The organism is Streptomyces tamarix, assembly GCF_032423885.1.
GTDB lineage: Bacteria > Actinomycetota > Actinomycetes > Streptomycetales > Streptomycetaceae > Streptomyces > Streptomyces tamarix.
Genome location: NZ_JAWCTQ010000001.1, coordinates 1 through 57,671, shown reverse-complemented (window position 1 = coordinate 57,671; position 57,671 = coordinate 1). Strand labels below are relative to the sequence as shown.

48 protein-coding genes (1 of these 48 running past the window's edge) are annotated in these 57,671 nt (G+C 73.8%); 36 read left to right on the top strand and 12 right to left on the bottom strand.

What is annotated here, in order from left to right:
* Positions 1 to 296, top strand: the 3' end of a protein-coding gene (locus tag RND61_RS00240) for an alpha/beta hydrolase (RefSeq protein WP_315875520.1). It extends 1,495 nt beyond the left edge of the window; only the last 296 of its 1,791 coding nucleotides appear in the window; the start codon falls outside the window, past its left edge; it ends in the stop codon at positions 294 to 296.
* Between the two features lie 113 nt (positions 297 to 409).
* Positions 410 to 898 carry a hypothetical protein gene (locus RND61_RS00235; protein WP_315875519.1) on the top strand — a complete coding sequence of 163 codons (489 nt, stop codon included), beginning with the start codon at positions 410 to 412 and terminating at the stop codon, positions 896 to 898.
* On the opposite strand, the gene RND61_RS00230 is transcribed toward RND61_RS00235, so the two are convergent.
* Positions 877 to 1,203 carry a DUF427 domain-containing protein gene (locus RND61_RS00230; protein ID WP_315875518.1) on the bottom strand — a complete coding sequence of 109 codons (327 nt, stop codon included), beginning with the start codon at positions 1,201 to 1,203 and terminating at the stop codon, positions 877 to 879. The genes RND61_RS00235 and RND61_RS00230 overlap by 22 nt on opposite strands.
* Before the next feature lie 78 nt (positions 1,204 to 1,281).
* Between RND61_RS00230 and RND61_RS00225 the strand changes: the two genes are divergently transcribed.
* From RND61_RS00225 to RND61_RS00175, 11 genes are all read left to right on the top strand, one after another.
* Positions 1,282 to 1,821 (top strand): LOG family protein, encoded by a 540-nt coding sequence (locus tag RND61_RS00225; protein WP_315875517.1) that lies wholly within the window; start codon positions 1,282 to 1,284, stop codon positions 1,819 to 1,821.
* 95 nt (positions 1,822 to 1,916) lie between these two features.
* Positions 1,917 to 2,606 (top strand): SDR family oxidoreductase, encoded by a 690-nt coding sequence (locus RND61_RS00220; RefSeq protein WP_315875516.1) that lies wholly within the window; start codon positions 1,917 to 1,919, stop codon positions 2,604 to 2,606.
* 23 nt (positions 2,607 to 2,629) lie between these two features.
* Positions 2,630 to 3,643, top strand: coding sequence for a methionine synthase (locus tag RND61_RS00215; RefSeq protein WP_315875515.1), 1,014 nt, complete (start codon positions 2,630 to 2,632; stop codon positions 3,641 to 3,643).
* Between the two features lie 13 nt (positions 3,644 to 3,656).
* The gene (gene ligA / locus RND61_RS00210; protein WP_315875514.1) at positions 3,657 to 5,849 is read left to right on the top strand and encodes an NAD-dependent DNA ligase LigA; all 2,193 of its coding nucleotides are present in this window, start codon (positions 3,657 to 3,659) and stop codon (positions 5,847 to 5,849) included.
* 308 nt (positions 5,850 to 6,157) lie between these two features.
* Positions 6,158 to 8,254, top strand: coding sequence for a putative bifunctional diguanylate cyclase/phosphodiesterase (locus RND61_RS00205; protein WP_391652571.1), 2,097 nt, complete (start codon positions 6,158 to 6,160; stop codon positions 8,252 to 8,254).
* 86 nt (positions 8,255 to 8,340) lie between these two features.
* Positions 8,341 to 8,637, top strand: a complete 297-nt coding sequence (gene gatC / locus RND61_RS00200) for an Asp-tRNA(Asn)/Glu-tRNA(Gln) amidotransferase subunit GatC (RefSeq protein ID WP_189538068.1) — start codon at positions 8,341 to 8,343, stop codon at positions 8,635 to 8,637.
* Positions 8,638 to 8,642: 5 nt separating this feature from the next.
* Entirely contained in the window at positions 8,643 to 10,142 is a 1,500-nt protein-coding gene (gene gatA, locus RND61_RS00195) for an Asp-tRNA(Asn)/Glu-tRNA(Gln) amidotransferase subunit GatA (protein WP_391652569.1), read from the top strand.
* Between the two features lie 136 nt (positions 10,143 to 10,278).
* Positions 10,279 to 10,470, top strand: a complete 192-nt coding sequence (locus tag RND61_RS00190) for a hypothetical protein (RefSeq protein ID WP_315875869.1) — start codon at positions 10,279 to 10,281, stop codon at positions 10,468 to 10,470.
* Between the two features lie 17 nt (positions 10,471 to 10,487).
* On the top strand, positions 10,488 to 12,002 hold the full coding sequence (gene gatB, locus RND61_RS00185) for an Asp-tRNA(Asn)/Glu-tRNA(Gln) amidotransferase subunit GatB (RefSeq protein WP_315875512.1): 1,515 nt from the start codon (positions 10,488 to 10,490) through the stop codon (positions 12,000 to 12,002).
* A 197-nt stretch (positions 12,003 to 12,199) separates the two neighbouring features.
* Positions 12,200 to 14,485: an MMPL family transporter gene (locus RND61_RS00180; protein WP_315875511.1), complete on the top strand. Its 2,286-nt coding sequence runs from the start codon at positions 12,200 to 12,202 to the stop codon at positions 14,483 to 14,485.
* 32 nt (positions 14,486 to 14,517) lie between these two features.
* Positions 14,518 to 15,090: a GNAT family N-acetyltransferase gene (locus tag RND61_RS00175; protein ID WP_315875510.1), complete on the top strand. Its 573-nt coding sequence runs from the start codon at positions 14,518 to 14,520 to the stop codon at positions 15,088 to 15,090.
* Between the two features lie 46 nt (positions 15,091 to 15,136).
* Here RND61_RS00175 and RND61_RS00170 read toward each other — a convergent pair whose 3' ends face one another.
* Together RND61_RS00170 and RND61_RS00165 are read right to left on the bottom strand one after the other, a co-directional pair.
* Positions 15,137 to 16,285: a PQQ-dependent sugar dehydrogenase gene (locus tag RND61_RS00170; RefSeq protein WP_315875868.1), complete on the bottom strand. Its 1,149-nt coding sequence runs from the start codon at positions 16,283 to 16,285 to the stop codon at positions 15,137 to 15,139.
* Positions 16,286 to 16,392: 107 nt separating this feature from the next.
* Positions 16,393 to 17,403 carry an aldo/keto reductase gene (locus tag RND61_RS00165; RefSeq protein WP_315875509.1) on the bottom strand — a complete coding sequence of 337 codons (1,011 nt, stop codon included), beginning with the start codon at positions 17,401 to 17,403 and terminating at the stop codon, positions 16,393 to 16,395.
* Positions 17,404 to 17,477: 74 nt separating this feature from the next.
* Between RND61_RS00165 and RND61_RS00160 the strand changes: the two genes are divergently transcribed.
* The 6 genes from RND61_RS00160 (at position 17,478) to serA (ending at position 27,349) form a co-directional block, all read left to right on the top strand.
* Positions 17,478 to 18,440 carry a 2-hydroxyacid dehydrogenase gene (locus tag RND61_RS00160; protein WP_315875508.1) on the top strand — a complete coding sequence of 321 codons (963 nt, stop codon included), beginning with the start codon at positions 17,478 to 17,480 and terminating at the stop codon, positions 18,438 to 18,440.
* 433 nt (positions 18,441 to 18,873) lie between these two features.
* Complete coding sequence (locus RND61_RS00155; RefSeq protein ID WP_315875507.1) at positions 18,874 to 21,762, top strand: putative bifunctional diguanylate cyclase/phosphodiesterase; 2,889 nt, start codon at positions 18,874 to 18,876, stop codon at positions 21,760 to 21,762.
* A gap of 242 nt (positions 21,763 to 22,004) precedes the next feature.
* Complete coding sequence (locus tag RND61_RS00150) at positions 22,005 to 23,858, top strand: acetolactate synthase large subunit (protein WP_315875506.1); 1,854 nt, start codon at positions 22,005 to 22,007, stop codon at positions 23,856 to 23,858.
* Between the two features lie 22 nt (positions 23,859 to 23,880).
* Positions 23,881 to 24,405, top strand: coding sequence for an acetolactate synthase small subunit (gene ilvN, locus RND61_RS00145; RefSeq protein WP_071263920.1), 525 nt, complete (start codon positions 23,881 to 23,883; stop codon positions 24,403 to 24,405).
* 84 nt (positions 24,406 to 24,489) lie between these two features.
* Positions 24,490 to 25,491: a ketol-acid reductoisomerase gene (ilvC, locus tag RND61_RS00140; protein WP_315875505.1), complete on the top strand. Its 1,002-nt coding sequence runs from the start codon at positions 24,490 to 24,492 to the stop codon at positions 25,489 to 25,491.
* A gap of 268 nt (positions 25,492 to 25,759) precedes the next feature.
* The gene (serA, locus tag RND61_RS00135) at positions 25,760 to 27,349 is read left to right on the top strand and encodes a phosphoglycerate dehydrogenase (protein ID WP_315875504.1); all 1,590 of its coding nucleotides are present in this window, start codon (positions 25,760 to 25,762) and stop codon (positions 27,347 to 27,349) included.
* Positions 27,350 to 27,432: 83 nt separating this feature from the next.
* Here serA and RND61_RS00130 read toward each other — a convergent pair whose 3' ends face one another.
* The 7 genes from RND61_RS00130 to RND61_RS00100 all read right to left on the bottom strand — a co-directional run bounded on the left by RND61_RS00130 (position 27,433) and on the right by RND61_RS00100 (position 35,033).
* A complete protein-coding gene (locus RND61_RS00130; protein ID WP_315875503.1) occupies positions 27,433 to 28,638 on the bottom strand; it encodes an MFS transporter in 1,206 nt (401 codons plus the stop codon).
* Entirely contained in the window at positions 28,635 to 29,315 is a 681-nt protein-coding gene (locus tag RND61_RS00125) for a dipeptide/oligopeptide/nickel ABC transporter ATP-binding protein (RefSeq protein ID WP_315875502.1), read from the bottom strand. The genes RND61_RS00130 and RND61_RS00125 overlap by 4 nt, the downstream gene beginning before the upstream one ends.
* Positions 29,312 to 30,325, bottom strand: coding sequence for an ABC transporter ATP-binding protein (locus RND61_RS00120; protein WP_315875501.1), 1,014 nt, complete (start codon positions 30,323 to 30,325; stop codon positions 29,312 to 29,314). Before RND61_RS00120 ends, RND61_RS00125 begins: the two co-directional genes overlap by 4 nt.
* Positions 30,315 to 30,494, bottom strand: coding sequence for a hypothetical protein (locus RND61_RS00115; protein ID WP_315875500.1), 180 nt, complete (start codon positions 30,492 to 30,494; stop codon positions 30,315 to 30,317). Before RND61_RS00115 ends, RND61_RS00120 begins: the two co-directional genes overlap by 11 nt.
* Positions 30,484 to 32,232 (bottom strand): ABC transporter permease subunit, encoded by a 1,749-nt coding sequence (locus RND61_RS00110; protein WP_315875499.1) that lies wholly within the window; start codon positions 32,230 to 32,232, stop codon positions 30,484 to 30,486. Before RND61_RS00110 ends, RND61_RS00115 begins: the two co-directional genes overlap by 11 nt.
* Positions 32,229 to 33,728, bottom strand: a complete 1,500-nt coding sequence (locus RND61_RS00105) for an ABC transporter substrate-binding protein (protein ID WP_315875498.1) — start codon at positions 33,726 to 33,728, stop codon at positions 32,229 to 32,231. Before RND61_RS00105 ends, RND61_RS00110 begins: the two co-directional genes overlap by 4 nt.
* A gap of 87 nt (positions 33,729 to 33,815) precedes the next feature.
* A complete protein-coding gene (locus tag RND61_RS00100) occupies positions 33,816 to 35,033 on the bottom strand; it encodes a PucR family transcriptional regulator (RefSeq protein ID WP_315875497.1) in 1,218 nt (405 codons plus the stop codon).
* A gap of 182 nt (positions 35,034 to 35,215) precedes the next feature.
* Here RND61_RS00100 and RND61_RS00095 point away from each other — a divergent pair, with 182 nt between their 5' ends.
* From RND61_RS00095 to RND61_RS00030, 14 genes are all read left to right on the top strand, one after another.
* Entirely contained in the window at positions 35,216 to 36,142 is a 927-nt protein-coding gene (locus RND61_RS00095) for a proline dehydrogenase family protein (RefSeq protein ID WP_315875496.1), read from the top strand.
* 58 nt (positions 36,143 to 36,200) lie between these two features.
* Entirely contained in the window at positions 36,201 to 37,832 is a 1,632-nt protein-coding gene (pruA, locus tag RND61_RS00090) for an L-glutamate gamma-semialdehyde dehydrogenase (protein ID WP_315875495.1), read from the top strand.
* Between the two features lie 185 nt (positions 37,833 to 38,017).
* Positions 38,018 to 39,100, top strand: coding sequence for a S1 family peptidase (locus RND61_RS00085; RefSeq protein ID WP_315875494.1), 1,083 nt, complete (start codon positions 38,018 to 38,020; stop codon positions 39,098 to 39,100).
* A 32-nt stretch (positions 39,101 to 39,132) separates the two neighbouring features.
* A complete protein-coding gene (locus RND61_RS00080; protein ID WP_315875493.1) occupies positions 39,133 to 39,681 on the top strand; it encodes a GNAT family N-acetyltransferase in 549 nt (182 codons plus the stop codon).
* 227 nt (positions 39,682 to 39,908) lie between these two features.
* A complete protein-coding gene (locus RND61_RS00075) occupies positions 39,909 to 40,043 on the top strand; it encodes a hypothetical protein (protein WP_315875492.1) in 135 nt (44 codons plus the stop codon).
* A 124-nt stretch (positions 40,044 to 40,167) separates the two neighbouring features.
* The gene (locus tag RND61_RS00070; RefSeq protein WP_315875491.1) at positions 40,168 to 41,211 is read left to right on the top strand and encodes a 3-isopropylmalate dehydrogenase; all 1,044 of its coding nucleotides are present in this window, start codon (positions 40,168 to 40,170) and stop codon (positions 41,209 to 41,211) included.
* A 261-nt stretch (positions 41,212 to 41,472) separates the two neighbouring features.
* The gene (locus tag RND61_RS00065) at positions 41,473 to 42,564 is read left to right on the top strand and encodes a branched-chain amino acid aminotransferase (protein ID WP_315875490.1); all 1,092 of its coding nucleotides are present in this window, start codon (positions 41,473 to 41,475) and stop codon (positions 42,562 to 42,564) included.
* Positions 42,565 to 43,080: 516 nt separating this feature from the next.
* Positions 43,081 to 43,806 carry an urease subunit gamma gene (ureA, locus tag RND61_RS00060; RefSeq protein ID WP_315875489.1) on the top strand — a complete coding sequence of 242 codons (726 nt, stop codon included), beginning with the start codon at positions 43,081 to 43,083 and terminating at the stop codon, positions 43,804 to 43,806.
* The gene (locus tag RND61_RS00055; RefSeq protein WP_315875488.1) at positions 43,806 to 45,488 is read left to right on the top strand and encodes an urease subunit alpha; all 1,683 of its coding nucleotides are present in this window, start codon (positions 43,806 to 43,808) and stop codon (positions 45,486 to 45,488) included. Before ureA ends, RND61_RS00055 begins: the two co-directional genes overlap by 1 nt.
* A gap of 11 nt (positions 45,489 to 45,499) precedes the next feature.
* Positions 45,500 to 46,513 (top strand): agmatine deiminase family protein, encoded by a 1,014-nt coding sequence (locus tag RND61_RS00050; RefSeq protein ID WP_315875487.1) that lies wholly within the window; start codon positions 45,500 to 45,502, stop codon positions 46,511 to 46,513.
* 45 nt (positions 46,514 to 46,558) lie between these two features.
* A complete protein-coding gene (locus RND61_RS00045) occupies positions 46,559 to 47,074 on the top strand; it encodes a hypothetical protein (protein ID WP_315875486.1) in 516 nt (171 codons plus the stop codon).
* 71 nt (positions 47,075 to 47,145) lie between these two features.
* Positions 47,146 to 47,694, top strand: a complete 549-nt coding sequence (locus RND61_RS00040; protein ID WP_315875867.1) for a TetR/AcrR family transcriptional regulator — start codon at positions 47,146 to 47,148, stop codon at positions 47,692 to 47,694.
* 340 nt (positions 47,695 to 48,034) lie between these two features.
* Positions 48,035 to 49,642: a citramalate synthase gene (gene cimA / locus RND61_RS00035; protein ID WP_315875485.1), complete on the top strand. Its 1,608-nt coding sequence runs from the start codon at positions 48,035 to 48,037 to the stop codon at positions 49,640 to 49,642.
* A 47-nt stretch (positions 49,643 to 49,689) separates the two neighbouring features.
* Positions 49,690 to 51,048: a hypothetical protein gene (locus RND61_RS00030; protein ID WP_315875484.1), complete on the top strand. Its 1,359-nt coding sequence runs from the start codon at positions 49,690 to 49,692 to the stop codon at positions 51,046 to 51,048.
* 40 nt (positions 51,049 to 51,088) lie between these two features.
* On the opposite strand, the gene RND61_RS00025 is transcribed toward RND61_RS00030, so the two are convergent.
* Both RND61_RS00025 and RND61_RS00020 read right to left on the bottom strand, forming a co-directional pair.
* Entirely contained in the window at positions 51,089 to 52,243 is a 1,155-nt protein-coding gene (locus RND61_RS00025; protein WP_315875483.1) for an acyltransferase family protein, read from the bottom strand.
* A 157-nt stretch (positions 52,244 to 52,400) separates the two neighbouring features.
* Entirely contained in the window at positions 52,401 to 53,009 is a 609-nt protein-coding gene (locus RND61_RS00020) for a YceI family protein (RefSeq protein ID WP_315875866.1), read from the bottom strand.
* Between the two features lie 152 nt (positions 53,010 to 53,161).
* On the opposite strand from RND61_RS00020, the gene RND61_RS00015 reads away from it, so the two are divergent.
* From RND61_RS00015 to RND61_RS00005, 3 genes are all read left to right on the top strand, one after another.
* On the top strand, positions 53,162 to 55,501 hold the full coding sequence (locus tag RND61_RS00015) for a polysaccharide lyase 8 family protein (protein ID WP_315875482.1): 2,340 nt from the start codon (positions 53,162 to 53,164) through the stop codon (positions 55,499 to 55,501).
* A gap of 184 nt (positions 55,502 to 55,685) precedes the next feature.
* The gene (locus tag RND61_RS00010) at positions 55,686 to 57,269 is read left to right on the top strand and encodes an acyl-CoA carboxylase subunit beta (protein ID WP_315875481.1); all 1,584 of its coding nucleotides are present in this window, start codon (positions 55,686 to 55,688) and stop codon (positions 57,267 to 57,269) included.
* A 12-nt stretch (positions 57,270 to 57,281) separates the two neighbouring features.
* Positions 57,282 to 57,500, top strand: coding sequence for an acyl-CoA carboxylase epsilon subunit (locus tag RND61_RS00005; protein WP_315875480.1), 219 nt, complete (start codon positions 57,282 to 57,284; stop codon positions 57,498 to 57,500).
* Positions 57,501 to 57,671: the final 171 nt, after the last annotated feature.

The window sequence follows — 57,671 nt, the reverse complement described above, 5'->3', positions numbered from 1 at the left end:
CGCACCTGCCGACCAAGGACGAGGTCCTGCTGGCCGGGCCCGTGGGGTCACTGATCTACGGTGACGTCTTCGACTGGGGCGACGACGACATCTACTTCGGCAAGGACCCGTCCAGCGAGGCATTCGGCGCCCAGAGGTTCAAGGTGGACCCGGGGCCGCACCCGGTCACGGAACTCGGCGGCTTCGACGCCCACTCGCAGTACTTCACCCCGGAACTGGATCAGGTCTCGGCGGACAACATCGCCGCCGTTGTGGCCGGCCAGCCCGACAAAGTCGTCAAGGAGGCGTACCGGTGAAAGGGGTGCCGCGCAGGGTACGAGCCCTTCTGCTCGCAGTCATGGCAGCCGTTCTGGCAGTCGGTTGCGGTGTTATGGGGGAAAACCACGACGTCCCGAGGGAGAGAGCCTCCATGGACATGCAGGGTGCGGCGGATCGCGCGGACGCCATGCTGGACGAAACCTTCAAGGCCATCGTGCCGGAGGTGCGGTGGACGCACGACACGACGACCACCGGGAGCTGCGACGTCGTGCGCCGCCGGACCGTGCTGACCGTCATCTCCGAGGCGCGGCGCGGTAGCTTCCTCGGTCTCGTCGAGAGGGCGTGGAAGGCGAAGGGCTACCGGATCACGGCAGTGAGGGCCCACAAGGAGTCCCCGGCCGTTTATGCCGTCTCACCCGACGGGTTCGGCATCAGGCTCCTGTTCGGGTACCAGGGGCAGGCGTTCTTCCAGGTGGCCAGCCCCTGCGTACAGGAGTCGGAGGTCGCCGACCCCAAGACCCCGCCGAACGGCCCGTCCTACCCGCCGGACCAGGAGATCCCCACCCCCAACGTCCGGTCCCCCTTCTGGTCGGCCGAGACGCCCGCGTCGCCCCCGGCTCAGCCCTCGTCCTCGCCGTAGAAGCAGAAGTACCCCTTGATCGCGGCGACCTCCGGCTTCGGGTCGGGGTACGCCCAGACGGCGTCCGGGCGGCCCGGCAGGGACCAGTACGACGCGGTGCCCTTGAACGGGCAGTGCGTGCGCGTGGCGGACGGCTCCAGCAGGTCCGTGCGCACGTCCTCGGGCGGCAGGTACAGCCGTACCGGACAGCCCGTCTCGCGCAGGGCCAGGGCGCGGGAGCTCTCCGCGACCGGCTCGCCGTCCCGTTCGATCCGGACCGGCCCGTCCGCCGGTTCGATGGTGATGCGGTGCCCTGAAGAGGTCATACCCGGAGCAACGGCCGGCGGCCCGGACCTGTTCCCCGCGTCGGCCCCCCGCCTCGCCCGGCCCCGTACGGTTGACCCATGAACATCTGCGTCTTCCTCTCCGCCGCCGACCTCGACGACCGCTACACCGGCCCCGCGCGCGAGTTCGCCGAACTCCTCGCCAAGGGCGGCCACACGCTCGTCTGGGGCGGCTCGGACACCGGTCTGATGAAGGTCGTCGCCGACGCCGCCCAGCAGGCGGGCGGGCGGCTCGTCGGCGTGTCGGTGGAGTTCCTCGCGCACAAGGCGCGGCCCGGCTGCGACGAGATGATCACCACCGGGGACCTCGCGGAGCGGAAGGCGGAGATGCTCGCCCGGTCCGACGCGATCGTCATCATGGTCGGCGGCACCGGCACCCTGGACGAGGCCACCGAGATCCTGGAGCTGAAGAAGCACGGCCTGCACACCAAGCCGGTCGTCCTGCTCAACACGGCGGGCTTCTACGACGGACTGAAGCAGCAGTTCCGCCGCATGGAGGAGGAGGGCTTCCTGCCGCTGCCCCTCACGGAGCTCGTCTTCTTCGCCGAGGACGGCGTCTCCGCCCTCGCCTACCTGGAAGAGGCCGCCGGGATCCAGTAGTCGTCCACCGGGAAGAGGCCGCCGGGGTCCGGTGGTCGTCCACCGGGAAGAGGCCGCCGGGGTCCGGTGGGCCGTCCAATGCGAGCATGGCTCCCATGACCACACACCTGATCACCGGCGCCGGCTCCGGCATCGGCGCGGCCGTCGCCCGCCGCCTCCACGCGCGCGGGGACGACCTGGTCCTGCTGGCCCGGGACGCCGGCCGGGCGAAGGAGCTGGCCGACCTGTACCCGGGCGCCCGCACGCTCGTCGGGGACCTCGCCGCCCCGGACCGGCTGTCCTGGGCGTTCTCCCACCAGGAGCTGCCCGACCGGCTCGACACGCTGCTGCACGTCGCGGGCGTCGTCGACCTCGGCCCGGTCGGCGAGCTGACCACCAAGGCGTGGCGCACCCAACTCGACGTGAACCTGGTCGCGCCCGCCGAGCTGACCCGGCTGCTCCTGCCGCAACTGCGGGTCTCCCGGGGACACGTCGTGTTCGTCAACTCCGGCGCGGGGCTCCACGCCAACGCCGAGTGGTCCGCGTACGCCGCGTCCAAGCACGGCCTCAAGGCGCTCGCCGACGCCCTGAGGGCGGAGGAGCGCCCCCACGGCGTCCGCGTCACCTCCGTCTACCCGGGCCGCACGGCCAGCCCCATGCAGGCCAAGGTCCACCGGCAGGAGGGCAAGGAGTACGACACGTCCCACCTCATGGACGCCGAGTCGGTCGCGACGACCGTCCTCACCGCCGTCGACCTGCCGCGCGACGCGGAGATCCAGGACCTGACCGTCCGGCCGGGAGCCTGACCCCGTCCGCGTACCCTTCCCGGGTGAGCGAGAACAACCACAGCGACGACATCAACTGGGGTCCGGCCACGGGGGTCGGATCGATGCCGGGCGGCGACGCGCGCGAGGCCGCCAGGACCGTGACCGGATCCTTCGAGGACTTCGTCCACCTGCCCGAACTGCCCGCCCGCGGGCCCGGCGCCGACATGATCGGCCGGACGCTGGGGCTCCTGGTCGAGGTCTACGCGCACGTGGAGCCCAGCGGGTGGCGGGTCAGCGACCGGCCCGGCCGCGACACCCGCCGCGCCCACGCGTGGCTGGGGGAGGACCTCGACGCGCTGGAGGAGTTCACCCAGGGGTACGCGGGCCTCCTGAAGGTCCAGGCGGTCGGGCCGTGGACGCTGGCCGCCGCGCTGGAGCTGCGGGGCGGCGAGGCGGCCCTCGGCGACGGCGGGGCCTGCCGGGACCTCGCCGCCTCGCTCGCCGAGGGGCTCCGCGGCCACCTCGCGGAGGTGCGCCGCCGGGTCCCCGGCGCCCGGGTCGTGCTCCAGCTCGACGAGCCGTCCCTCACCGCCGTCCTGCGCGGCCGGGTCAGGACCGCCAGCGGCTACCGCACCTACCGGGCCGTCGACCGCCAGGTCGTCGAGGGCGCCCTGCGCGACGTGATCGCCGTCCACGACGGCCCCGCCGTCGTGCACTCCTGCGCCCCCGACGTGCCGTTCGCGCTGCTGCGCCGGGCCGGCGCGGCAGCCATCTCGTTCGATTTCAGTCTTCTCACGGAGCGTGACGAGGAGGCGATCGGCGAGGCCGTCGAAGGCGGCACGAAGCTGTTGGCCGGTGTGGTGCCCTCCACCGACCGCGCGTTGTCAGACCCTGCCGGTAGCGTCATGGGGGTCAGGACGCTGTGGCGCAGGCTGGGGCTGAATCCGGGGACCCTCGCGGAGTCCTTGGTGATCACTCCGGCGTGCGGGCTCGCGGGCGCCTCGCCCGACTACGCCCGCCGCGCGCTGGCGCACTGTGTCAAGGCGGCGAAGTCCCTCGCGGACAACCCTGAGTAACGGAAGGATCGACGTGGCTGTCGAACAGCACGACCAGCGCGACGTGGTGCCGGCGGAGGTGCGGGAGGAGCACGCCCGGCTGGCCGAACAGGTCGAGGAGCACCGCTTCCGGTACTACGTGAAGGACCAGCCGGTCATCAGCGACGCCGAGTTCGACCGGCTGCTGCGGTCCCTGGAGGAGTTGGAGGAGCGGTACGCGGAGCTGCGCACGCCCGAGTCGCCCACCCAGAAGGTCGCGGGGACGTACGAGACGGAGTTCACGGCCGTCCGGCACCGCGAGCGCATGCTCTCCCTGGACAACGTCTTCGACGACGAGGGGCTGGCCGCCTGGGCCGAGCGCGTCGGGCGCGACGTCGGCTCGGCGGAACACCACTTCCTGTGCGAGCTGAAGGTCGACGGCCTCGCCGTGAACCTGACGTACGAGAAGGGCCGGCTGACGCGCGCGGCGACCCGCGGTGACGGCCGCACGGGCGAGGACATCACGCCGAACGTGCGCACGATCTCCGACGTTCCCGAGCGGCTGGAGGGCGACCGCGTCCCGGAGCTGGTGGAGATCCGCGGCGAGGTCTACTTCCCGATGGAGAAGTTCGAGGAGCTGAACGCCCGTCTGGTCGCCGCCGGCGACAAGCCGTTCGCCAACCCGCGCAACGCGGCGGCCGGTTCGCTCCGCCAGAAGGACCCGCGGGTCACGGCCACGCGCCCGCTGCACATGGTGGTGCACGGCATCGGCGCGCACGAGGGCCTGACCCTCGACCGCCTGTCCGAGGCGTACGGGCTGCTCCGCGAGTGGGGCCTGCCCACGGCCCGGCACAACCGGGTGGTGGACGGCATCGACGGCGTCCGGGAGTTCATCGCGCACTACGGCGAGAACCGCCACTCGGTGGAGCACGAGATCGACGGCGTCGTCGTCAAACTGGACGAGATCCGCCTCCAGGGCCGCCTCGGCTCCACCTCCCGCGCCCCGAGGTGGGCGATCGCGTACAAGTACGCGCCCGAGGAGGTCAACACGAAGCTGGTCGACATCCGCGTCGGCGTGGGGCGCACGGGCCGCGTCACGCCGTACGCGCAGGTGGAGCCGGTCACGGTCGCGGGCTCCGAGGTCGAGTTCGCCACGCTGCACAACCAGGACGTGGTGAGGGCCAAGGGCGTCCTGATCGGCGACACGGTCGTGCTGCGCAAGGCCGGCGACGTCATCCCGGAGATCCTGGGCCCGGTCGTCGACCTGCGGGACGGCAGCGAGCGGGAGTTCGTCATGCCGACCGCGTGCCCCGAGTGCGGGACGCCGCTGAAGCCGATGAAGGAGGGCGACGTCGACCTGCGCTGCCCGAACGGCCGGACCTGCCCCGCCCAGCTGCGGGAACGGCTGTTCTACCTGGGCGGGCGTCGCTGCTTCGACATCGAGAACTTCGGCTACGTGGCCGCCGCCGCGCTCACGCGCCCGCTGGAGCCGGCCGAACCGCCGCTGGTCGACGAGGGCGACCTCTTCGACCTGACGATCGAACAGCTCCTCCCCATCAAGGCGTACGTCCTGGACCAGGACAGCGGACTGCCCAAGCGCGACCCGAAGACGGGCGAGGAGAAGGTCGTCACGGTCTTCGCCAACCAGCAGGGCGAGCCCAGGAAGAACGCGCTCGCGATGCTCGCGAACATCGAGGAGGCCAAGCGGCGCCCGCTCGCCCGGGTCATCACGGCCCTGTCGATCCGCCACGTCGGCCCCGTCGCGGCCGAGGCGCTGGCCCGCGAGTTCCGCTCCATCGACCGCATCGAGCAGGCCACCGAGGAGGAGCTGGCCGCCGTCGAGGGCGTCGGGCCGACCATCGCCGCCTCCCTGAAGCAGTGGTTCGCGGAGGACTGGCACCGCGAGATCCTGCGGAAGTGGCGTGCCGCCGGCGTCCGGATGGAGGAGGAGAGCACCGGCGAGGACGAGGGCCCGCGCCCGCTGGAGGGGCTCACCGTCGTCGTCACCGGCACGCTGCGCGACCACACGAGGGACGGCGCGAAGGAAGCGCTCCAGAGCGCCGGGGCGAAGGTGACCGGCGCCGTCTCCAAGAAGACGTCGTTCGTGGTGGTCGGGGAGAACCCCGGCTCCAAGTACGACAAGGCGATGCAGCTGAAGGTCCCCGTGCTGGACGAGGACGGCTTCGCCGTCCTGCTCCAACAGGGCCCCGACGCCGCCCGCGAGGCCGCCGTCCCGCTCGAACAGTAATCACCTCCTCGTTCGAGCGGCAGGAGGCGACCGAGCAGAACAGGCCGGAAAACGTCACCCGTTCAGCGCATATCAGACGGATAAGGGTGGCCGGGTGGCAATCGGGCAAGAGCTGTAGAGCGCTGCCCGTGAACGCCCTCCGCGGCCTACTGTTGTGACGTGCGCCTGTCGTGCACGGCCGCGTTGGGGAAGACCAGTCGTCGTGGCACGACAGCAAGCCATCACGAGGCAGAGGCAACGGCACCGCCGGCTGTGAGAGGGACGGAATGAAACCGACCGAGAGTGCCGATCCGGTCACACGACCGCGTATGCGAGCGGGCCGCGCGGCGGTCCGGGAGGGCGTCCTCGCCCGGCTGCCCGCCGTCGTCGCGGCCCTCGCGGGCCTCGCGCTCGCCACCGGCTTCTACCGCGCCGTGAGCCAGGGCCACGCCCTCTTCCCCGGCGGGACGACCGGCTGGTCCCTCGCCGTCCTCACCGGCATCGTCGTCGGGCACCTCGTCGCCCTCGGCCGCGACCGCTGGTGGGGCGGCACGGGCTCCGGCGCCGCCCTCACCCTCGCCGTGCTGCTCCTGTTCGGCTGGGTGCCCGCCGGACTGGTCAGCCTCGCCGTCGTCGTCCTCGTCGGCGCCGCCCGCCGGCACCGCTGGCGGCAGGGCCTGCTGCACGGCGCCGCCGACGTGCTCGGCATCGGCGGCGCCGCGCTCGTCCTCGCCGCCTTCGGCGACGTGCCCTCCGTCGAACGGCCGTGGCAGCCGCTCGAATGGGGGATCGCCGCCGTACCGGAAGTCGCCCTCGCCGCCGGGACGTACCTGGTGGTGACCCGCCTCGTCCTGTGGTACACGCTCTCCCCGCAGGGCGGCACCCTGCCCACGGCCGCCCGCACGGCGCTGCTCCGGCAGGGCCTCGTCGCCGTCGCCCTGCTCGGCATCGCCCCGCTCATCTGCGCCGTCGCCGCCTCCCTGCCGGTCCTGCTGCCGCTGTTCGCGGTGCCTTTAATCGCCCTCGACTCCACGCTCTGGATCGCCCGGGCCCGTGCCGAGGAGCAGCTCCGCGACCCGCTCACCGGCCTCCCCAACCGGCAGTGGCTGCTCGAACGCACCTGGGCGGCCCTGGAGGCCGCCGAGGCCGAGGGCCAGCGCGCCGCGCTCGTCCTGATCGACCTCGACCGCTTCCGGTCCGTCAACGACACGCTCGGCCACCTCGCCGGCGACCGGCTCCTCCTGCAGATCGCGGAGCGCCTGCGCCTCGCCCTGCCGCGCGGCGCCGAGGCCGCCCGGCTCGGCGGCGACGAGTTCGTCGTGCTCCTGCCGACCGCCGACTCCACGACCAGCGCCCAGCGCGTCGCCCGCCACCTCGCCGCCGACCTGTCGTCCCCGCTCGACCTCGACGGGCTCACGCTCGTCCTGGAGGCCAGCGCCGGCGTCGCCGTCTTCCCCGACCACGCCCTCGACGCCGAGGGGCTCCTCCAGCGCGCCGACGTGGCCATGTACCAGGCGAAGCGGGACCGTACGGGCGTCGAGGTGTACGAGTCGAAGCGGGACTCCAACACGCCGGACCGGCTCGGCCTCCTCGGCGACCTGCGCCGTGCCCTCGACGCGGGCGAGGTGGAGCTGCACTACCAGCCCAAGGTCCGTTTCGACGGCCACGTCGCCGGCCTGGAGGCGCTGGTCCGCTGGGTCCACCCGGAACGCGGCAGCGTTCCCCCGGACGAGTTCATCGCGATCGCCGAGTCGTCCGGCCTGATGCCGCACCTCACCGAGTACGTGTTGGAGACGGCGCTCGCCCAGGTCGCGCGGTGGCGCGCCCAGGGACTGGAGGTGCCCGTCGCGGTGAACGTCTCCCCGCGCGACGTGCACAGCCCCGGCTTCGCCGGCGCCGTCGCCGCCCGCCTCGCCCGCCACGGCGTCCCCGCGGGCGCCCTGCAACTGGAGATAACGGAGCACGTCCTCCTGGAGGACCCGCAGCGTGCCGCCGACACCCTCGCCGGCCTCACCGGCCACGGCGTGAAGATGTCCCTGGACGACTTCGGCACGGGCTACTCGTCCCTGGTCCACCTGCGCCGCCTCCCGGTCAGCGAACTGAAGATCGACCGCTCGTTCGTCGCCCGCCTCGCCGTCGACACGGAGGACGCCGAGATCGTCCGCTGCACCGTGGACCTGGCCCACTCCCTGGGCCTCCTCGTCGTCGCCGAGGGCGTGGAGGACGACGAGACCTGGGAGCGCCTGCGGGACCTGGGCTGCGACGCCGTCCAGGGCTGGCTGGTCGCCGCCGCGATGCCGCCGCACGAGACGACGGCCTGGCTCCGCGCCCGCGGCGTGCACGGCTGGCACCGCCCCACCACGGCGCTCCCGCCCTCCCCGTCCGACCACTCCTCCGACCGCCCGTCGAGCCACCCGGTCACCTAGGGAGGGGGCAAACCGTTTCACGGGCACCGCGGCGCGCCCCATAGGATTGGGCCAAAACCCACTCACTCACCCCTGAGGATCGCTGCATGCCTGGCATCACGCGCGAGGAGGTCGCCCACCTCGCCCGGCTGGCGCGTCTGGAGCTGAAGGACGAAGAGGTCGACCACTTCGCCACCCAGCTCGACGACATCATCGGCGCGGTCGCCCGCGTCTCCGAGGTCGCCGACCAAGACGTCCCGCCGACCTCCCACCCGCTGCCGCTGACCAACGTCATGCGCGCGGACGAGGTCCGTCCGTCGCTCACCCCCGAGCAGGCGCTCTCCGGGGCCCCGGCCCAGGAGCAGCAGCGTTTCAAGGTGCCGCAGATCCTCGGGGAGGACTGACCGACATGACGGACAGCACCATCATCAAGCTCACCGCCGCCGAGATCGCGGCGAAGATCGCCTCCGGCGAGCTCACCGCCGTCGAGGTCACCGAGGCGCACCTCGCGCGCATCGGCGCGGTCGACGAGAAGGTCCACGCCTTCCTCCACGTCGACCGCGAGGGCGCCCTCGCGCAGGCCCGCGCCGTCGACGAGAAGCGCGAGCGCGGTGAGGAACTCGGCCCGCTCGCGGGCGTCCCGCTCGCCCTGAAGGACATCTTCACCACGCGGGACATGCCGACCACCGTCGGCTCCCGGATGCTGGAGGGCTGGCTCCCGCCGTACGACGCGACGCTCGTCTCGAAGCTGCGCGCCGCCGACGTCGTCATCCTCGGCAAGACCAACATGGACGAGTTCGCCATGGGCTCCTCCACCGAGAACAGCGCCTACGGCCCGACCGGCAACCCCTGGGACCTCACCCGGATCCCCGGCGGCTCCGGCGGCGGCTCGTCGGCCGCCCTCGCCTCGTACGAGGCCCCGCTCGCCATCGGTACGGACACGGGCGGCTCGATCCGCCAGCCCGCCGCCGTCACCGGCACGGTCGGCGTCAAGCCGACGTACGGCGCGGTGTCCCGGTACGGCATGGTCGCGTTCTCGTCCTCCCTCGACCAGGGCGGCCCCTGCGCGCGCACGGTCCTCGACGCGGCCCTCCTCCACGAGGTGATCGCCGGCCACGACCCGATGGACTCCACGTCCATCGACGCGCCCGTCCCGCCGGTCGTCGAGGCCGCCCGCAGCGGCAGCGTCCGGGGCATGCGCGTCGGCGTCGTCAAGCAGTTCCGCGGCGAGGGCTACCAGCCCGGCGTCCTCCAGCGGTTCGACGAGTCCGTCGAGCTGCTGAAGGAGCTCGGCGCCGAGATCGTCGAGCTGGACTGCCCCTCCTTCGACCTGGCGCTCTCCGCGTACTACCTGATCGCGCCCTCCGAGTGCTCGTCCAACCTCGCCCGCTTCGACGGCCTGCGCTACGGCCTGCGGACCGGCGACGACGGCACGCGCTCGGCGGAGGAGGTCACGTCCCTCACCCGCGAGGCCGGCTTCGGCGACGAGGTCAAGCGCCGCATCGTGCTCGGCACGTACGCGCTCAGCTCCGGCTACTACGACGCGTACTACGGCTCCGCGCAGAAGGTCCGCACGCTCATCACGCGCGACTTCGAGAGGGCCTTCGAGCAGGTCGACGTGATCGTCTCCCCGACGACGCCGACCACCGCCTTCCCGATCGGCGAGCGCGCCGACGACCCGATGGCCATGTACCTGGCCGACCTGTGCACCATCCCGACCAACCTCGCGGGCAACGCCGCCATGTCGCTGCCCTGCGGCCTGGCGCCGGAGGACGGCCTGCCGGTCGGTCTGCAGATCATCGCCCCGGCCATGAAGGACGACCGCCTGTACAAGGTGGGCGCCGCGGTCGAGGCCGCCTTCGTGGCACGCTGGGGCCACCCGCTGCTGGAGGAGGCTCCGTCGCTGTGAGCGACGCACACGCGGCCGCCGGGCCGCAGACGACGACGGAAGCCGCACCTCCGTGCCGCGTGGGCGGAGAAGCGAACGGAGAAGCACAGTGAGCGCACTGACCAAGGCCAAGGGCTTCAAGAAGTCGAAGGCCGGCATGTACCTGTCGATCAGCACCACCGCGTTCGGCGCGCTGAGCGTGGTCAAGCAGGCCCGTAAGGCCCGCACCGAGAGCGACACGCTTCTGCTGCTGGACGCCGTCGTGTCCGCCGCCGCCATCGCGACCGGCCTCGCCATCCTGGTGCGCGAGCTGAAGCGCATCGGTGACGACGACGTCCTGTTCGGCTGAGAGGGAATGTTTCCACTGTGACCGTCACGACTGACCTGGTGTCGTACGAGGACGCCCTCGCCACCTTCGAGCCCGTCATGGGCCTGGAGGTGCACGTCGAACTCGGCACCAAGACCAAGATGTTCTGCGGCTGCTCCACCGAGTTGGGCGCGGAACCGAACACCCAGACCTGCCCGGTCTGCCTCGGCCTGCCCGGCGCGCTGCCCGTGGTCAACGCGACCGGCGTCGAGTCCGCCATCAAGATCGGCCTCGCGCTGAACTGTGAGATCGCCGAGTGGTGCCGCTTCGCCCGGAAGAACTACTTCTATCCGGACATGCCGAAGAACTTCCAGACCTCCCAGTACGACGAGCCGATCGCCTACAACGGCTACCTGGACGTCCAACTGGAGGACGGCGAGGTCTTCCGCGTCGAGATCGAGCGCGCCCACATGGAGGAGGACACCGGCAAGTCGACGCACGTCGGCGGCGCCACCGGCCGCATCCACGGCGCGTCCCACTCGCTGCTCGACTACAACCGCGCCGGCATCCCGCTGATCGAGATCGTCACCAAGCCGATCGTCGGGGCCGGTGACCGCGCCCCCGAGGTCGCCAAGGCGTACGTCGCCGAGCTGCGCGCCCTGATCCGCGCCCTGGGCGTCTCCGAGGCGCGCATGGAGATGGGCCAGATGCGCTGCGACGTGAACCTGTCGCTGCGCCCCATCGGCACGGAGAAGTTCGGCACCCGAAGCGAGACCAAGAACGTCAACTCGCTCCGGTCCGTCGAGCGGGCCGTCCGCTACGAGGTCCAGCGGCACGCCGCGGTCCTCATCGGCGGCGGCACGATCGTGCAGGAGACCCGCCACTTCCACGAGGACGACGGCTCCACGACGTCCGGCCGGGTGAAGGAGGAGGCGGAGGACTACCGCTACTTCCCGGAGCCCGACCTCGTCCCGGTCGCCCCGTCCCGCGCGTGGGTGGAGGAGATCCGCGCCGGGCTGCCCGAGCTGCCGCGCGTGCGCCGCAACCGGCTGCGCGAGGAGTGGGGCGTCTCCGCGCTGGACATGCAGGCCATCCTCAACGCCGGCGCGCTCGACCTGATCGTCGCCACGATCGACGCGGGCGCCCCGGCCGACCAGGCCCGCAAGTGGTGGATGGGCGAGCTGTCCCGGCACGCCAACGAGACCGGTACGTCCCTGGACGAGCTGGCGATCACCCCGGCGCAGGTCGCCCGGGTGGCGGAGCTCGTCTCCTGCGGCGACCTCAACGACAAGCTGGCCCGCCAGGTCATCGAGGGCGTCCTCGGCGGCGAGGGCGACCCGGACACCGTCGTCGAGAAGCGCGGCCTGAAGGTCGTCTCCGACGAGGGCGCCCTGGGCGCGGCCGTCGACGAGGCCATCGCCTCGAACGCCGCGATCGCCGACAAGATCCGCGGCGGCAAGGTCGCCGCGGCCGGCGCGCTGGTCGGCGCGGTCATGAAGGCCACGCGCGGCCAGGCCGACGCGGCCCGGGTACGGGAGCTGATCCTGGAGAAGCTGGGCGTCGCCGAGGGCTGAGCCGGCGCCGGTACGCGTACGAGGGCGGTGCACCGCGAGTCGGTGCACCGCCCTTCGTGCTGCGTGCGCTGTGAGCAACCCCACGAAACGGGCAAACGATCTTTTTTCGATGCCAGAGTGGCTCCCCTACGGTCATGCGTTCTCCCGGGGAGGGTCCCGGCGCCAGGACCAGAACCCCCGATCAGGGAGCGAAGCCCTTGGCAGCCATCGCCCGGTGGTGCGTGCGCCACCGACTCGTCGCCGTCCTGCTCTGGCTCGCCGCGCTCTGCGGCGTCACGGTGGCCGCCGGGGTCGCCGGTTCCGCGTACTCCAACGACTACGAGGTCCCGGGCACCGAGTCCGGCCGCGCCACGGCCCTGCTCCAGGAGGCGTTCCCCGGCCGGAGCGGCGACAGCGGCACCGTCGTCTGGCACACCGAGCACGGCGACGTACGCGGCGGGACCGTCGAGCGCCGGATCGCCGCCATGCTCGACGAGGTCGCCGATCTGCCCGGAGTCGCCGCCGTCACCACGCCGTACGGCCCCGCGGAACTCCCCGAGGCCACGGCGGGCGAGGTCCGGGCCGCACAGGCCGCCGCCCGAAAGGCCGGCGCGGTCGAGGCGGGCGAGGGGCAGATCAGCGAGGACGGCCGCACCGCCTACGCCACCGTCACCTTCGACCGGCCCGCCGACGACATCCCGGAGGAGCAGGCCCGCGCCCTCGTCGACACCGCCCGCGCCGCCGCCGGCGACGGCCTGCGGGTCGAGGTCGGCGGCACCGTCGCCGCCCTCACCCAGGGGGGCGGCTCCCACACCGCGGAGATCGTCGGCGTCGCCGTCGCGGCGGTCGTCCTCTTCCTCGCCTTCGGCTCCCTCGCCGCCAGCCTCCTGCCCATCGCCACGGCCCTGGTCAGCGTGGGCACCGCCTACTTCGGCATCACCCTGCTCGGCCACCTCATGACCGTGGCCGACTTCGCCCCGATGCTCGGCACGCTCATCGGCCTCGGCGTCGGCATCGACTACGCGCTGTTCATCGTCACGCGCCACCGCAAGGGCCTCAAGCGCGGCCTCGGCGTCCCCGAGGCCGCCCAGAACGCCGTCGCCACCACCGGCCGGGCCGTCGTCTTCGCCGGCGCCACCGTCTGCATCGCCCTGCTCGGCATGCTCATACTGCGGCTGGGCTTCCTCAACGGCGTCGCCATAGCGGCCTCCCTCACCGTCGTCCTCACGGTCGCCGCGTCCGTCACGCTGCTGCCCGCCCTGCTCTCCCTCATCGGCATGCGGGCCCTGTCCCGCCGCGAGCGCCGCCGCCTCGCCGAGCACGGCCCCGAGCCCCAGACGCCCACCGGGTTCGCCGCCCGCTGGTCCGCGCTGGTCGAGCGCCACCCGAAGAAGCTGGGCGCCGTCGCCGTCGTCGTCGTGACCGTCCTCGCCCTGCCGACGTTCTCCCTGCGCCTGGGCACCTCCGACCAGGGCAACGACCCCGCCGCGGCCACCACCCGGCAGGCGTACGACCTGCTCGCCGACGGCTTCGGGCCCGGCGTCAACGGGCCGCTCACCCTCGTCGCGCGGCTCGACGGCGCCGGCGACCGCCTCGCCGCGAACCAGTTGCCCGCCCAGCTCCGCGCCACGGCCGGCGTCGAGTCGGTCGGCCCCGTCACGTACAGCGGCAGCGGCAACACCGCCGTCGTCACCGTCGTGCCGGACTCCGCGCCCCAGTCGCAGCGGACCAGCGACCTGGTGGACCGGTTGCGCGCCGAGGTGCTGCCCGCCGCCGAGGCCGGCTCCTCGCTCGACGTGCACGTCGGCGGCGTCACGGCGTCGTACGACGACTTCGCGCGGGTGATCGTCGGCAAGCTGCCGCTGTTCGTCGGCATCGTGATCGCGCTGGGCTGCCTGCTCCTCCTGCTCGCGTTCCGGTCCGTCGGCATCCCGCTGAAGGCCGCCGCGATGAACGTCGCCGCCGTAGCCTCGGCGCTCGGGGTCGTCGTGGCGGTCTTCCAGTGGGGATGGGGCAGCGAACTCCTCGGCCTCGGCCGCGCCGGGCCCGTCGAACCGTTCCTGCCGGTGATAGCCGTCTCCGTGCTCTTCGGCCTCTCCATGGACTACCAGGTGTTCCTGGTGAGCCGGATGTACGAGGAGTGGCTGGAGACCGGGGACAACCGGCGGGCCGTCCGCGTCGGTCTCGCCGAGACCAGCCGCGTGATCAACTCCGCCGCCGTGATCATGATCGCCGTCTTCCTGGCGTTCGTCCTCTCCGGCGACCGCGTCATCGCGATGTTCGGCATCGGCCTCGCCGCCGCCGTCGCCCTCGACGCGTTCGTCCTGCGGACCCTGCTCGTCCCGGCCCTGATGCACCTGCTCGGCGGCGCCAACTGGTGGCTGCCCCGCTCCCTCGACCGCCGGCTGCCCCGGATCAGCATCGAGGCCCCGGAGTGCGGCGCGCCCGCGCGTGCGAAGATCCCGGGGAAGCGCACGAGCGGCGAAGGGGAGCTCGTGCCGTAGTCCCGCCGGACCGGTGGGGGAGGGGGAGCACCGTGAGCGTATTCAGCCTGTCCCTGGGGGACGGGGCCGAACTGGGCCCGCTGGAGCCCTGGCAGGCCGAGGAGTACCTGGCCCACATCGACCGGGGCCGCGCGTACATCGGGCGGTACATCGCGCTCGCCGACGTCGCCCCGGACCTGCCGTCCGCCCGGGCCTTCCTCCAGTCGTACGCCGACAAGACCGCCGCCGACACGGGCCGCATCTTCGGCATCCGCCAGGACGGCACCCTCGTCGGCGGCGTCCTGTTCCGCACCATGGACGTCGCCGCCGGCACCTGCGAGGCGGGCTGCTGGCTGGAGCCGGCCGCCGTGGGGCGCGGCCTGGTGACCCGCGCCGCCCGCGCCATCATCGACTGGGCGGTCGACGTGCGCGGCATCCACCGCGTCGAGTGGCTGGTCGCCGCCGGCAACACCGCCAGCGTCAACGTCGCCAAGCGGCTCGGCATGACCAGGGACGGCGTCCTGCGCGAGAGCCACCTCTACCGGGGCGCGCGCCAGGACATCGAGGTGTGGTCCGTCCTCGCCCCCGAGTGGCACGCCCTGCGCGCGGGCGAGGGCGGCGCGTAGGACGCGCCCCGCCCCGCCCCGCCGCGGGAGGCGGGGCGGGGCGCCCTCACTCCACCTCCAGCAGGAGGATCCGGTCGTCGCCGGACTCCGGGGTGCCGCGCGTGTCGGTCTCGCTGGTGACCAGCCACAGCCGGTTCCCGCCGGCCGCCGCCACCGTGCGCAGCCGGCCGTGGTCGCCCTCCAGGAACGCCTGGGGCGCCGCCGAGGGCTTCCCGCCCGCCAGCGGGACCCGCCACAGCCGCTCGCCGCGCAGTCCCGCCATCCACACCGAGCCCCGCGCGACGGCGATGCCGCTCGGTGACGCGTCGGCCACCGGCCACTGGGCGACCGGATCGGTGAAGCCGCCCCCGCCGCCCTTGCCCTCGGCCTCCGGCCAGCCGTAGTTGCCGCCCGGTCTGATCAGGTTCAGCTCGTCCCAGGTGTTCTGCCCGAACTCGGCCGCCCACAGCCGCTTGTCCGCGTCCCACGCGAGGCCCTGCACGTTGCGGTGCCCGTACGAGTACACGACCGAGTCCGCCTCCGGGTTCCCGTGCACGGGCTGCCCGTCCGGGGTCATCCGCAGGATCTTGCCGCCCAGCGACGCCCTGTCCTGCGCCAGCCCCGTGTCGCCCGTCTCGCCGGTGCCCGCGTACAGCATCCCGTCGGGGCCGAACGCGATCCGGCCGCCGTTGTGGACGACGCCCTTCGGGATGTTCCGCAGGACCGTGTCGGGCGCGCCCAACTGCTGCCCGGGCGGCCGGCTCTCGTCGTACAGCATGCGGGCGATGCGGTTGTCGGACTCGGTGGTGAAGTACGCGTAGACCAGGTGGTCCTCGGCGAACTTCGGGGACAGCGCCAGGCCGAGCAGACCGCCCTCCCCGCCGGGCGCCACGCCCGGCACCTCGCCGAGCACCGTCAGCTCGCCGCTCTCGGCGTCCACGCGCGTGACGGTCCCCTCGTCGCGGGAGGAGACCAGCAGGTCGCCGCCGGGGAGCGCGGCCAGCCCCCACGGCGACTTCAGCCCCCGGGCGACCGTGGACACGACGCGCACGGAGCCCTTGGCGGGGGGCGCGGAGGGGGAGGGCGATGCGGACGGCGGGGCGGACGCGGCGGAGCGGGTCGGCGTGCCGGCCGCGGGGCCCGCCGGGCCGCCGCCCCCGTCCGCCGCGCACCCGGTCGCCAGCAGCAGAGCGGCAGCGGCCGACACGGCCGTCACAGCAGGACGTCGCACGGTTCTTCGTTCCTTCCCCGCGGCGGAGTGGAGCCCGTCCCGCCCAGCCTAGGCGCTCCCGGCGCACCGCTCCGGCCCGCGGGCCGGGCACCTCAGTCCCAGGAGCCCCGCGCCGGTGGGAGCGCCGCGATCTCCGCCAGGTCCCGCGCGGTCAGCGCCAGTCCGGCCGCCCGCGCGTTCTCCACCGCCCAGCGCTCCCGCTTCGTGCCCGGCACGGGGACGACGTGCCGGCCCTGCGCCAGCGTCCACGCCAGCGCCACCTGGGCCGGAGTCACCCCGGCCGCCGCGCCGCCGTGCCGCTCGGCCACCCGGCGCAGCCCGGCGACCAGCGGCTGGTTCGCGGCCATCATCTCCGCGGTGAACCGCGGGTGCCGGGCCCGCGGGTCGTCCGGCTCGAACCCGCCGCCCGGCGTCAGCGTCCCGGTCAGGAAACCGCTGCCCAGCGGCATCGCCGCGAGGAACCCCACGCCGCGCGCCGCGCACCAGGGCAGCAGCCGCGCCAGCGCCTCCGGAGACCACACGGACAGCTCCGCCTGCACGGTGCTCACCGGGAACACCTGCTGGACGCGCTCCAACTGGCGAACCGTTCCGTCGTACCGCCCGTACGGGCCCCCGCGCCGCGCGCCGCCCACCCCCACGGCGCACCATCCCAGCGCGCGCACCTTCCCGGCGGCCACCAGCTCCGCCATGGCGCCCCAGGTCTCCTCGACCGGCACCTCCGGATCGGCCCGGTGCAGCTGGTACAGGTCGATCACGTCCGTCTGGAGCCGCCGCAGCGACGCGTCGCACGCCCGGCGCACGTACGCGGGCCGCCCGTTGGCCACGATGTGCCCGTCGCCCACCAGCAGCCCGCACTTGGTCGCGACGAACGCGTCCGCGCGCCGCTCCTTCAGCACCCGGCCCAGCAGCAGCTCGTTGGTGAACGGCCCGTACATGTCGGCGGTGTCGAGCAGGCTCACCCCCGCGTCGAGCGCGGCGTGCACGGCGCGCAGCGAGCGGTCGCCGCGCTGCTGGGAGGTGCTGTACGCCCAACTCATCGGCATGCAGCCGAGGCCGACCGCCCCCACCTCGAACCCGGTCGCCCCGAGTGTCCTGCGCTCCAACTCCCCGTACCTCCCTGTGCGGCCCACCAAAACTAACCAATGGCGGGCCGTTCCCTTCGCTTAGCCTCCAGGGCATGACTGCTGACGTGACCACCGATGTGTGGCTGCCCCTCCCCGCCGACGACGTCGAGGGCCTTCCGGACCCGTCCGCGACCGGGTTCACCTACCGCTTCTGGGACGGCGGCGCCGACCTCCCGGCCGACCCGGCCGACTGCGCCTTCTACGTCGTCCCGTACATGAAGAGCACGGAGGTCGCGGTGCGCCCGCTCGCCGCGATGACCTCGCTGCAGGTCGTCCAGACCCTGTCCGCCGGCGTGGACCACGTGACGCCGGGCCTCTCCGCCATGCCGCCCGGCGTGGCGCTGTGCAACGCCAGGGGCGTTCACGAGGCGAGTACGGCGGAGCTCGCCCTGGCGCTGGTGCTGGCGTCGCTGCGCGGCATCCCCGGGTTCGTCCGCCGCCAGGACCGGGAGGAGTGGCGGGGCGGTTTCTTCCCGGCGCTCGCCGACAAGTCCGTGTTGATCGTCGGGTACGGCTCCATCGGCGCGGCCATCGAGGACCGGCTCGCACCCTTCGAGTGCGCGCGGGTCATGCGCGTCGCGCGCTCCGCCCGCACCACAGCGCGCGGTCCCGTGCACTCACTCACCGATCTGCGCACCCTCCTCCCCGAAGCCGACGTGGTGATCCTCTCGACCCCGCTCACCGAGGACACCCGCCACCTCGCCGACGCCGCCTTCCTGTCCCGCATGAAGGACGGCGCGCTGCTCGTCAACGTCGCCCGGGGCCCCGTCGTGGACACCAAGGCCCTCCTCGCGGAGGTCGAGCGCGGCCGCGTCACCGCCGCGCTCGACGTCACCGACCCCGAGCCGCTGCCGGCCGGGCACCCCCTCTGGCATGCGCCGGGCGTGCTGATCAGCCCCCATGTGGGTGGTTCCACCTCGGCGTTCATGCCGCGCGCCAAGCGGCTGGTCGTCGATCAGCTCACCCGGTTCGCGGCCGGGGAGCCGCTGCGCAACGTCGTCCTGACCACCGGCTAGATCACGCCGTCCGGCACGTTCCGCGCGCCTTTGCCCGCGTCCCGTACCGGCGGCATGTTCCTTCCGCCCGTTCCGGGGGAACGTACCGATGCGCTTTGTCTGCAACCGGTACGTCCGGACCTATACGATCCGGATCGTTTCGAGTGCAGTGCGTGCGTATAACCGACTTGATCGTTACGGAGCGTATAGGAGCCCTGTCGCTGTGTGACGATCCTGGTGTATCGTCACGACTTGGGGGCACGTCGAGCATGAGAACCGGCACCGGGGAAGACGTGATGCCGACGTGATTGCCGATCACAATCCGAGGGGGGCGACGGGCGATGCGCGGTCGATACAGCGACGATCCGAAGCGGCGGGGCGGCCGGACCTTCCGGGCCGGACCCCTCCGGACCGAAACTTTCCGGACGGAGATCCTCCGGATGGGGGCGTTCCGATGAGCGCCCCCGGCCTCGTCACCGACCGCCGGCCGGTGACCGAAGAAGAGGCGCCCGGCGGCCCTCCCGGCGGCGGAGCGGGCGGCGCGGGTGGCGCGAGAGGACAACTGCTCCTCGCCCTCCTCTGCGGCGGCTACGCGACGGGCGCGCTGTTCGGCTGGGGGTCCGAGGAACTGGCCCTGATCATGGGTGATTTCGGCCTGAGCGCCGCCGCCCTGGCCGCCGCGGTCTCGTGCTTCCGCTACGCCCGCGCCCACGGCAGCCCCTTCCGTCCGGCCTGGCTGCTGTTCGCGTTCTCCTCCGCCATGGCCGCCTGCGGCAACGCCGTCTGGGGGTGGTATGAGGTGGTGCTGGACCAACCGGTGCCCGACTCGTCGCTCGCCGACCTCTTCTTCCTGCTGTTCGCGCCGCCCGCGATCGTCGGGCTGCTCGTCCTCGCCAAACGCCCCGTCACCCGCGCCGGCTGGGTCTGCCTCGCGCTGGACTCCTGGCTGATCGCCGGCTCGCTGCTCACGCTCTCCTGGAGCCTCGCCCTCGCGCACACGGCGCGCGTCGACGGCGAGAGCGTCGCCCGCGCGGCCCTCGCCCTGGCCTACCCGCTGCTCGACATCGTTCTCGTGAGCATGCTCCTCGCCCTGCACTTCCGCCGCTCCAAGGGGAACCGCTCGGCGGTCCACACCGCCGTCGCCGCCCTGGCCCTCACGGTGCTGTGCGACGCCCTGTTCACGTCCCCGCTGCTGCGGGACGCGTACCGCTCGGGGCAGCTCCTCGACGCCGGCTGGTTCGCGGGCTCCCTGCTCCTCGCGTACGCCCCCTGGGGCGCGCGCAGGGGAGCCGAGCCGCCCTCCCCGGAGCGCGAGCAGCGCCCGCAGCGGCATCCCGGCCGCCCCATCGCCGGCTCGCTCGCCGCGCTCACGCCGTACCTCGCGGCCGGGGTCTGCACCCTCAGCATCCTGTACTTCTTCGTCGAAGGCCGCCGCGTGGACCGCTTCGTCGTCTTCACCGGCTGCGCGGTCGTGCTCGCCCTGGTCGTCCGGCAGGGCATCATGCTGCTCGACAACATCGCCCTCACCCAGGAGCTGGCCGAGAAGGAGAACCACTTCCGGTCCCTGGTCCAGAGCTCCAGCGACGTCATCATGATCGCCGCCCCCAGCGGCGTCCTCCGCTACGTCAGCCCCGCCGCGTCCGGCGTGTACGGACGGGACGCCGACGAGCTCGTGGGCACGGAGCTGGCCGCGCTCATCCACCCCGACGACCTCGGCGGCGTCGTCCACGAGGTGCGCAGGTTCCTCGCCGCACCGCCGTCCGAGGAGCCCACCACGCGCATCGAGTGCCGCTTCCGGTCCGGCGCGGGCGAGTGGCTCAACGTCGAGTCCACCGTCAACCGCCACGAGGGCGGCCTGATCTTCAACAGCCGCGACGTCACCGAGCGCGTCCGCCTCCAGGCCCAGCTCCAGCACAGCGCCGAACACGACCCGCTCACCGACCTGCCCAACCGCGCGCTGTTCACCCGGCGCGTCCGGCAGGCCCTCAGCGGCCGCCGCTCCGGCGACTCGGGCACGGCCGTGCTCTTCATCGACCTCGACGGCTTCAAGGGCGTCAACGACCGCCTCGGCCACCAGGCCGGCGACGAGCTGCTGATCCAGGCCGCCCGCCGCCTCCAGGAGTCCGTACGGGCCGGGGACACGGCCGCCCGGCTCGGCGGCGACGAGTTCGCCGCGCTCATCGCCGGGGACGCCGGCCACGACCCCGCCGCCCGCGAGTTCCAGGTCCACGAGATCGCCGACCGGCTCCGCCTCACGCTCTCCCAGCCGTACCAGGTCGAGGGCGCCGAGGTCCGCGTCGCCGCGTCCATCGGCGTCGCCTTCGCCGAGCCCGGCATCACCGCCGGCGACCTCCTGCGCAACGCCGACCTGGCCATGTACCGCGCCAAGGCCGGCGGCAAGAACCGCGTCGAGCTGTACGCGCCCCAGATGCAGGCCGAGGCCGTCCGCCGCACGGAGCTGACCGCCCGGCTGCGCACCGCGCTGCACGACGGCGAGTTCGCCCTCCTCCACCAGCCCGTCGTGGAGCTGGCCACGGGCCGGGTCGCCGCCGTCGCCGCGCAGGCCCGCTGGCGCTCCGCCCAGGGCATCCTGTTCACCCCCGCGGAGTTCCTCCGCGTCACGGACGACGCCGGGGAGCGCACCGCCGAGCTCAGCCACTGGATGCTGGAGGAGGCCATCGGGCAGGCCGCCGAACGCCGCCGCCAGGGCCACCGCGCCCCCGTCTCCGTCCGCGTGCCCGCCCGCCGCCTCCTCGACCGGTCCGTACCGCTCGGCACGATCGAGGCGCTGCTCACCCGGCACGGCCTGCCCGCCGGCGCCCTCGTCGTCGAGCTGGCCGACAGCGACCCGCGCCTCCCCTTCGACGAACTGGAGCAGCGCCTCGTCGCCCTCCGGCGGCTCGGCGTCCGCATCGCCCTCGACGGCTTCGGCAGCGGGTACGCCGCGATCAACGCCCTCCGCAGGCTCCCCGTCGACATCCTGAAACTGGACCGGGGCCTCGTGGAGGGCGTGGTCGAGTCCGCCAGGCTCCACAAGATCACCGGTGGGCTGCTCAGGATCGCCGGCGACCTCGGCCTCCAGTCCGTCGCCGAGGGCGTCGACGTACCGGAGCAGGTCCTCGCCCTGCGGGCCATGGGCTGCACGCACGCGCAGGGGGCGGCCTTCTCCGGGCCGCTCGACGAACACCGGCTCCGCCGGGCCCTGGTGCGCGACACCTTCCCGGTGCCCGGCGCGGTCTCCCTGCCCGCCCTCACCGGCGGCGCGGTCTCCGTCCAGGCGCTCCCGGCCCGCCCGCTTCCCTCGATGTGCTCACATAATGAGACTCGCGTCCCACCCACTTGACACTGACGGTGCGCCGGGTAGAGGGTCATTGCCATGCGCACCCGAATTCTCGTACTTGGAAAGCGCGTCGGCTGAGCAGGTCCACCACGGCCCTGCGGACTTTCACCGGCGCGCTCCCCTCGCTTGCCTCACGGCACGAGGGGTTTTTTGTTGCACCGGCGCCTCGCGACACACCCTGACAGACACCGACAGACCCGCCGAGAACTCTCGTCACCACCCTCAGCTTCGAGAAGAGATTGCCGATGACCGAGCAGGCCACCGGGGCCCACCACCCGCAGCCACGGCCCCGTTCCGGCGGACAGCCCTCCGCCACCGTTGAGCACGTCACGGGCGCCCAGTCCCTCATCCGCTCTCTCGAGGAAGTCGGGGCCGACACGGTGTTCGGCATCCCCGGCGGCGCGATCCTGCCCGCCTACGACCCGATGATGGACTCCACCAAGGTCCGCCACATCCTGGTCCGCCACGAGCAGGGAGCCGGCCACGCCGCGACCGGTTACGCCCAGGCCACCGGCAAGGTCGGCGTCTGCATGGCCACCTCCGGCCCCGGCGCCACCAACCTGGTCACCCCGATCGCCGACGCCCACATGGACTCCGTCCCGCTCGTCGCGATCACCGGCCAGGTCTCCTCCAAGGCGATCGGCACCGACGCCTTCCAGGAGGCCGACATCTGCGGCATCACCATGCCGATCACCAAGCACAACTTCCTGGTCACCAAGGCCGAGGACATCCCGAGGACCATCGCCGAGGCCTTCCACATCGCCTCCACCGGCCGCCCCGGCCCCGTCCTCGTCGACATCGCCAAGGACGCCCTCCAGGCGAAGACCACGTTCAGTTGGCCCCCGCAGACGGACCTGCCCGGCTACCGCCCGGTCACCAAGCCGCACGCCAAGCAGATCCGCGAGGCCGCCAAGCTGATCACCTCCGCCAAGCGCCCCGTCCTGTACGTCGGCGGCGGCGTCCTGAAGGCCGGCGCCACCGCCGAACTGAAGGTCCTCGCCGAGCTGACCGGCGCCCCCGTCACCACCACGCTGATGGCCCTCGGCGCCTTCCCCGACACGCACCCCCAGCACGTCGGCATGCCCGGCATGCACGGCTCCGTCACCGCCGTCACCGCCCTGCAGAAGGCCGACCTGATCGTCGCGCTGGGCGCCCGCTTCGACGACCGCGTCACCGGGAAGCTGGACAGCTTCGCCCCGTACGCCAAGATCGTCCACGCCGACATCGACCCGGCCGAGATCGGCAAGAACCGCACCGCCGACGTGCCGATCGTCGGCGACGCCCGCGAGGTCATCGCCGACCTCGTCCAGGCCGTCCAGGCCGAGCACACCGCCGGCCACACCGGGGACTACAGCGCCTGGTGGAAGGACCTCAACCGCTGGCGCGAGACCTACCCCCTCGGCTACGACCAGCCGGAGGACGGCAGCCTCGCCCCCCAGCAGGTCATCCAGCGCATCGGGCAGTTGGCCCCCGAGGGCACGATCTTCGCGGCGGGCGTCGGCCAGCACCAGATGTGGGCCGCCCACTTCATCGACTACGACGAGCCGGCCACCTGGCTCAACTCCGGCGGCGCCGGGACCATGGGCTACGCCGTCCCGGCCGCGATGGGCGCCAAGGCCGGCGCCCCGCACCGCACCGTCTGGGCCATCGACGGCGACGGCTGCTTCCAGATGACCAACCAGGAACTGGTCACCTGCGCGCTGAACAACATCCCGATCAAGGTCGCCATCATCAACAACGGCGCCCTCGGCATGGTCCGCCAGTGGCAGACGCTGTTCTACAACCAGCGCTACTCCAACACCGTCCTGCACTCCGGCCCGGAGGCGTCGGGCAAGGAGCCCAGCGCCGGCACCCGCATCCCGGACTTCGTGAAGCTGTCCGAGGCGATGGGCTGCGTCGCGATGCGCTGCGAGCGCCCCGAGGACCTGGACAAGGTCATCGCCGAGGCCAACGCCATCGACGACCGCCCCGTCGTCATCGACTTCATCGTCCACGAGGACGCCCAGGTGTGGCCCATGGTCGCCGCCGGCACCTCCAACGACGAGGTCATGGCCGCCCGCGGTGTCCGCCCCGACTTCGGCGACAGCGAAGACGACTGAGAGAGAGCTGAGTCAAGAAACCATGTCCAAGCACACGCTCTCCGTCCTGGTGGAGAACACCCCCGGCATCCTGGCCCGGATCGCCGCCCTGTTCTCCCGCCGCGGCTTCAACATCGACTCGCTCGCCGTCGGCGTCACCGAGCACCCCGACATCTCCCGCATCACCATCGTGGTCAATGTCGAGGACCTGCCGCTGGAGCAGGTGACCAAGCAGCTCAACAAGCTGGTCAACGTCCTGAAGATCGTAGAACTCGAGCCCGGCGCCGCGATCCAGCGCGAGCTCGTCCTGGTGAAGGTCCGCGCCGACAACGAGACCCGCTCCCAGATCGTCGAGATCGTCCAGCTGTTCCGCGCCAAGACCGTCGACGTCTCGCCCGAGGCGGTGACCATCGAGGCCACCGGATCGAGTGACAAGCTCGAAGCGATGCTGAAGATGCTGGAGCAGTTCGGCATCAAGGAGCTCGTCCAGTCCGGCACGATCGCCATAGGGCGTGGTGCCCGGTCCATCACGGACCGGTCGCTGCGCGCCCTCGACCGCTCGGCGTAGTCCGCGTAGCGAGACCCCCCAACGTCCTGATCCCTCCCCACCGTACGGTGGGACGCACCACCAGAACACCCAAGGAGAAACCCAGTGGCCGAGCTGTTCTACGACGACGACGCCGACCTGTCCATCATCCAGGGCCGCAAGGTCGCGGTGATCGGTTACGGCAGTCAGGGCCACGCCCACGCGCTGTCCCTCCGCGACTCCGGTGTCGACGTCCGCGTCGGTCTGCACGAGGGCTCCAAGTCCAAGGCCAAGGCCGAGGAGCAGGGCCTGCGCGTCGTCACCCCGGCGGAGGCCGCGGCCGAGGCAGACGTGATCATGATCCTCATCCCGGACCCGATCCAGGCCCAGGTCTACGAGGACTCCATCAAGGGCAACCTGAAGGACGGCGACGCGCTGTTCTTCGCCCACGGCTTCAACGTCCGCTTCGGCTTCATCAAGCCCCCGGCCGGCGTGGACGTCGCCCTGGTCGCCCCGAAGGGCCCGGGCCACCTGGTCCGCCGCCAGTACGAGGAGGGCCGCGGCGTCCCGGCGATCGCCGCCGTCGAGCAGGACGCCACCGGCAACGCCTTCGCCCTCGCCCTCTCGTACGCCAAGGCCATCGGCGGCACGCGTGCGGGCGTCATCAAGACGACCTTCACCGAGGAGACCGAGACCGACCTGTTCGGCGAGCAGGCCGTGCTCTGCGGCGGCACCTCCGCGCTGGTCAAGGCGGGCTTCGAGACCCTGGTCGAGGCCGGCTACCAGCCGGAGATCGCCTACTTCGAGTGCCTCCACGAGCTGAAGCTGATCGTCGACCTCATGTACGAGGGCGGCCTGGAGAAGATGCGCTGGTCGGTCTCCGAGACCGCCGAGTGGGGCGACTACGTCACGGGCCCGCGCATCATCACCGACGCCACCAAGGCCGAGATGAAGAAGGTCCTCGCCGAGATCCAGGACGGCACGTTCGCCAAGAACTGGATGGACGAGTACCACGGCGGCCTGAAGAAGTACCAGGAGTACAAGACGCAGGACGCCGAGCACCTGCTGGAGACCACCGGCAAGGAGCTGCGCAAGCTCATGAGCTGGGTGGACAACGACGAGGCCTGAGCCTCTCGGCGGCGGGGCCGGGCGAAGCGCCCGGCCCCGCCGTCTTTCCCCGCCTTCCCCGCCCCGTCCGCGTGGGGCTTGTCCACGGCGTCCAGCCTCGTGTGGGTGATCCTGCCAACGAGGCGCAGAAATCGGCTTCCGCCGCTACTACACTGCACAGCAATACGCGTCAGGCCCACAGCGTCGTGCGTCTTCCACGCGGCAAGCCCCCCTCCACCGCCTGCGGCCGTCGGGACGGCCGTCCGCACTGGACTTGTGAGGACCTCACGTGAGCTCGAAACCCGTCGTACTCATCGCTGAAGAGCTGTCGCCCGCCACCGTCGACGCCCTCGGCCCCGATTTCGAGATCCGGCACTGCAACGGCGCGAACCGCGAGGAGCTGCTCCCCGCCATCGCCGACGTCGACGCGATCCTGATCCGCTCCGCCACCAAGGTCGACGCCGAGGCCATCGCCGCCGCGAACAAGCTCAAGGTCGTCGCCCGCGCGGGCGTGGGTCTGGACAACGTCGACGTCTCCGCCGCCACCAAGGCCGGCGTGATGGTCGTCAACGCCCCGACGTCCAACATCGTCACCGCCGCCGAGCTCGCCTGCGGCCTGCTGATCGCCACGGCCCGCAACATCCCGCAGGCCAACACCGCCCTGAAGAACGGCGAGTGGAAGCGCAGCAAGTACACCGGCGTCGAGCTGAGCGAGAAGACCCTCGGCGTCGTCGGCCTCGGCCGCATCGGCGTTCTGGTCGCCCAGCGCATGTCCGCGTTCGGCATGAAGGTCGTCGCCTACGACCCGTACGTCCAGCCGGCCCGCGCCGCGCAGATGGGCGTCAAGCTGCTCTCCCTGGACGAGCTGCTGGAGGTCTCCGACTTCATCACCGTCCACCTGCCGAAGACGCCCGAGACGATCGGCCTCATCGGGGACGACGCGCTGCACAAGGTCAAGCCGACCGTCCGCATCGTCAACGCCGCGCGCGGCGGCATCGTCGACGAGGAGGCGCTGTACTCGGCGCTGAAGGAGGGCCGTGTCGCCGGCGCCGGCCTCGACGTGTACGCGAAGGAGCCGTGCACGGACTCGCCGCTGTTCCAGTTCGACCAGGTCGTCTGCACGCCGCACCTCGGCGCGTCCACGGACGAGGCGCAGGAGAAGGCCGGCATCGCCGTCGCCCGCTCGGTGCGCCTCGCCCTCGCCGGCGAGCTGGTCCCCGACGCGGTGAACGTCCAGGGCGGCGTCATCGCGGAGGACGTCAAGCCGGGCCTGCCGCTGGCCGAGCGCCTCGGCCGGATCTTCACGGCCCTCTCCGGCGAGGTCGCGGTCCGCCTCGACGTCGAGGTCTACGGCGAGATCACCCAGCACGACGTCAAGGTGCTGGAGCTGTCCGCCCTCAAGGGCGTCTTCGAGGACGTCGTCGACGAGACCGTCTCGTACGTGAACGCCCCGCTGTTCGCGCAGGAGCGCGGCGTCGAGGTGCGGCTCACCACGAGCAGCGAGTCCCCCGACCACCGCAACGTCATCACCGTCCGGGGCACGCTCGGCAACGGTGAGGAGGTCGCCGTGTCCGGCACGCTGGTCGGTCCCAAGCACCTCCAGAAGATCGTCGCCGTCGGTGACTACGACGTGGACCTCGCCCTCGCCGACCACATGGTCGTCCTGCGTTACGAGGACCGCCCGGGTGTCGTCGGCACGGTCGGCCGCATCCTCGGCGAGGCCGGCCTGAACATCGCCGGCATGCAGGTCTCCCGCGCCGAGGAGGGCGGCGAGGCCCTGGCGGTCCTGACCGTCGACGACACGGTGCCGCCGCCGGTCCTCACGGAGCTGGGCGAAGAGGTGGGCGCCACCTCCGTCCGCTCCGTCAACCTGACCTGACGGCCCCTCCGCACCACCCGGCGCCCCCGCCCGCACCCCGTGCGCGCGGGGGCGCCGCGCGTCCACCGCGGCCCGCGCCCGCCCTAGGCGCCGGCCCCGTCCCTGGCGGCGGCGCGGTCCGCTCCGGTACGGCCCCGAGCCGCGCCGCGCGGCACCACCGCGGCCCCCAGCAGCGCGACCGCCGCCAGGACCGGCCAGTACCAGCCCGTCCCCACCAGGGCGCCCGCCGGGGCGCCGCCCACCAGGACCACCAGGCCCGCCAGCGACGACATCGCCCCCGTGTACAGCCCCAGCCGCCGCTCGTCCACCAGGTCCGGCAGCCACGCCCGCACGGCCGGGGACACGAGCATCTGGCCCGCCGCCAGCAGCACCACGAACACCACCGCCGACCACGGGCCGCCCGTGCCCCGCAGCGCCCCGCCCGCCGCGAACGCCGCCGCGACCACGACCAGGCCGACCCGGACCGACGCGCCCCAGGACAGCCGCCGCGCGGCCCACCGCTCCAGCGGTAGCTGCCCCGCCACCACGAGCGCCGACGACAGCGCGAACAGCCACCCCAGCGCGGCCTGCGAGCCCGCCGTCCGGTCCACCTCGGCGGGCAGCGCCAGGTAGAGCTGGTTGTACGCCAGCAGGTACGCCGCGTACGCGGCCGTCAGCGCCAGGAAACGGCGGTGGCGCAGCGCCCCGCCCAGCCCCGACGGCGTGCGCGTCGGGCCCACCGTGCCCGCCCGGCGGGGCATGAGCCGCGCGTGCCCGGCCAGCACCAGCAGGAAGACCACCGCCCCCGCCCCGCACGCCACCCGGAAGTCGCCGGCCAGCAGCACCGCGCCCAGCGCCGGCCCGAGCAGCGCGCCGGCCTGGCCCGCCGCGGAGAACCGGGCCAGGACCCGGGTGCGCGGCAGGCCCACGGCCTCCTCCAGCCGTACCGCCTCCCGCGCCACCTCCGACTCGACGGCCGGCGAGAACAGGGCCGCGGCGAAACCGACCAGGACCACCGCGGCGACCACCGCCCACACCGCCTCCGCCCGTGCGAGCCACGCGAAGCCCGCCACGCGCAGCGCGCACCCCGCCAGCACCACCGGGCGCGGCCCGAACCGGTCGGTCAGCGCGCCGCCCACCACGAACAACCCCTGCTGGCTGAAGGTCCGCAGCCCCAGGACGAGGCCGACCAGCCAGCCGCCCAGCCCGAGCGTGCCGCTCAAGTGGCCCGCCAGGTACGGCAGTACGGCGAAGAAACCGGTGTTGAACGCGAACTGGCTGCCGATCAGCAGCCGGGCGAGGGCGCTCACGAGACACGCACCAGACGGCCGGCCCGCATCTCGGCCGTACGGTCCGCGAAGTGCCGTACCAGCGCCATGTCGTGGCAGATGAACAGGTAGCCCAGCCCCAGGGTCTCCTGGAGCCGCGCCAGCAGGTTCAGCACGCCCGCCCGGACGCTCGGGTCGAGGGCGGACACCGGCTCGTCGAGCACCAGCAGCCGCGGCCCGCTCGCCAGGGCGCGGGCGATGCCGACGCGCTGGCACTGGCCGCCCGACAGCTCGTGCGGCCGCCGCTCACCGTGCGCGGCGTCGAGGCCGACCAGCGCCAGCAGTTCGGCGACCCGCGCCGGCCCGGTCGCCGCGTCCCAGCGGCCCTGGACGCGCAGCGGCTCGGCGACCGCGTCGCGGACGCGCTGCCGGGGGCTGAGCGAGCCGTACGGGTCCTGGAACACCGGCTGCATCGCGGGCCGCAGCCCCCGCAGCTCCCGTTCCGGCAGCCGGGTCAGCTCGCGGCCCTCGAACCACACCTCGCCGCCGTCCGGGCGGCGCAGCAGCAGCGCGGCCGCCGCCGTGGACGACTTGCCGCAGCCGGACGGGCCCACCAGCGCGAGGGTCTCGCCGGCGCGCACCTCGAACGACACGCGGTCCACGGCGACCGTCGTCCCGTACCGGACGACCAGGTCGCGCACTTCCAGCAGCGCGCTCACACCGCCTCCGGGAACAGCTCGCCGAGGGGGTCGGGCAGGTCGGCCGCGCGGTGGCAGGAGACCTCCCGGCCGTCCGCCGCCGCGCCCACGCGGCGCGGCCCGGGCACGTCGGCGCGGCAGCGGTCCTCGGCCAGCGGACAGCGCGGCGCGAACGCGCACCCGGCGGCCGGCTCGCCGGGCCCGGGCGGTGCCCCGCCGATCGCGGGCAGCCGCCGGCCCCGGCCGGGGACCGGCACGGCGGGCGGGAGGGAGGCGAGGAGCCCGGCCGTGTACGGGGCGCGGGGGCGGTCGAGAACGAGCGGTGCCGGACCCGACTCGACGTGCCGGCCCGCGTACAGGACGAGGACGCGGTCGGCGTGGTCGCGGACGGCCTCCAGGTCGTGGGTGACGAGGACGAGCGCCGCGCCGGTCTCCTCCCGCCGCTCGGCCAGCAGGCGCAGCACCTGGTCGCGCAGGTCCGGGTCGAGGGCGGTGGTGGGCTCGTCGGCGACGACCAGGTCGGGTCCGCCGACCGTCGCCAGCGCGATGACGGCCCGCTGGCGCATGCCGCCGGACAGCTCGTGCGGGTACGCGCCGCAGCGGGCGGCGGGGATGCCGACCCGGTCCAGTGCCGCGGCGGCGCGGGCGCGCGCCTCGCGGCGGGAGACGCCCCGCAGGGACCGTACGGCGACGGCGAGCTGGTCGCCGACCGGGTGCACGGGGGAGAGGGCGGACAGCGCGTCCTGCGGGACGAGGGCGACGCGCCGGCCCCAGAGCGCGGCGAGCGCGCGGGGCTTCGCGCCGACCAGTTCCGTCCCGCCGCGCAGCCGTACGCCGCCCCGCACCTCGGCGCCGCGCGGCACCAGGCCGAGCAGCGCCCGCGCGGTCAGGGACTTGCCCGCGCCGGACTCCCCGGCCAACGCGAGGACCTCCCCGGCGCGGACGTCGAAGGACAGCCCGCGTACGGCTTCGGCGCCGTCGAGGGAGATCCGCAGGTCGCGGACGGTCAGGAGCGGCTCGTCAGCGGGCACGGGAGGGGGCCTTCCAGGAGCGGGGGGAGCGGGGAGAGCGGGTGGGGGCGTCGAAGGGCAGTCCGCGTACGGTCTCGGCGCCGTCGAAGGACGGCCCGCGTACGGCTTCGGCGCCGTCGAGGGAGATCCGCGGGGCGCGGACGGTCAGGAGCGGCTCGTCAGCGGGCACGAGAGGGGACTTTCCCGGAGCGGGCACGGGGGCGGGCGGAGGCGCCGTACGCGGCGGCGGACACGGCCAGGGCGGCGAGCGCGGCGAGGGCGGCGGCGGGCGCGAGGGCGGCCCAGGGGGCCCGCTCCACGTACGCCCGCGACTCGTCCAGCAGCAGCCCCCACTCGGGCGCGGGCGGCTGCGCGCCCAGGCCGAGGAACCCCAGCGACGCGAGCGCCAGGGCCGTGCCGGGCAGCCGCAGCAGGGCGTGCCGGGCCACCGGGCCCGCCACGGACGGCAGGACGTGCCGGGTCAGCACCCACCCCGGTCCGGCGCCGATGGCCCGTTGGGCCAGCAGGAAGCCGGATGCCCGCACCTCCTGCACCAGGGCGGCGGCGTGCGCGGCGAGCGGCGGCCAGGAGACGAGCGCCACGGCGAGGGCCGCCCCGCCGGTACCCGGTCCGTACGCCGCGGCGACGAGGATGCCGGTGATCACCGGCGGCAGCGCGTTCGCGATGTCGGAGGTGCCCGCGGCGAGGTTCGGCGCGAAGCCCAGCGCCAGCGCCAGCAGGAAGCTCAGCGCGCACACCGCGGCGGCCGTGCCGACCGTCGCCGCCGCGCCGTGCCCGAGGCGGGCCAGCACGTCCCGGCCGAGGCCGTCGGTGCCGAGGGGGTGCGCGTACGACGGCGGGGCGAGCCGGGTGGCGGTGTCCACGGCGTACGGGTCGCGCAGCAGGCCCCAGCCGATCACCCCGAGCAGCAGGGCGGCCAGCGCCACCGGGACTGCCGGTTCGACCCGCGGCGGGCGCGGCGCCGGCAGCGTCAGCCCCGCGGCCCGCAGGCCGGGCCCGAGCATCCGGTGCCGTACGAGCGCCGCCGCGCCGCCCACCGCGAGGCCGAGCAGCAGCAGCGCCAGCACGGCGCCCTGGAGCAGCGGCAGGTCCTGCGACCGGGCCGCGCCCAGCGCCGTACGGCCGATGCCCGGCACGGCGAAGACCGTCTCGACGGCAACCGCGCCGCCCGTCAGCCCCACGACGACCAGCCCGAACTGCGGGACCAGCGGCGGCAGGACGCGCCGCAGCGCGGCGCGCGCGACGCGGGCCCGGGTGACGCCCGCGGCCCGCCACAGTTCGGCCCACCGCTCGTCGAGGACGGCGGGCAGCGCGTCGGCGGCGAGCCGCCCCAGCAGCCCGCCCGCCGGGACGCCCAGCGCGACGGCGGGCAGCACCAGGTGGGCCGGGCCCGCCCAGCCCGCCGTCGGGAACCAGCCGAGCCACACCCCGCCGACGACGAGGGCGACCGTCGCGAGGAGGAACTCCGGTACGGCGGCGAGCATCGCGGCGACCGCCCCGGCGGTGCCCCGGCCGCGCACCAGGACGGGCGCGACGAGGGCGGCGGCGACGGGCAGCGCCACGGCGAGCGCGGCACCCATGAGGCCGAGCGACACCTTCAGGCCCGCGGTGACGGCCGGGAGGACGTCGGCGCCGGACACCCACGAGGTGCCCAGGTCGCCGCGGAGCAGCCCGGACGCCCAGTCGGCGAGGAGCGCGGCCGGCCCGACGTCCAGACCGAGGTCGGCGCGGATCGCGGCGAGCGCCTCGGCGGTGGGCTCCTGCTCGGCGGACCGGGCGCGCAGGACGGTCAGGGCGGGGTCGCGGCCGGAGTACCAGGGCAGCAGGCCGACGCCGGCGAGGACGGCGGCGAGCGCGAGGGCCCGGGTCGCCCCGGCCCGGACGCCCGCGGCGGCGGGGGCGGTCACTTGACGTACGTGTCGGGCGTGACGAGCAGGCGCTCGCGCGGGTCGTGCGCGACGCCCGACACGGCGGCGGCGTCGCCCTGGACGACCCGCTCGTGGAGGAGCGGCACGGCGGCGTCGGTGGCGAGGACGGCGGCCTCCGCGGCCATCACGGCCCTGCGGCGGGCGTCGCCGGCCGGGGCGGCGGCGGCCTTGCCGAGCGCGGCGTCGACGGCGGGGTCGGCGAGCTGGGAGAGGTTGAAGGAGCCGCGGGAGGCGAAGTCGCTGTAGAGGTACGCGGCGGGGTCGCCGGAGTCGAGGACGGTCGCGCGGGACAGGAGGAACGCGTCGAACGCGCCGGCCAGGGCGTCCGCCTCGATGGCGGCGTACTCGCGCACCTCCAGCCGCACGTCGAAGCCGGCCTTCCGCAACTGCTGCTGGAGGGTCTGGGCGACCTCGGGCAGCTCCGCGCGGTCGGTGAAGGTGCCGATGGTGATCACGGCGCCCCGCGGGGCGGCGGCGGGGGCGGGCCGGCGGGGCGCGCGCAGGTCGTCCGCCCAGGCGACGGCGGGGCCGAGCAGCCCCTCGGCGGTGTCGGCGCGGCCCTCGTACACGCCCTTCACGATCGTCTCGGCGTCGATGGCGCGGCGGGCGGCGGCCCGTAGCGCGGGGTCCTTGAAGGGGCCCTCGGCGGTGTTGAGGTAGAGCGTGTTGGTGCGCGGCATGGGGACCTCGGTGACGAGGTCCGGGTCGAGGAGGGCGGCCTGCGAGACGGGCACGGCCTCGACGATGTCGGCCTCGCCGGCGCGCAGCGCGGCGGCGCGGGCGGTGCCGTCGGGGACGAACACGACGTCGATGCCGGGCGCCTTGGCCCTGCCGCCCCAGTAGCCGTCGTAGCGGTCGAGGGAGGCGGAGGAGGCGCCGTCGACCCTGGTGAGGCGGAAGGCGCCGGTGCCGGTGCCGACGGGGTCGACGGTCTTCCCCCGGTACGCCCCGGCGGACAGGATCGACAGCTGCGGGGAGCTGAGCCGCTGGGGGACCAGCGGGTCGGGGGCGGCGGTGGTGACGGTGACGGTCTTCCCGGAGGCGGTCGCGGTGAGGTCGACGCCGTCGAGGATGCGCGGCTTGGGGGAGGCGGTCGCGGCGCGGGTGAGGGAGCGGACGACGTCCCGCGCGGTGAGCGGCGTGCCGTCGTGGAAGGTGACGCCGTCGCGGACGGTGAAGGTCCAGCGGGCGCCGTGCTGCTTCCAGGCGGTGGCGAGGGCGGGACGGGCGTCGCCGTCCGCGTCGAGGGTGACGAGGGTCTCGGCGGTCGACCAGCGGGACAGCTTGAACGCGTCGTCGGAGAGCGGCGACAGCCCGGAGCGGGGCGGGTTCATCATCGCGACGCGTATCCGCTTCCCGCCGCCCGCCCCGCCGTCGTCGGCACCGCCGGGGGCGGCGAAGCACCCGGCGAGCAGCAGGGACGCCGAGACGAGCGCGGCGGCGGGCAGGAGACGGCGGACAGGCTGGTGGCGCACGGGAGCACCCTTCCGGGCAGAGGTCGATCGCGGTGCCCGGACGCTAACATAATGATTATTATTTTCAATAACTGGGGCGTGCGCCGCTCACCCGGCCCCGCCGCGCAGGCGGTGGGCCTTCAGCGCCATGTGCAGCAGCAGCCGGTCCTCGCCGCTGTCGAGGTCCAGGCCGGTGAGCTGCTCGACCCGGGAGAGGCGGTAGTACAGGGTCTGCCGGTGGATGCCCAGCGCCGCGGCGGTGCGGCCGGCCTGCCCCGCGTGGTCGAGGAACACCTCGGCGGTGCGGACCAGCTCGGTGTGCGCGCCGCCCAGCAGCGGCCGTACCGCCGGGTCCCGCGCGGCCCCCGCGGGCAGGGCGGTGAGCAGCCGGTACGGGCCGATGGAGGTCCAGGGCGCGACCGGCCCCAGGTGCGGCTCGGCCAGCGCCGCGCGCGCCGCCGACGCGGCCTGTGCCCAGGCCGCGCCCAGCTCCGCCAGGCCGCGCCGCGGCGCGGCCACCCCGGCGACGGCGCCCGGCCCCGCCGCGTCGCACAGCCGGGCGCCGGCCGTCAGCGCGGGGGAGAGGGCCTCGGCGGAGCGGAGGCGGACCAGGGCGCCCAGGACCCTGCCGCCCGGCCCCGCCGCGTCCGGCCCCGACGCACCCGGCGACGGCGAGCCCGGCCCCGCCGCGCCCGTGTCCGGCCACGGCGCCGTGCACAGGGCCGCCGCGCCCGGGGCCGTGCGGACCGAAGGGCTGTCGCCGCCCGGCCACGGGGCGACGCACACGAGGGCGTGCAGCCCGTCCGCGCCCGGGCCCAGCGCCGAGCGCAGCGCGGCCAGCGCCAGGTCGTACTGCCACTCCCGCTCCGCGGTCAGCGCGGCCCGCAGCTCCCGCGCCAGGTCGGCGCCGGCCCGCTCCTCGTCGGCGAGCAGCGCCCCGATCCGCGCGGTCACCTCCATGGCCGCGTCCAGCCGCTCCGGCGCGGGGCCGGGCGGGGTGTCCAGCAGCCACACGTACCCGAGGACGACGCCCCGGTGGCGTACGGGGAGGCAGAGGCGGTCGCGGTACACGCCCGCGTCCGGCGCGGCGGGGATGCGCACGGGGCCGGTGGCGCGGGCGATGCCGAACCCCTCGAACCAGGCCCGCACGGCGGGCGTGGACCTGCGGGTGAGGATCGACCGCGTACGGACCGGGTCCATCGCGGAGGCGTCGTCGCTGTCGTGCGCGCCGAAGGCGATCAGCCCGAAATCCCGGTTCTCCAGCGTGGCCGGGGCGCCGAGGAGCGCCGAGACCTCGTCGACCAGTTCCTGGTAGTCGCCCTTCACCCGGACATTCTGCCACCGCTTCAGACAGTTGTCTGAGATCCGCGGCACGGATGCGTGACAGGTGTCGATGGCCCGCGCCCGGGGAGATCCTTAGGTTTCACGGTGGTTCTCCGTGCCGTTTCCGCAATGTCGGATTCCGGCCGTCCGGTCCTGTTGTCAACCCCTGTTCGTGGAGGTGCCCCGTGCTGGGTCCCGTGATCCTCGCCGCTTCGCGCAGCGACAAGATGCGCCGCATTGTGTCGGCGGCCCCGGTGACCAAGCCGGTCGTCGACCGGTTCATCCCCGGCGAGACGGTCGACCAGGTCGTCCCGATCGTCACGGACCTCGCGGACAAGGGCCTCGAAGTCACCCTCGACGTGGTCGGCGAGGACATCACCACCCCCGAGCAGGCCACCGCCGCCCGCGACGCCTACCTGGAGCTCATCCGGCACCTGGAGCCGCTGGGCCTGGGCGAGAAGGCCGAGATGTCCGTCAAGCTGTCGATGTTCGGCCAGGCGCTGGAGGGCGGCCACGAGCTGGCCCTCGCCAACGTCCGGCCCGTCGTCGAGGCGGCCGCCGCGATCGGCACCACCGTCACGCTGGACGCCGAGGACCACACCACCCTCGACTCGATGTTCGCCATCCACGAGGAGCTGCGGAAGGACTTCCCGCAGACCGGCTGCGTCATCCAGGCGTACCTCTTCCGCACCGAGGAGGACGCCCGCCGCCTCGCCGCGAACGGCAGCCGCGTCCGCCTGGTGAAGGGCGCCTACAAGGAGCCCGCCTCCGTCGCCCACCAGGACAAGGCGGAGATCGACCGGGCCTACGTCCGCGTGCTGAAGACCCTCATGGCGGGCGAGGGCTACCCCATGATCGGCTCGCACGACCCGCGGCTCATCGCCATCACGCAGGAGCTCGCGCGCCGCCACGGGCGCAAACTGGACGAGTACGAGTTCCAGATGCTGTACGGCATCCGCAGCGAGGAGCACGTCCGGCTGGCCGCCGAGGGCCACCGGATGCGGGTCTACACCGCGTACGGGACCGACTGGTACGGCTACTTCATGCGCCGCCTCGCCGAGAAGCCGGCCAACCTGCTGTTCTTCGTCCGCTCGATGATCACCAAGAACTGATCCGGAGCCCGTGGGCGCCCCGCCCCCGACACCCCTCACCCAAGGAGTTACGAGACCCATGGACGCTGTGACCCAGGTTCCCGCCCCGGTCAACGAGCCGGTGCACGGCTACGCCCCCGGCTCCGCCGAGCGGACCCGGCTGGAGGCCAAGCTCAAGGAGCTGGCCGAGAACCCGATCGACCTGCCGATGACCATCGGCGGCGTCAAGCGCATGGGCGGCGGCGAGCGGGTGGACGTCGTCCAGCCGCACAACCACCGGGCCGTCATCGGCACCTTCGCCGCCGCCACCCAGCAGGACGCCCAGGACGCCGTCGACGCCGCCCTGGCCGCCGCCCCCGCCTGGCGCGCGATGTCCTTCGACGACCGTGCCGCGATCTTCCTGCGCGCCGCCGAGCTGCTGTCCGGCCCGTGGCGCGAGACGCTGGCCGCCTCCACCATGCTCGGTCAGTCGAAGACCGCCCAGCAGGCGGAGATCGACACGCCGTGCGAGCTCGTCGACTTCTGGCGCTTCAACGTCAAGTACGCCCGTGACCTGCTCGCCGAGCAGCCCCCGGCGAACGCGCCCGGCGTGTGGAACCGCCTGGACCACCGCCCGCTGGAGGGCTTCGTCTACGCGATCACGCCGTTCAACTTCACCGCGATCGCCGGCAACCTGCCGACCGCCCCCGCCCTCATGGGCAACGTCGTCGTGTGGAAGCCGTCCCCCACGCAGACCCACGCCGCCGTGCTGCTCATGGAGCTGCTGGAGGAGGCCGGCCTGCCCGCCGGCGTCATCAACCTGGTGACCGGCGACGGCATCGCCGTCTCCGAGGTGGCCCTGGAGCACCCGATGCTCGCCGGCATCCACTTCACCGGTTCGACGAAGACCTTCCAGCACCTGTGGAAGACCGTCGGCAACAACATCGAGAAGTACCGCTCCTACCCGCGGATCGTCGGCGAGACCGGCGGCAAGGACTTCGTCGTCGCGCACCCGAGCGCCGACCGCGCCGTCCTGAAGACCGCGCTGACCCGCGGCGCCTTCGAGTACCAGGGCCAGAAGTGCTCGGCCACCTCGCGCGCGTACATCCCGGCCTCCCTCTGGAACTCCGGCTTCAAGGAGGAGTTCGCGGCCGAGGTCGACGGCATCCGGATGGGTGACGTCACCGACCTGACGAACTTCATCGGCGCCGTCATCGACGCGCGCGCGTTCGCCAAGAACAAGGCCGCGATCGACCGCGCCGCGGCCGACCCGGCCTGCACGATCGTCGCCGGCGGCACGTACGACGACTCGGTCGGCTACTTCGTCCGCCCGACCGTCATCGAGTGCTCCGACCCCGAGAACGAGGTCTTCCGGGACGAGTACTTCGGCCCGATCCTCGCCGTGCACGTGTACGAGGACGACCAGTACGAGGCCATGCTCGACCAGATGGAGTCGGTCTCCGCCTACGCGCTGACCGGTTCGGTCATCGCCAAGGACCGCGCCGCCGTCGCGCACGCGATGGAGAAGCTGCGGTACGCCGCGGGCAACTTCTACATCAACGACAAGTCGACCGGCGCCGTCGTCGGCCAGCAGCCCTTCGGCGGCGGCCGCGCCTCCGGCACCAACGACAAGGCCGGCGCCCCGCAGAACCTGTCGCGCTGGACCCTGACCCGCGCGATCAAGGAGACGCTGGTCCCGCCGACCGAGTACGGCTACCCGCACATGGGCTGACCCGAGCCCCGGCCCGCAGGGCCGCCCCTGACGCCGCCCCCCTCCGGCCCCCACGCCGGACGGGGGCGGCCCCTTTTGCCCGCCCGGCGACGGGACGGCGGGTTCGCGCCCTTGTGGCAATGAAGCGTTCATGTCAAATTCCTTCCTCGGTACGCCCCATCCGCCACCGACGAAGGAGCCCCGGCATGAGACGCACCACCCGTGCGCGCACCGGCCTGTCCGCCCTGCTCGTCGCCGCCTCCCTCGGCCTCGGCGCCACCCCGGCCGGAGCCTCGGACGCCCCCCTCGCCCCCCGAACCGCCGACGCCCCCCGAACCGCCGACGCCGCGGCCCTCCACGCCCTCGACGCCGCCGTCGAGCGGGCCCTCGGCGACGACAGCGCCGGCACCTACGTCGACGCCGAGACCGGCGCACTCGTCGTCACCGTCACCACCGAAGCGGCCGCCGCGAAGGTCCGCGCCGCCGGCGCCGTCCCCCAGCGCGTCCGGCGCGGCGCCGCCCAGTTGAACGCCGCCATGGCCGCCCTGGAGGCGCGGGCCGGGATCCCCGGCACCTCCTGGGGCCTGGACCCGCGCACCAACCAGATCGCCGTCGAGGCCGACGCGTCGGTCTCCGCCCGCGACATGGCCCGCCTCCGCGAGGTCGCCGCGTCCCTGGACGGCGCCGTGCGCGTCACCCGCGTCCCCGGCGTCCTCACGCGCGAGGTGGCCGGCGGCGACGCCGTCTACGGCGGCGGCTCGCGCTGCTCGGCCGCCTTCAACGTCACCAAGAACGACGTCCGGTACTTCGTGACCGCCGGGCACTGCACCAACATCTCCTCGACCTGGTCGGCCACCTCCGGCGGCGCCTCCATCGGCGTCCGCGAGGGCACCAGCTTCCCGACGAACGACTACGGACTCGTGCGCTACACCGACACGGCGAACACGCCCGGCAGCGTCAACCTCCACAACGGAAGCCTCCAGGACATCTCCTCCGCCGCCGACGCGGTCGTCGGCCAGGCCATCCGCAAGAGCGGCTCCACCACCAAGGTCACCAGCGGCACCGTCACCGCCGTGAACGTCACCGTCAACTACAGCGACGGCCCCGTCTACGGCATGGTCCGCACGACGGCGTGCTCCGCCGGCGGCGACAGCGGCGGCGCCCACTTCGCCGGCTCCGTCGCCCTGGGCATCCACTCCGGCAGCTCCGGCTGCACGGGCACCAGTGGCTCGGCCATCCACCAGCCGGTGCGCGAGGCCCTCGCCGCCTATGGCGTGAACGTGTACTGAGCCGCGACGGGAGCGGTGCCACAGTGGGCGGTATGAACGATCGTCTCCATACCGCCCACACCTACGAGGTGAGGCCGGCCGTGCTCGCCGCGATCCGCGCCGCGCTGGAGGACGCCTTCGACGGCGACCTGGGCGAGGAGGACTGGGAGCACGGCCTCGGCGGCGTCCACGCCTACGTCGAGGACGACGACGGGCGGATCGTGGCGCACGGCAGCGTCGTCATGCGCCGCGTCGTCCACGCCGGGCGCGCCCACCGCGTCGGGTACGTCGAGGCCGTGGGCGTACGGGCGGAGCGCCGCCGCCAGGGGCTGGGCGCCCGTGTGATGGCGGCGCTGGAGGAGGTCGTCGACGGCGCGTACGACTTCGGCGCCCTGTCCGCCTCCGACGAGGGCGCGTCGCTCTACCGCTCGCGCGGCTGGCAGTTGTGGAACGGCCGCGTCGAGGGGTACGGCCCGGGGGGCGTGGTCCACCTGGCGGACGAGGAGGACTGCACGTTCCTGTGCCCCGCCGCCGGACGGCCGCTGCCCGTGCCCGAGGCCGGACCCCTGCAGTTCGACTGGCGGGACGGCGACGTGCTGTGACCCCGCCGCGGCGCGCCCCGGCGGGTGCGCCGTCTCAGATAGTAGGAAGTCCGAGTAATTGTGGAGACAGTGGCGGCGCGCTCGCTTAGCTTTGTAGGAGCCGAACGTCTCGCTCCATCAGCGAACGGCGGACGAGAGCGCGGTGCCCCCGGCAGGCCACCCCTGCGGCAGCGCTCCCCGCCCCTTCCGGCGCCTCCCGAGCATCCGCCCTGTAGAGGAGCCCCGCCATGACCGCTGCCACCGCCGCCCGCCGCGTCCGCCACACGGGCACCCGGCCCACCGAGACCGAGCGCAAGAACGCCGCCGCCGCCCTCCAGCGCGCCCTGGACCGCCGTGACAACGGCGGCTCCACCGGCCACTGACCGGCCCGCCCGGACGGCCGCGCGGCCCCTGCGCCACCGCCCGTCCGGGCGCCGTCCGGCGCACCACCCGTCCGCATGGTGGACGGTCCGTGTCAGGCAATGGGACGAGGAGTAGGGTGCCGCCATGTCTCGCAGCATCAATCTCGCAGTGATCCCCGGTGACGGCATCGGCCAGGAGGTCGTGTCCCAGGGACTCAAGGTCCTTCGCGCGGTCCTCCCGCAGGACGTGAAGCTGGAGACCCGGGAGTACGACCTCGGCGCCCGGCGCTGGCACCGCACGGGGGAGATCCTCCCCGACGCGGAGCTGGAGTCCCTCAAGGGCCACGACGCCATCCTCCTCGGCGCGATCGGCGACCCGTCCGTGCCGCCCGGCGTACTGGAGCGGGGCCTGCTGCTGAAGCTGCGCTTCGCCTTCGACCACTACGTGAACCTGCGCCCGTCGAAGCTCTTCCCGCAGACCGCGACCCCGCTCGCGGGCCGCCCCGACATCGACTTCGTCGTCGTGCGCGAGGGCACCGAGGGCCCGTACACGGGCAACGGCGGCAGCCTGCGCACCGGCACGCCGGCCGAGGTCGCCACGGAGGTCAGCGTCAACACGGCGTACGGCGTCGAGCGGGTCGTCCGCGACGCGTACGAGCGGGCCAAGGCCCGCCCCCGCAAGAAGCTGACGCTCGTCCACAAGAACAACGTCCTCGTCCACGCCGGCCACATGTGGAAGAAGATCTTCGACAAGGTCGGCGAGGAGTACCCCGAGGTCACCACCGACTACCTGCACGTCGACGCCGCGACGATCTTCTTCGTCACGCAACCCGAGCGCTTCGACGTCATCGTCACCGACAACCTCTTCGGCGACATCCTCACCGACCTCGCCGCCGCCGTGACCGGCGGCATCGGCCTGGCCGCGTCCGGCAACATCAACCCGACGGGCGCGTTCCCGTCGATGTTCGAGCCCGTCCACGGTTCCGCACCCGACATCGCGGGCCAGGGCAAGGCCGACCCCACCGCGACCGTCCTCTCCGTCGCGCTGCTCCTCCGCCACCTCGGGTACGAGACCGAGGCCGCCCGCGTCGAGGAGGCGGTCGCCGCCGACCTCACCGAACGGGCCGGCGCCGCCGCGCGCACCACGGACGAGATCGGCGACGCGCTCGCGGTGCGCGTAGCGAACTGACCCGCCGACTGGGACCACCAGACACAGCCGCCGGGTCGCAGCAGCGCCCGGCGGCTTCTCCTGTGCGGCCGCGGGGTGCCACCATCGAACCCCGGACCGCGACCACACCCGTTTCCCCGCCACGACCCCCCGAGCGATAATCGAACGCGGGGCCGCGGCATGCGGTATTGCTCGGACGTCCTAACAGCAGCAGCGTCAGCGGCTGGAGCGGCGGCGTGAGCGCGGTCCGACCCACACACACCGGTGAAGGACACAGCACTCATGACGACGCCCACGACGATCGAGCTCAAGCCCTCCTCGAACCCGCTGTCCGCCGTTCAGCGCGAGGCGATCCTGGCCAGCCCCGGCTTCGGCCGCCACTTCACCGACCACATGGTGACGATCAAGTGGACGGAGGGCCGGGGATGGCACGACGCGCAGCTCACGCCGTACGCGCCGCTCTCCCTCGACCCCGCCAACATGACCCTGCACTACGCGCAGGAGATCTTCGAGGGCCTGAAGGCGTACCGCCGCCCCGACGGCTCGGTCTCGCTGTTCCGCCCCGAGGCCAACGCCGAGCGCTTCCAGCGCTCCGCCCGCCGCCTGGCCATGCCCGAGCTCCCCGTCGAGACGTTCGTCGCCGCGTGCGACGCGCTGGTCCGGCAGGACGTGGAGTGGGTCCCGCCGCACGGCGGCGAGGAGTCCTTGTACCTGCGGCCCTTCATGATCGCCACGGAGGTCGGGCTGGGCGTCCGGCCGGCCAACGAGTACCTGTTCATCGTCATCGCGTCGCCCGCCGGCGCGTACTTCCCGGGCGGCGTCAAGCCGGTCTCCGTCTGGCTGTCGGAGAACTACGTCCGCGCCGTCCCCGGCGGCATGGGCTTCGCCAAGACCGGCGGCAACTACGCCGCGTCCCTGCTCGCCCAGGCCGAGGCCGCGGAGAAGGGCTGCGACCAGGTCGTCTGGCTCGACGCGCTGGAGCACAAGTGGGTCGAGGAGATGGGCGGCATGAACCTGTACTTCGTGTACGGGAACAAGATCGTCACCCCTGAGCTGACCGGCTCCCTCCTGGCGGGCATCACCCGCGACTCCCTGCTCCAGGTCGCCCACGACCTCGGCTACGAGTCGGAGGAGGGTCGCGTCTCCACCGACCAGTGGCGCCGCGACACGGAGAACGGCACCCTCACGGAGGTCTTCGCCTGCGGCACGGCCGCGGTGATCACGCCGGTCGGCACGGTCAAGTCCGCCGGCGGCGAGTGGACGCAGGGCGACGGGCAGCCGGGCGAGGTCACCCTGAAGCTCCGCAAGGCCCTGCTCGACATCCAGACGGGTGCCGCGGAGGACACCCACGGCTGGACCCACCCGGTCGCCTGACCCCCTCGGGAGCCGCGCCCGCCGCGGCCCGCGTCCCGCCTCGCGCGGCCCGCGGGCCCGGCGGGCGCCCCCGTTCCGCACGGGTGCTCCCACGCGCATCCGCACGCCTCGCCTCGCGGCTCACGCGCCGCGCCACCTCGCGCCCTGCCTCGCCGTGCCCCGCGCCTCGTCTCGTCTCACGCCGCCTCGCGCCCCGCCCCGCCTCGCCATCCCCTGGGCCTTGCGCCGCGCCGCCCCGCGCCTCGTCTCACGCCACCGCGCGCCGCGCCGTCTCCCGCCTCGCACCGCCCTGCGCTGCCCCGCCTCGTGCCTCGCGTCACCCTCGCGTCATGCCCCGCGCCGTCCCAGTGCTCCGCCCCGCGCCGCCTCTCTCCGCGACCGCAGGCGCTTCCGATCACCCTTAGAGCGCTGCTCCAATCAGAAGGTCCCTACGAAACCTGCCGTTTTCTTTTCTTGTGGCAGCCGTTTAGAGTGGTGCTCTAAACCTTGTCGTACACGCCAGGAGGTGCGAGGGACGTGCGCCTGACCCCCACCGAACGCGACCGGCTGCTGCTCTTCGGGGCCGCCGAGCTCGCCCGGGCCCGCCGCGCCCGTGGACTGCGGCTCAACGTCCCCGAGGCCACGGCGCTCATCGCCGACACCGTCTGCGAGGCCGCCCGCGACGGCCGGCGCCTCGCGGAGGCCGTCGCGGCGGCCCGCGCGGTCCTCGGCCCGGACGACGTGCTGCCCGGGGTCGCCGACGTGGTCACCGAGGTCCACGTGGAGGCGGTCTTCGACGACGGCTCCCGCCTGGCCGTCGTCACCGACCCGATCGGCGGCCCCTCCGCGGGCCCGGACGCGCCCGGCGCGCTGCTGCCGGGCCCCGGCTACCGGGAGCCGGCCGCGCGGACGACGCTCACCGTGCGCAACACCGCGGCCGTGCCGATCAGCGTCACCTCGCACTTCCACTTCTTCGAGGCCAACCCGCGCCTGCGGTTCGACCGCGCGGCGGCGTACGGGATGCGGCTGTGCGTCCCGGCCGGCTCGTCGGTGCGGTTCGACCCGGGCGGCGAGGCCGAGGTGGGGCTCGTCCCCATCGGCGGCGATCGGGTCGCGATCGGGTTCGCCGGCCTGGTCGACGGGCCGCTGGACGCGCCCGGCGCGAAGGAGGAGGCCCTGCGCAGGGCGGTCGCCTGCGGCTACCTCGGCGCCGACCCCGCACGGGACCGCGAGCCCGGCACCGGAGTGGAGGAGAACGCCTGATGGACCCCTACGAGTACGCCTCCGTGCACGGCCCCCGCGCCGGCGACCGCGTCCGCCTGGGCGACTCCGGGCTGACCGTACGGGTCGAGTCCGACTCCCAGGAGCCCGGCGACGAGTTCCTGGCCGGCTTCGGCAAGACCGCCCGCGACGGGCTGCACCTGAAGGCCGCCGCCGTCCGCGAGACCTGCGACCTCGTCATCAGCAACGTCCTGGTCATCGACGCCGTGCAGGGCATCCGCAAGGTGTCGATCGGCATCCGCGAGGGCCGGATCCACGCCATCGGCCGGGCGGGCAACCCCGACACCCTCGACGGGGTCGACGTCGTCGTCGGGACCGGCACGTCCATCGTCTCCGGCGAGGGACTGATCGCCACCGCCGGCGCCGTCGACACCCACGTCCACCTGCTGTCGCCCCGCATCATGGAGGCGTCGCTGGCCTCCGGCGTGACCACGATCATCGGCCAGGAGTTCGGCCCGGTCTGGGGCGTCGGCGTCAACTCGCCGTGGGCCCTGCGCCACGCCTTCGGCGCCTTCGACGCCTGGCCCGTCAACATCGGCTTCCTCGCCCGCGGGTCGTCGTCCGACGCCGCCCCGCTGGTGGAGGCCCTGGCCGAGGGTGGCGCCTCCGGCTTCAAGGTCCACGAGGACATGGGCGCCCACACCCGCGCCCTCGACACCGCCCTGCGGGTCGCCGAGGAGCACGACGTGCAGGTCGCCCTGCACAGCGACGGACTCAACGAGTGCCTGTCCGTGGAGGACACCCTCAAGGTCCTGGAAGGCCGGACGATCCACGCCTTCCACATCGAGGGCTGCGGCGGCGGCCACGTCCCCAACGTCCTGAAGATGGCGGGCGTCCCCAACGTCATCGGCTCCTCCACCAACCCCACCCTGCCCTTCGGGCGGGACGCGGTCGCCGAGCACTACGGGATGATCGTCTCCGTCCACGACCTGAAGACCGACCTGCCCGGCGACGCCGCCATGGCCCGCGACCGCATCCGGGCCGGGACGATGGGCGCGGAGGACGTCCTGCACGACCTCGGCGCGATCGGCATCACGTCGTCGGACGCGCAGGGCATGGGGAGGGCCGGCGAGACCGTGCGCCGGACCTTCGCCATGGCCGGCAAGATGAAGGCCGAGCTGGGCCCGCTCGACGGCGACGGCGACGGCGACGACAACGCCCGCGTCCTGCGGTACGTCGCCAAGCTCACCATCAACCCGGCCATCGCCCACGGCCTCGCCCACGAGGTCGGCTCGATCGAGATCGGCAAGCTCGCCGACATCGTGCTGTGGCGGCCCGAGTTCTTCGGAGCCAAGCCGCAGCTCGTCCTGAAGTCCGGCTTCCCCGCGTACGGGGTCGTGGGCGACCCGAACGCCGCCACCGACACGTGCGAACCGCTCGTGCTGGGCCCGCAGTTCGGCGCGCACGGCGCGACGGCCGCGGACATCTCCGTCGCGTTCGTCTCCGGTGCGGCGGCCCAGCTCGGCGCCGACCTGATGCCCACCCGCCGCCGGCGCGTCGCCGTGCGCGGCACCCGCGGGATCGGCCCCGGCGACCTGCGCCTCAACTCCCGCATCGGAGAGGTCGCCGTGGACGCCCGCACGGGCCTGGTCACGCTGGACGGCGAACCGGTCCGCTCGGAGCCCGCCGACTCCGTGTCCCTCAACCGCCTCTACTTCCTCTGAGGACCACCCCCATGAGCTTCCGCATGCCCGCCGAGTGGGCGCCCCACGAGCGCACCTGGATGGCGTGGCCCACCGCCAACCCCACCTTCGCCACCCCGGAGGAACTGGCCGCGGCCCGGACGGCATGGGCGGACGTCGCCCGCGCCGTGCGCCGCTTCGAACCGGTGACCATGGTGGTGGCCCCCGGCGACGCCGGTTCGGCCCGCGCCCTCCTCGGCGACGGCGTCGACCTGGTGGAGCGGGACCTGGACGACGCCTGGATGCGGGACATCGGCCCGACGTTCGTCACCGACGGCACCCGGCTCGCCGCCGTCGACTGGGTGTTCAACGGGTGGGGCGCCGCCGACTGGGCCCGCTGGGAGCACGACGCGAAGATCGCCCGCCACGTCGCGGACCTCGCCGGGGCGCCCGTGCAGAGCAGCCCCCTCGTCAACGAGGGCGGCGCGATCCACGTCGACGGCGAGGGCACGGTCCTCCTCACCGACACGGTCCAGCTCGGCCCCGAACGCAACCCCGGCTGGACCCGCGCCCAGGTCGAGGCGGAGGTCCACGCGAGGCTCGGCACCACCAAGGCGATCTGGCTGCCCCGCGGGCTGACCGCCGACTACGGCACGTACGGCACGCGCGGCCACGTCGACATCGTCGCCGCCTTCGCCCGTCCCGGCGTCGTCGTCGTCCACACCCAGCCCGATCCGGCCCACCCCGACCACGAGCCGTGCAAGGAGAACGCCGCCCTCCTCCGCTCCCAGACCGACGCCCGCGGGCGCGCCCTGGAGGTCGTCGAGGTCCCGGCGCCCACCGTCCTCCAGGAGGACGGCGAGTGGGTCGACTACTCGTACATCAACCACTACCTCTGCAACGGCGGCATCGTCCTGTGCGCCTTCGACGACCCCCGCGACGAACTCGCGGCCGGCGTCTTCCGCCGCCTCTTCCCCGACCGCACGGTCACCCTCGTCGACGCCCGCCCCGTCTTCGCGAACGGCGGCGGCATCCACTGCATCACCCAACAGCAGCCGAAGGTCTGAGAAAACCGCTGGTCACGCCATGGGCGCGGCTGACACCCTGCGCCCATGGCCGACCCCACGCCGCACCCCGACCACCGGATCACCCGCATCTACGTCCTGTCCGAGGACGCCTGGCACCTCGAACTCGACCACCGCGACACCCGCTGCCTGATCACCGCGATCGTCCCCGACGAGGACCCGGCGCGGGAGCCGTCGTTCTGCCTCGCCGCACCCGCCGGGGACCACCACGTGCCCCACGCGGTGATGCGCTGGTTCATGGACGAGGTGGCCGAGGAGATCCGGCGGGTCCGCGGCTGGACCGAACTGCCGCCCGCCGCCGTCGACACGGTGGTGGCCCTGCGCGAGGTGGTCGCCGACGGCTGGGACGACGAGGACGGCCCGGCGCTGCTCGCCCTGCTCTCCGGCGTCCTGCCCGCCGACCAGGTGGCCGCCGTCGTCCTGGAGGTCCTGAGCGCCGACACGACCGCCCTGGCCGGCCGCCCGCCGGCCCCCGGCGCGGTCGCCGCGCTCCGGGAGCGGATGGCCGGGGCCGGCTGGAGATCGGGTACAACGGACGGGTGAACGACGTCAAAGCCCGCGCCGCCCGGCGCCGCAACACCGCGCCGCCCCGTGAGGAGGTGCTCGCCGCCGCCATGGCGACCATCGCCGAGCGGGGGCTGGAGGGCCTCACCATGGCCGGGCTCGGCCGGGAGGTCGGCATGAGCAGCGGCCACCTCCTCTACTACTTCCGCACCAAGGACGAGCTGCTCCTGCGGACCCTGGAGTGGAGCGAGGGCCGCCTCGGCGCGCAGCGCAGCGCCCTGCTGTCGCGGCAGGACCTCCCGGTCGCCGGCCGCCTCACCGCGTACGTCGAGCTGTACGTCCCCGGCGGGCCCCGCGACCCGCACTGGACGCTCTGGCTGGAGGTGTGGAACCGCTCGCAGGGCGCCGACGCCTCGGCGCGCGACCGGCAGGCGGCCATCGAGGGGGCCTGGCACCGCGATCTCGTCGCGCTCATCGCCGAGGGCATCTCGCGCGGCGAACTGCGCCGGGTCGACCCCGACCGGTACGCGGCCCGGCTGCGCGCCCTGCTCGACGGGTTCAGCGTCCACGTCGCCGTGGGCATCCCGGGCACCGGCCGCGACCAGGTGCTCGCCCACGTGCGCGAGCACATCGAGGAGACGCTGCTCCGGAGGGCTTGACCGCATCGTGAGACCCCTGCCCAGGAAGCGGCCCTCCTGTGGCACACTGCCCCCGTGCTCGCGAACCCGATGATTATCGGCAGCGGCGCGCCGGTCCGCAGTGACCGCTGAGCCCGACGGCAACCCCGTCGCGGCGGCGGACACCGTGTCCCAGACCCGCGCGCAGACCTCTCGCACCCGCGAGGGGTCTTTTCGTTTTCCGGGCCCCACCCGAGGGCCCGCGGCGAGCGCGCGACAATGGGGCGGGCGGAACCGGCCATTCCCCCGTCCGGGCCCCGCCCCGCGGGCCGGCGCGGGCGGGAACCCCACCGGAGCCACATCCGACAGGAGCAGGACAGCCATGACCACGGATCAGCCCGTCGACGACGGCTTCCACGTCTTCGACACGACACTGCGCGACGGCGCCCAGCGCGAGGGCATCAACCTCACCGTCGCCGACAAGCTGACCATCGCCCGGCACCTGGACGACTTCGGTGTGGGCTTCATCGAGGGCGGCTGGCCCGGCGCCAACCCGCGCGACACGGAGTTCTTCGCCCGCGCGCTCGCCGAGATCGACTTCAAGCACGCCCAGCTCGTCGCCTTCGGCGCCACCCGCCGCGCCGGCATCCAGGCCGCCGAGGACCCGCAGGTCAAGGCGCTCCTCGACTCCGGCGCCCCGGTGATCACGCTGGTCGCCAAGTCCCACGACCGCCACGTCGAGCTGGCGCTGCGCACCACGCTCGACGAGAACCTCGCCATGATCCGCGACACCGTCGCCCACCTGCGCGAGCAGGGCCGCCGCGTCTTCGTCGACTGCGAGCACTTCTTCGACGGCTACCGGGCGAACCCCGAGTACGCCAAGGCCGTCGTCCGCGCCGCCCACGAGGCGGGCGCCGACGTGGTCGTCCTGTGCGACACCAACGGCGGCATGCTCCCGCCGCAGGTGCGGGACGTCGTCGCCGCCGTCCTCGCCGACACCGGCGCCCGCCTCGGCATCCACGCCCAGGACGACACCGGCTGCGCCGTCGCCAACACCCTCGCGGCCGTCGACGGCGGCGCCACCCACGTCCAGTGCACCGCCAACGGCTACGGCGAGCGCGTCGGCAACGCGAACCTCTTCCCCGTGGTCGCGGCCCTGGAGCTGAAGTACGGCCGCCGCGTCCTGCCCGAGGGCTCCCTGGCGGAGATGACGCGGATCTCCCACGCCATCGCGGAGGTCGTCAACCTCACCCCCTCCACCCACCAGCCGTACGTCGGCGTCTCCGCCTTCGCCCACAAGGCGGGCCTCCACGCCTCCGCGATCAAGGTCGACCCGGACCTGTACCAGCACATCGACCCCGAGCGCGTCGGCAACACGATGCGCATGCTGGTCTCCGACATGGCCGGCCGCGCGTCGGTCGAGCTCAAGGGCAAGGAACTGGGCATCGACCTGGGCGACGACCGCGAGCTGGTCGGCCGCGTCGTCGACCGCGTCAAGGACCGGGAGCTGCGCGGCTACACGTACGAGGCGGCGGACGCGTCGTTCGAGCTCCTTCTCCGCGAGGAGGTCGAGGGCCGCCCCCTGCGCTTCTTCCGCACGGAGTCATGGCGGGCCATCGTCGAGGACCGCCCCGACGGCACCCACGCCAACGAGGCGACGGTGAAGGTGTGGGCGGCCGGCGAGCGCATCGTCGCCACGGCGGAGGGCAACGGTCCGGTGAACGCCCTGGACCGGGCGCTGCTGGCGGCCCTGGAGCGGATCCACCCGCAGATGGCCAAGTTCGAGCTGGTCGACTACAAGGTGCGCATCCTGGAGGGCCGCCACGGCACCGAGTCCACGACCCGCGTCCTGATCACGACCAGCGACGGCGACGCCGAGTGGTCGACGGTCGGCGTCGGCGAGAACGTGATCGCGGCGTCGTGGCAGGCGCTGGTGGACGCGTACACGTACGGCCTGCTGAGGGCGGGCGTGGAGCCGACGGAGAAGTAGCGCCACCGGAGGGCTCAAATCCCCCCATATGGGGTAGCTTCGATGGTATGAGGAGAAACCCCCTCTCCCTCGTGTCGGCCGTGGCGGGCCTGGTGCTCCTGCTCCTCCTGGCCCTGGCCCCCGCTGCGGCCGGCAAGGCGTCGGACGGGGTGCGGGAGGCCGCCGCCGCGCTCCGGCAGGGCCCCGTCTACGTGCACCCGGCGGCGGCCGGCGAACTGCCGCCGCCCGAGGCCGAGGCGCTGGAGCGCAAGATCCTCGACGCGGACAAGCCCCTGATGGTGGCCGTCCTGCCGGACACGGACGCGTTCCCGGAGGAGACCCTCCTGCGCGACCTGCGCACCCTCACAGGCATGACCGGCGTGTACGCCGTCCGCCTGGGCGACGCCTTCGACGCGGGTGCCGACCGGGCGGTGCTCTCCCCCCGGGCGGTGGACAACCTCGTGTCGGCGGTCCGCCAGCCCGGCGTGGACGCGGCGACGGAGCTGAACGCCTTCGTCGACCAGGCCCTGCCGCAGACGCGCGGCTCGGCGCCGTCCTCCTGGGCGGGCGTGCCGACCGACGGCGCGCCGGTCGGCGGTCTGGTGACCATCGGCGTACTGCTCGCGGCGACGGCGGCGGGCGTGTCGCTGATGACCGTCCGCAGCCGCAACCGCAGCCGGTCCGAGGAGCGCGAGGCCCTGGAGAAGCTCCGCGTCGTCGTCGACGAGGACATCACCGCGTACGGCGAGGAACTGGACCGCCTGGACTTCCACCCGGCGGACCCGGCCGCCGACGACGCGATGCGCCGCGACTACGAACGCGCCCTGGACGCGTACGACGAGGCGAAGCAGCTCATGGCCGGGGCCCGCCACCCCCACGACGTCCGGGGCGTGACCGAGGCCCTCGCGGACGGCCGCCACGCGCTGGCCGTCCTCACCGCCCGCCGCGAGGGCCGCCCGCTTCCCGAGCGGCGGGCACCCTGCTTCTTCGACCCCCGCCACGGTCCCTCGGTGGCGGACGTCCCCTGGACCCCGCACGGCGGCACCCCCCGCGACGTACCGGTCTGCGCGGCGGACGAGGCCCGCGTCCGGGCGGGCCAGGACCCGGCGGCCCGCCAGGTCACCACCGAGTGGGGTCCCCGCCCGTACTGGGAGGCGGGACCGGTGTACGGCCCCTGGGCGGGCGGCTACTACGGCGGCGCGCTCCTGCCCGGCCTCCTGATCGGCACGATGCTCGGCAGCACCCTCGCGACCCCCGCGTACGCGGGCGAGTATGGCGGCGAGGGCTACGACTCCTTCGCAGGCGGCGACTTCTCCGGCGGCGACTACGACGCCTCGGACTTCGGCGGCGACTTCGGCGGCGACTTCGGCGGGGGAGGCGGATTCGGCGGCGGCGGGGGAGGCGGCGACTTCGGCGGCGGGTTCTGACCCCTCCCCGCCCGCGGCACGGCCGGAGAGGGGGACGCCGTCAGGCGACGGGGACGCGGGGAGCCCGCTCCCCGGAGGCCCGGGGCTGCGGGCCCGCCCTGCGCAGGCGGCGTTCCAGGGGGTGCTCCACGCAGTGGTACGCGGCGGCCGCCAGCGCCAGACTCACGGCGATCACCAGGAGCCAGAGGAGGGCCGTGGCCACCAGGCCCTCCGGGCGCCCGTGCACGCCGACCCACACGCGGATCACGATCTCGTGGACCAGGTACCAGGCGAACGACCAGTGCCCCAGCCGAATCGCCCACCGCCCGCCCAGACCGGTTCGGCGCCCTTCCCGGTCCGCGTGCGCGGCGGCGGCGACCAGGAGGGCGAAGAGGGGGGCGGAGAGCAACTGCGACGCCTGGTACGGGCTGTACCAAAGAGCGTCCGGCACCGCCCGCGACCAGGGGACCAGCGCCAGGTGCCAGACGGCGACCAGCGCGACGGCCGCGCCCGGGGAGACCGGCGGCCGCCAGCCGCGCGCCACGGCGAGCCCGGCCGCGACGCCGAGGAGGAACTGCAGGGTGCGGGTGATCGGGAAGTACCCGAGCGCCCACGACCGTACGACCGGATCGGCGATCACCGCCCCGCAGAGCCACACGGCCAGTACGCCCGCGCACGCTGCGACCGCGACGGCCAGGCGCCCGCGCGCCGACCGCGTCCACGGCAGCGCCGTCAGCAGCGGGAACAGCAGGTAGAACCACGCCTCGTCGCTCAGCGACCAGGCGGCCGGGTTGCCGCCCCGCAGCAGGTCGGAGTCGGGCAGCCAGGCGTTGACGAGGAGCAGTGTCGCGGCGACGGCCCGCGGGGCCACATCCGTCCCCAGCGCGGCGTACGCCGCCACGGACAGCGCCGTCGTCACGGCGAGCAGCGGCCAGATCCGGGCGAACCGCCGCCACAGGAAGACCGTGGCCGGCACGCGCTGCCCGTCGTACGTCCACGCCAGGACGAACCCGGACAGGACGAAGAAGAACGTCACGCCACTGCGGCCGTACCACGTGACCTCGCTGATCCCGGGGATCTCACCGGCCTGGCGGGACAGGTGGTACAGGACCACCACGAGGGCGGCCCAGAAGCGCAGACCGGTCAGGGAGGGGAGGCGGTCCCGGCCGGACAGGTCCGTGGCGGGCCGACGGCCGGGGTGGGCGGTGCGTCGCATCCCGCGATTATCGGTGAGGGCTCCGGGGCGGGGCGGCGGGGGCCCGGTCGCGGGGCGGGGACGGGCGGCGGGGCCGCACGACGCCCAGCGCCCGCCCCGGCCGCCGGTCGGCGGTGGGCGGGCGCTGTGTGGGGGAGCCCGGAGAAGCGGGCGGGGGTCACGCCGTGCGGATCGCGGAGATCTCGAACGTCAGCTTGATCTTGTCGCTGACCAGCACGCCCCCCGTCTCCAGCGCCGCGTTCCAGGTCAGGCCCCAGTCGGAGCGCAGGATCTCGGCCTTGCCCTCGAAGCCGACGCGCTCGTTGCCGAACGGGTCCTTCGCGGCGCCGTTGAACTCCAGGCCGATGGCGACCGGGCGGGTCACGCCCTTGATCGTCAGGTCGCCGGTGACGCGGTAGTCCGTGCCGCCCAGCGCCTCCGCGGAGGTGGAACGGAACGTCATCTCCGGGAACTGCTCGGCGTCGAAGAAGTCGGCGCCGCGCAGGTGCCCGTCGCGGTCGGCGCTGCCGGTGTCGACGGAGGCCATCCGGATGTCGAGCGAGGCGGAGGAGGCCGACGGGTCCGCGCCGTCGAGGACCAGGGTGCCGTCGTAGTCGGTGAAGGCGCCGCGGACGTTCGTGACCATCGCGTGGCGCGCGGTGAAGCCGATCGTGCTGTGCGCGGCGTCGATCGTGTACGTGCCGGTCAGCGCGGCCAGCGACGGGTCGACGGCCGGGGCGGTGGGGGTGGCGGTCCGCGTACCGGTGTTGCGGTTGAACAGGCCCATGACGTGCTCCTTCGAGAAGATTCGTGCGTTCGTTGAAGATTGAACTATCTCGACCATAGCCCTATTCCGTTCAATCTTCAACAACTTCTTCCGGGGCGTCCCCCTCCGCGTGGCTCGCCCTCCCCGCGCCCCCTCGCCGCCACAATCCGACCGTGCCCGCCCGCTCCCGCCGCGCCTTCCTCGCCGCCGCCACCGCGGCCGCCACCGCCCTCCCGGTCCCCGCCCTCGCCGCCGCCGGCGGCGACCCCCGGACCCTCGCCTGCGACGCCCTCCGCCTCCGCTGGCTCACCCTCCAGCTCGGCACCGGCTACGACCCCGCCGCCGAGCCCTACGCCACCCGCCTCGCCGCGACCGGCGCCCTCGCCGCCCGCCACCGGGCCACCATGGCCCCCGCCGCCGGCTCCCTCTGGCCCGCCGACCCCTTCGACCCGCCCGCCGGCATCACCCGCTCGTACCGCCGCCTCTGGACCATGGCCCAGGCGTACGTCCAACCCGGCACCGGCCGCACCGGCGACCCCGCCCTCCTCGACGCCGTCCACACCGGCCTCGACCACCTCGCCGCCCGCGTCTACCACCCCGCCACCACCCCCTACGGCAACTGGTGGGAATGGCAGATCGGCGTCCCCCACCTCCTCCTCGACACGGTCGCCGCCCTCCACGACCACCTGACACCCGGTCACACCGAAGCCGCGTGCGCCGCCGTCGACCACTTCGTCCCGGACACCGCCCTCCTCGACTACTCCGGCACCTCCACCGGCGCCAACCGCGTCGACCTGTGCCGCTCCGTCGCCCTGCGCGGCGTCCTCGGCCGCCGCCCCGACAGGCTGGCCCTCGCCCGCGACGCGCTGTCACCCGTCTTCCCGCACGTGACCCGTGGCGACGGGCTGTACGAGGACGGCAGCTTCGTCCAGCACGGCACGGTCCCGTACACCGGCACGTACGGCCAGGTCCTCCTCGACGGCCTCGCCCGCCTCTTCGCGCTCCTCGCCGGCTCCCCCTGGGAGGTCACCGACCCGGCCCGGCACACCGTCCTCGACGCCGTCGAGCGCGCGTACGCCCCCCTCCTGCGCAACGGCCTGATGATGGACGCCGTCAACGGCCGCGCCGTCAGCCGCGGCGTCCTGCGCGGCGACCCCGGCGTCCTGCGCGGCGACCACTACCACGGCCACGGCGTCATCGCCGCGATCGCCCTCCTCGCGGACGGCGCCGCCCCCGCCCGACGCGAGCGCTGGCACTCCCTCGTCAAGGGCTGGATCGCGCGCGACACGGTCAGCCCCGTCCTGACCGCCCCGCGCTTCGGCGTCGCGGACCTCGCCCGGCTCCACGCCGTCGCCGCCTCGCCCGTGCCCGCCGCCCCCGAACCCACCGGCCACACCCTGTTCGCCGCCATGGACCGGGCCGTCCACCGCCGCCCCGGCTGGGCCGCCTGCGTCGCCATGGCCTCCGACCGCATCGCCCACTACGAGTGCGGCAACGGCGAGAACCCGCGCGGCTGGCACACCGGGGCCGGCATGCTCTCCTGGTGGGGGCCCGGCCCCGGCACCGCCGGCGACGGCCAGTACACCGACTGGTTCTGGCCCACCGTCGACCCCTACCGGCTTCCCGGCACCACCGTCTCCACCCGGCGCCTGCGCGACCGGGAAGGCGGCGAATGGGGCGCCCCCCGGCCGGACGTCCGCTGGGTCGGAGGGGTGACGGACGGCGAGTACGCCGCGATCGGCCAGCACCTGCGCGGCCTCGGCTCCACCCTGGAGGCCCGCAAGTCCTGGTTCTGCGCCGCCGACGCCGTCATCTGCCTCGGCGCGGGCATCACCTGCGCCGACGGCGTCCCCGTCGAGACCGTCGTCGACAACCGCAACCTCGGCGAGGCCGGCGACGCCCGGTTCACCACCGGCCCCGGCTGGGCCCACCTCGAAGGCCACGGCGGCTGGGTCCTGCCCCCCGGACCCGCCCGCCTGCGCACCCTGCGCGAGGACCGCGCCGGCGCCTGGCGCGACATCAACACCGCCTCCAGCGCCGAGCGCCGCACCCGCCGCTACCAGACCCTCTGGCTCGACCACGGCACCGACCCCGCCGACACGGTGTACGCCTATCTGGTGATGCCCGGCGCCACCCGCCGCGCCGTCGCCGCCCGCGCCGCCGACCCGCACTGGCTGGAGGTCCTCGACAACACCGCCGCCCGCCAGGCCGTCCGCGTCCGCGCCCTGGGCCTCACCTTCGCCACCTTCTGGCGGCCCGGCACCATCGGCCCCCTCACCGCCACCGCCCCGGCCGCCGTCCTCGTGCGGCGGCACGGCCGCACCGCCACCCTCCACGTCGGCGAGCCGCCCCGCACCGGCCGCCCCCTGGAGATCACCTGGCACCGCCCGGTCCGCCGGGTCCTCACGCACGACCCGTCCGTCCGGGTACTCTCCACCGGGCCCGCCCTACGGCTGCGGATCGCCCCCGGCACCGCCTGCGCCGCGCACCGCTGCGAGGCGCTCCTCGCCTGATCCGACGGCCCCCAGCCCGTACCACCGCCAGGGCGTTGTGGGAAACCCACAAGACGACAGGGCCGAATGCTGGTACTTCGCCTGCCCCCCGACCCGGTTCTGTTCAGGGCGCACAGCAGAACAGTCCGGAGACTGTACGGAGTCAACGGCGGGATTTGCTCGGTCGGCTCCGTAGGGTCAGTACATGACCGTTGTGGACGAAACCCAGGGAGAGCCCGCCGACGCCCGCGGACGGGTGGCCGAGCTGCTCGCCCTGCGCGAGGAGGCCCGGCGCGGCCCGAGTGAGCGCGCCACCGAGGCGCAGCACGCCAAGGGCAAGCTGACCGCCCGCGAGCGCATCGAACTCCTGCTGGACGAGGGGTCGTTCCGGGAGGTCGAGCAGTTGCGCCGGCACCGGGCGACCGGATTCGGCCTGGAGGCCAAGAAGCCCTACACCGACGGTGTCATCACCGGGTGGGGCACGGTCGACGGCCGTACGGTCTTCGTCTACGCGCACGACTTCCGGATCTTCGGCGGCGCCCTCGGCGAGGCCCACGCCACCAAGATCCACAAGATCATGGACATGGCCATCGCGGCCGGCGCCCCGCTCGTGTCGCTGAACGACGGGGCCGGCGCCCGCATCCAGGAGGGCGTCTCCGCCCTCGCAGGGTACGGCGGCATCTTCCAGCGCAACACCAAGGCGTCCGGGGTCATCCCACAGATCTCCGTGATGCTCGGCCCCTGCGCCGGCGGCGCGGCCTACAGCCCCGCCCTCACGGACTTCGTCTTCATGGTCCGCGACACCTCGCAGATGTTCATCACCGGCCCCGACGTCGTCAAGGCCGTCACCGGTGAGGAGATCACGCAGAACGGGCTCGGCGGCGCCGACGTCCACGCCGAGACCTCCGGCGTCGCGCACTTCGCGTACGACGACGAGGAGACCTGCATCGCCGAGGTCCGCTACCTCCTGTCGATGCTCCCGCAGAACAACCGCGAGACCCCGCCGGTCCACCCCAGTGACGACCCCGCCGACCGGCGCGGCGACGTCCTGCTGGACCTCGTGCCCGCCGACGGCAACCGGCCGTACGACATGCACAAGGTCATCGAGGAGATCGTCGACGACGGCGACTACCTGGAGGTCCACGAGCGCTGGGCCCGCAACATCGTCTGCGCCCTCGCCCGCCTCGACGGCCAGGTCGTCGGCATCGTCGCGAACCAGCCGCAGACCCTCGCCGGCGTCCTGGACATCGAGGCGTCCGAGAAGGCCGCCCGCTTCGTCCAGATGTGCGACGCGTTCAACATCCCGATCATCACGTTCCTCGACGTGCCCGGCTTCCTGCCCGGCGTCGACCAGGAGCACGGCGGCATCATCCGCCACGGCGCCAAGCTGCTGTACGCGTACTGCAACGCCACCGTGCCGCGCATCTCGCTGATCCTGCGCAAGGCGTACGGCGGCGCGTACATCGTCATGGACTCCCAGTCCATCGGTGCCGACCTCACCTACGCCTGGCCGACCAACGAGATCGCCGTCATGGGCGCCGAGGGCGCCGCCAACGTCATCTTCCGCCGGCAGATCGCCGACGCCGAGGACCCCGAGGCCATGCGCGCCCGCATGGTCAAGGAGTACAAGGCCGAGCTGATGCACCCGTACTACGCCGCGGAGCGCGGCCTGGTCGACGACGTCATCGACCCGGCCGAGACCCGCGAGGTGCTCATCCGGTCCCTCGCCATGCTCCGCACCAAGCACGCCGACCTGCCGTCCCGCAAGCACGGCAACCCGCCGCAGTAACGAGGAGAACCCGTGACCACGCCCCTGGCAGACGCCTCCCTCCTCCGGGTCGAGAAGGGCCACGCCGCCCCCGAGGAACTCGCCGCCCTCACCGCCGTCCTCCTGGCCCGCGCGGGCGCCCGCACCGCCGCGGCGGAGGCCGCCCCGTCGCACCGCGCCCGCACCACGGTCGGCTGGCGCCGCCCGCAGTGGCAGTCCGGCTTCCGGGCGCCGCACTCCTGGCAGGGCTGACACCCCGCCGCCCGTACGTGCCGAAGGGCCCCGCACCCGTGACGGGTGCGGGGCCCTTCGGCGTGGGCGCGGGGCGCACGGCACCGCCGCGGACGAACGGCGGGGGCCCGCCGCACCGACGACCGGTGGGGCGGGCCCCGCGAGGAGAACCGTGGGACGTGCTACCGCAGT

Coding starts and splice junctions, on each gene's coding strand:
- RND61_RS00235 (WP_315875519.1), top strand. CDS start 410: ATGGACATGCAGGGTGCGGCGGATCGCGCGGACGCCATGCTGGACGAA.
- RND61_RS00230 (WP_315875518.1), bottom strand. CDS start 1,203: ATGACCTCTTCAGGGCACCGCATCACCATCGAACCGGCGGACGGGCCG.
- RND61_RS00225 (WP_315875517.1), top strand. CDS start 1,282: ATGAACATCTGCGTCTTCCTCTCCGCCGCCGACCTCGACGACCGCTAC.
- RND61_RS00220 (WP_315875516.1), top strand. CDS start 1,917: ATGACCACACACCTGATCACCGGCGCCGGCTCCGGCATCGGCGCGGCC.
- RND61_RS00205 (WP_391652571.1), top strand. CDS start 6,158: ATGCGAGCGGGCCGCGCGGCGGTCCGGGAGGGCGTCCTCGCCCGGCTG.
- gatC (WP_189538068.1), top strand. CDS start 8,341: ATGCCTGGCATCACGCGCGAGGAGGTCGCCCACCTCGCCCGGCTGGCG.
- gatA (WP_391652569.1), top strand. CDS start 8,643: ATGACGGACAGCACCATCATCAAGCTCACCGCCGCCGAGATCGCGGCG.
- RND61_RS00190 (WP_315875869.1), top strand. CDS start 10,279: ATGTACCTGTCGATCAGCACCACCGCGTTCGGCGCGCTGAGCGTGGTC.
- RND61_RS00160 (WP_315875508.1), top strand. CDS start 17,478: ATGACTGCTGACGTGACCACCGATGTGTGGCTGCCCCTCCCCGCCGAC.
- RND61_RS00155 (WP_315875507.1), top strand. CDS start 18,874: ATGAGCGCCCCCGGCCTCGTCACCGACCGCCGGCCGGTGACCGAAGAA.
- RND61_RS00150 (WP_315875506.1), top strand. CDS start 22,005: ATGACCGAGCAGGCCACCGGGGCCCACCACCCGCAGCCACGGCCCCGT.
- ilvN (WP_071263920.1), top strand. CDS start 23,881: ATGTCCAAGCACACGCTCTCCGTCCTGGTGGAGAACACCCCCGGCATC.
- pruA (WP_315875495.1), top strand. CDS start 36,201: ATGGACGCTGTGACCCAGGTTCCCGCCCCGGTCAACGAGCCGGTGCAC.
- RND61_RS00085 (WP_315875494.1), top strand. CDS start 38,018: ATGAGACGCACCACCCGTGCGCGCACCGGCCTGTCCGCCCTGCTCGTC.
- RND61_RS00080 (WP_315875493.1), top strand. CDS start 39,133: ATGAACGATCGTCTCCATACCGCCCACACCTACGAGGTGAGGCCGGCC.
- RND61_RS00075 (WP_315875492.1), top strand. CDS start 39,909: ATGACCGCTGCCACCGCCGCCCGCCGCGTCCGCCACACGGGCACCCGG.
- RND61_RS00070 (WP_315875491.1), top strand. CDS start 40,168: ATGTCTCGCAGCATCAATCTCGCAGTGATCCCCGGTGACGGCATCGGC.
- RND61_RS00065 (WP_315875490.1), top strand. CDS start 41,473: ATGACGACGCCCACGACGATCGAGCTCAAGCCCTCCTCGAACCCGCTG.
- RND61_RS00055 (WP_315875488.1), top strand. CDS start 43,806: ATGGACCCCTACGAGTACGCCTCCGTGCACGGCCCCCGCGCCGGCGAC.
- RND61_RS00050 (WP_315875487.1), top strand. CDS start 45,500: ATGAGCTTCCGCATGCCCGCCGAGTGGGCGCCCCACGAGCGCACCTGG.
- RND61_RS00045 (WP_315875486.1), top strand. CDS start 46,559: ATGGCCGACCCCACGCCGCACCCCGACCACCGGATCACCCGCATCTAC.
- RND61_RS00040 (WP_315875867.1), top strand. CDS start 47,146: ATGGCGACCATCGCCGAGCGGGGGCTGGAGGGCCTCACCATGGCCGGG.
- cimA (WP_315875485.1), top strand. CDS start 48,035: ATGACCACGGATCAGCCCGTCGACGACGGCTTCCACGTCTTCGACACG.
- RND61_RS00030 (WP_315875484.1), top strand. CDS start 49,690: ATGAGGAGAAACCCCCTCTCCCTCGTGTCGGCCGTGGCGGGCCTGGTG.
- RND61_RS00025 (WP_315875483.1), bottom strand. CDS start 52,243: ATGCGACGCACCGCCCACCCCGGCCGTCGGCCCGCCACGGACCTGTCC.
- RND61_RS00020 (WP_315875866.1), bottom strand. CDS start 53,009: ATGGGCCTGTTCAACCGCAACACCGGTACGCGGACCGCCACCCCCACC.
- RND61_RS00010 (WP_315875481.1), top strand. CDS start 55,686: ATGACCGTTGTGGACGAAACCCAGGGAGAGCCCGCCGACGCCCGCGGA.